The organism is Streptomyces sp. x-19, assembly GCF_046549115.1.
Taxonomy (GTDB): Bacteria; Actinomycetota; Actinomycetes; order Streptomycetales; family Streptomycetaceae; genus Streptomyces; species Streptomyces albulus_C.
The window spans coordinates 57,672-114,216 of the sequence record NZ_JAJPWK010000022.1 but is presented as its reverse complement, the minus strand read 5'-3'; the positions used below and the strand labels follow the sequence as shown (position 1 = coordinate 114,216).

Annotated in this window: 51 protein-coding genes and 4 pseudogenes (2 of these 55 only partly in view); 24 read left to right on the top strand and 31 right to left on the bottom strand. The window is 71.8% G+C overall.

Annotated elements, in window-relative coordinates; translation table 11 throughout:
- The 4 genes from ACLJT4_RS33445 to ACLJT4_RS33430 all read right to left on the bottom strand — a co-directional run.
- A protein-coding gene (locus ACLJT4_RS33445; protein WP_411128152.1) for a hypothetical protein crosses the window boundary here: on the bottom strand, nt 1-458 show its 5' portion. The gene continues 208 nt to the left of window position 1, outside the view; the window shows 458 of its 666 coding nt (coding positions 1-458); it begins with the start codon at nt 456-458; its stop codon lies beyond the left edge, outside the window.
- Between the two features lie 77 nt (nt 459-535).
- Entirely contained in the window at nt 536-1,786 is a 1,251-nt protein-coding gene (locus tag ACLJT4_RS33440) for an ABC transporter permease (RefSeq protein WP_411128150.1), read from the bottom strand.
- A complete protein-coding gene (locus ACLJT4_RS33435; protein ID WP_411128148.1) occupies nt 1,783-2,478 on the bottom strand; it encodes an ABC transporter ATP-binding protein in 696 nt (231 codons plus the stop codon). Before ACLJT4_RS33435 ends, ACLJT4_RS33440 begins: the two co-directional genes overlap by 4 nt.
- Before the next feature lie 56 nt (nt 2,479-2,534).
- Nucleotides 2,535-4,025, bottom strand: a complete 1,491-nt coding sequence (locus ACLJT4_RS33430) for a peptidoglycan-binding protein (RefSeq protein WP_411128146.1) — start codon at nt 4,023-4,025, stop codon at nt 2,535-2,537.
- 203 nt (nt 4,026-4,228) lie between these two features.
- Here ACLJT4_RS33430 and ACLJT4_RS33425 point away from each other — a divergent pair, with 203 nt between their 5' ends.
- From ACLJT4_RS33425 to ACLJT4_RS33415, 3 genes are all read left to right on the top strand, one after another.
- Entirely contained in the window at nt 4,229-4,921 is a 693-nt protein-coding gene (locus ACLJT4_RS33425; RefSeq protein WP_411128196.1) for a response regulator transcription factor, read from the top strand.
- Complete coding sequence (locus tag ACLJT4_RS33420; RefSeq protein WP_411128144.1) at nt 4,914-6,365, top strand: ATP-binding protein; 1,452 nt, start codon at nt 4,914-4,916, stop codon at nt 6,363-6,365. Before ACLJT4_RS33425 ends, ACLJT4_RS33420 begins: the two co-directional genes overlap by 8 nt.
- 1,025 nt (nt 6,366-7,390) lie before the next feature.
- Nucleotides 7,391-7,759, top strand: a complete 369-nt coding sequence (locus ACLJT4_RS33415; RefSeq protein WP_411128142.1) for a hypothetical protein — start codon at nt 7,391-7,393, stop codon at nt 7,757-7,759.
- A gap of 180 nt (nt 7,760-7,939) precedes the next feature.
- Here ACLJT4_RS33415 and ACLJT4_RS33410 read toward each other — a convergent pair.
- Nucleotides 7,940-8,152 (bottom strand): annotated as a pseudogene (locus ACLJT4_RS33410) (transposase); the annotation flags it as partial.
- Between the two features lie 286 nt (nt 8,153-8,438).
- Nucleotides 8,439-8,960 (bottom strand): annotated as a pseudogene (locus tag ACLJT4_RS33405) (helix-turn-helix domain-containing protein); the annotation flags it as partial.
- Nucleotides 8,961-9,582: 622 nt separating this feature from the next.
- Here ACLJT4_RS33405 and ACLJT4_RS33400 point away from each other — a divergent pair.
- A complete protein-coding gene (locus ACLJT4_RS33400; protein ID WP_411128140.1) occupies nt 9,583-10,248 on the top strand; it encodes a hypothetical protein in 666 nt (221 codons plus the stop codon).
- Nucleotides 10,249-10,392, top strand: a complete 144-nt coding sequence (locus ACLJT4_RS33395; RefSeq protein WP_411128138.1) for a hypothetical protein — start codon at nt 10,249-10,251, stop codon at nt 10,390-10,392.
- 86 nt (nt 10,393-10,478) lie between these two features.
- Here ACLJT4_RS33395 and ACLJT4_RS33390 read toward each other — a convergent pair whose 3' ends face one another.
- Nucleotides 10,479-11,183 (bottom strand): TetR/AcrR family transcriptional regulator C-terminal domain-containing protein, encoded by a 705-nt coding sequence (locus tag ACLJT4_RS33390; RefSeq protein ID WP_411128136.1) that lies wholly within the window; start codon nt 11,181-11,183, stop codon nt 10,479-10,481.
- Nucleotides 11,184-11,307: 124 nt separating this feature from the next.
- Between ACLJT4_RS33390 and ACLJT4_RS33385 the strand changes: the two genes are divergently transcribed.
- The 3 genes and pseudogenes from ACLJT4_RS33385 to ACLJT4_RS33375 all read left to right on the top strand — a co-directional run.
- A complete protein-coding gene (locus ACLJT4_RS33385) occupies nt 11,308-12,549 on the top strand; it encodes an FAD-dependent monooxygenase (RefSeq protein ID WP_411128134.1) in 1,242 nt (413 codons plus the stop codon).
- Nucleotides 12,550-12,704: 155 nt separating this feature from the next.
- Nucleotides 12,705-13,499, top strand: coding sequence for a hypothetical protein (locus ACLJT4_RS33380; RefSeq protein ID WP_411128132.1), 795 nt, complete (start codon nt 12,705-12,707; stop codon nt 13,497-13,499).
- Between the two features lie 44 nt (nt 13,500-13,543).
- Nucleotides 13,544-14,290: pseudogene (locus ACLJT4_RS33375) on the top strand (sulfite exporter TauE/SafE family protein); the annotation flags it as partial.
- Here ACLJT4_RS33375 and ACLJT4_RS33370 read toward each other — a convergent pair.
- Both ACLJT4_RS33370 and ACLJT4_RS33365 read right to left on the bottom strand, forming a co-directional pair.
- Complete coding sequence (locus tag ACLJT4_RS33370; protein WP_411128130.1) at nt 14,267-14,818, bottom strand: cation transporter; 552 nt, start codon at nt 14,816-14,818, stop codon at nt 14,267-14,269. The pseudogene ACLJT4_RS33375 and the gene ACLJT4_RS33370 overlap by 24 nt on opposite strands.
- A gap of 99 nt (nt 14,819-14,917) precedes the next feature.
- Complete coding sequence (locus tag ACLJT4_RS33365; protein ID WP_411128128.1) at nt 14,918-15,637, bottom strand: tRNA-dependent cyclodipeptide synthase; 720 nt, start codon at nt 15,635-15,637, stop codon at nt 14,918-14,920.
- 88 nt (nt 15,638-15,725) lie between these two features.
- Between ACLJT4_RS33365 and ACLJT4_RS33360 the strand changes: the two genes are divergently transcribed.
- Together ACLJT4_RS33360 and ACLJT4_RS33355 are read left to right on the top strand one after the other, a co-directional pair.
- Nucleotides 15,726-16,190, top strand: coding sequence for a heavy metal-responsive transcriptional regulator (locus tag ACLJT4_RS33360; RefSeq protein WP_411128126.1), 465 nt, complete (start codon nt 15,726-15,728; stop codon nt 16,188-16,190).
- Between the two features lie 334 nt (nt 16,191-16,524).
- Complete coding sequence (locus ACLJT4_RS33355) at nt 16,525-16,830, top strand: DUF3703 domain-containing protein (RefSeq protein WP_411128124.1); 306 nt, start codon at nt 16,525-16,527, stop codon at nt 16,828-16,830.
- Nucleotides 16,831-17,380: 550 nt separating this feature from the next.
- Here ACLJT4_RS33355 and ACLJT4_RS33350 read toward each other — a convergent pair.
- The 4 genes from ACLJT4_RS33350 to ACLJT4_RS33335 all read right to left on the bottom strand — a co-directional run bounded on the left by ACLJT4_RS33350 (nt 17,381) and on the right by ACLJT4_RS33335 (nt 22,496).
- Nucleotides 17,381-18,388, bottom strand: coding sequence for a sodium-dependent transporter (locus tag ACLJT4_RS33350; RefSeq protein WP_411128194.1), 1,008 nt, complete (start codon nt 18,386-18,388; stop codon nt 17,381-17,383).
- A gap of 882 nt (nt 18,389-19,270) precedes the next feature.
- Nucleotides 19,271-20,545, bottom strand: a complete 1,275-nt coding sequence (locus ACLJT4_RS33345) for a hypothetical protein (protein WP_411128122.1) — start codon at nt 20,543-20,545, stop codon at nt 19,271-19,273.
- Nucleotides 20,546-20,583: 38 nt separating this feature from the next.
- Nucleotides 20,584-21,810, bottom strand: a complete 1,227-nt coding sequence (locus tag ACLJT4_RS33340) for a sensor histidine kinase (protein WP_411128120.1) — start codon at nt 21,808-21,810, stop codon at nt 20,584-20,586.
- Between the two features lie 32 nt (nt 21,811-21,842).
- Nucleotides 21,843-22,496, bottom strand: a complete 654-nt coding sequence (locus tag ACLJT4_RS33335; protein ID WP_411128118.1) for a response regulator transcription factor — start codon at nt 22,494-22,496, stop codon at nt 21,843-21,845.
- Nucleotides 22,497-23,500: 1,004 nt separating this feature from the next.
- Between ACLJT4_RS33335 and ACLJT4_RS33330 the strand changes: the two genes are divergently transcribed.
- Nucleotides 23,501-23,752 (top strand): hypothetical protein, encoded by a 252-nt coding sequence (locus ACLJT4_RS33330; protein ID WP_411128116.1) that lies wholly within the window; start codon nt 23,501-23,503, stop codon nt 23,750-23,752.
- A gap of 29 nt (nt 23,753-23,781) precedes the next feature.
- Nucleotides 23,782-23,982, top strand: a complete 201-nt coding sequence (locus tag ACLJT4_RS33325; protein WP_411128114.1) for a hypothetical protein — start codon at nt 23,782-23,784, stop codon at nt 23,980-23,982.
- 94 nt (nt 23,983-24,076) lie between these two features.
- On the opposite strand, the gene ACLJT4_RS33320 is transcribed toward ACLJT4_RS33325, so the two are convergent.
- A complete protein-coding gene (locus tag ACLJT4_RS33320; RefSeq protein WP_411128192.1) occupies nt 24,077-25,177 on the bottom strand; it encodes an MMPL family transporter in 1,101 nt (366 codons plus the stop codon).
- A pseudogene (locus ACLJT4_RS33315) lies at nt 25,095-26,018 on the bottom strand (MMPL family transporter); the annotation flags it as partial. The pseudogene ACLJT4_RS33315 and the gene ACLJT4_RS33320, both read right to left, overlap by 83 nt.
- 772 nt (nt 26,019-26,790) lie before the next feature.
- Between ACLJT4_RS33315 and ACLJT4_RS33310 the strand changes: the two are divergent.
- Nucleotides 26,791-28,182: a hypothetical protein gene (locus ACLJT4_RS33310; RefSeq protein ID WP_411128112.1), complete on the top strand. Its 1,392-nt coding sequence runs from the start codon at nt 26,791-26,793 to the stop codon at nt 28,180-28,182.
- Nucleotides 28,183-28,285: 103 nt separating this feature from the next.
- Here the strand turns inward: ACLJT4_RS33310 and ACLJT4_RS33305 are convergent, their stop codons facing one another.
- On the bottom strand, nt 28,286-29,320 hold the full coding sequence (locus ACLJT4_RS33305) for a cytotoxin leucocidin (protein WP_411128110.1): 1,035 nt from the start codon (nt 29,318-29,320) through the stop codon (nt 28,286-28,288).
- A 289-nt stretch (nt 29,321-29,609) separates the two neighbouring features.
- Between ACLJT4_RS33305 and ACLJT4_RS33300 the strand changes: the two genes are divergently transcribed.
- The 3 genes from ACLJT4_RS33300 (at nt 29,610) to ACLJT4_RS33290 (ending at nt 31,491) form a co-directional block, all read left to right on the top strand.
- The gene (locus ACLJT4_RS33300; RefSeq protein ID WP_411128108.1) at nt 29,610-30,059 is read left to right on the top strand and encodes a GtrA family protein; all 450 of its coding nucleotides are present in this window, start codon (nt 29,610-29,612) and stop codon (nt 30,057-30,059) included.
- Nucleotides 30,060-30,161: 102 nt separating this feature from the next.
- On the top strand, nt 30,162-30,878 hold the full coding sequence (locus ACLJT4_RS33295) for a molybdopterin-dependent oxidoreductase (protein WP_411128106.1): 717 nt from the start codon (nt 30,162-30,164) through the stop codon (nt 30,876-30,878).
- Nucleotides 30,862-31,491, top strand: a complete 630-nt coding sequence (locus ACLJT4_RS33290; RefSeq protein ID WP_411128104.1) for a cytochrome b/b6 domain-containing protein — start codon at nt 30,862-30,864, stop codon at nt 31,489-31,491. The genes ACLJT4_RS33295 and ACLJT4_RS33290 overlap by 17 nt, the downstream gene beginning before the upstream one ends.
- A 37-nt stretch (nt 31,492-31,528) precedes the next feature.
- On the opposite strand, the gene ACLJT4_RS33285 is transcribed toward ACLJT4_RS33290, so the two are convergent.
- The 5 genes from ACLJT4_RS33285 to ACLJT4_RS33265 all read right to left on the bottom strand — a co-directional run bounded on the left by ACLJT4_RS33285 (nt 31,529) and on the right by ACLJT4_RS33265 (nt 36,486).
- Nucleotides 31,529-32,944: a glycosyltransferase 87 family protein gene (locus ACLJT4_RS33285; protein ID WP_411128102.1), complete on the bottom strand. Its 1,416-nt coding sequence runs from the start codon at nt 32,942-32,944 to the stop codon at nt 31,529-31,531.
- Nucleotides 32,941-33,606, bottom strand: a complete 666-nt coding sequence (locus ACLJT4_RS33280; protein ID WP_411128100.1) for a DUF2064 domain-containing protein — start codon at nt 33,604-33,606, stop codon at nt 32,941-32,943. The genes ACLJT4_RS33285 and ACLJT4_RS33280 overlap by 4 nt, the downstream gene beginning before the upstream one ends.
- Nucleotides 33,603-34,328, bottom strand: a complete 726-nt coding sequence (locus ACLJT4_RS33275; protein WP_411128098.1) for a glycosyltransferase family 2 protein — start codon at nt 34,326-34,328, stop codon at nt 33,603-33,605. The genes ACLJT4_RS33280 and ACLJT4_RS33275 overlap by 4 nt, the downstream gene beginning before the upstream one ends.
- Nucleotides 34,329-34,338: 10 nt before the next feature.
- Entirely contained in the window at nt 34,339-35,460 is a 1,122-nt protein-coding gene (locus tag ACLJT4_RS33270; protein ID WP_411128096.1) for an NAD-dependent epimerase/dehydratase family protein, read from the bottom strand.
- Nucleotides 35,461-35,523: 63 nt separating this feature from the next.
- Nucleotides 35,524-36,486 carry a GNAT family N-acetyltransferase gene (locus ACLJT4_RS33265; protein WP_411128094.1) on the bottom strand — a complete coding sequence of 321 codons (963 nt, stop codon included), beginning with the start codon at nt 36,484-36,486 and terminating at the stop codon, nt 35,524-35,526.
- Nucleotides 36,487-36,847: 361 nt separating this feature from the next.
- Here ACLJT4_RS33265 and dgoD point away from each other — a divergent pair, with 361 nt between their 5' ends.
- Complete coding sequence (gene dgoD / locus ACLJT4_RS33260; protein WP_411128091.1) at nt 36,848-37,993, top strand: galactonate dehydratase; 1,146 nt, start codon at nt 36,848-36,850, stop codon at nt 37,991-37,993.
- A gap of 83 nt (nt 37,994-38,076) precedes the next feature.
- Nucleotides 38,077-39,090 (top strand): sugar kinase, encoded by a 1,014-nt coding sequence (locus ACLJT4_RS33255; RefSeq protein WP_411128089.1) that lies wholly within the window; start codon nt 38,077-38,079, stop codon nt 39,088-39,090.
- 60 nt (nt 39,091-39,150) lie between these two features.
- On the opposite strand, the gene ACLJT4_RS33250 is transcribed toward ACLJT4_RS33255, so the two are convergent.
- Nucleotides 39,151-39,786, bottom strand: coding sequence for a GNAT family N-acetyltransferase (locus ACLJT4_RS33250; protein WP_411128087.1), 636 nt, complete (start codon nt 39,784-39,786; stop codon nt 39,151-39,153).
- A 236-nt stretch (nt 39,787-40,022) separates the two neighbouring features.
- Here ACLJT4_RS33250 and ACLJT4_RS33245 point away from each other — a divergent pair, with 236 nt between their 5' ends.
- Nucleotides 40,023-40,346, top strand: coding sequence for a hypothetical protein (locus ACLJT4_RS33245; protein WP_411128085.1), 324 nt, complete (start codon nt 40,023-40,025; stop codon nt 40,344-40,346).
- A gap of 25 nt (nt 40,347-40,371) precedes the next feature.
- On the opposite strand, the gene ACLJT4_RS33240 is transcribed toward ACLJT4_RS33245, so the two are convergent.
- Together ACLJT4_RS33240 and ACLJT4_RS33235 are read right to left on the bottom strand one after the other, a co-directional pair.
- Nucleotides 40,372-41,301, bottom strand: a complete 930-nt coding sequence (locus ACLJT4_RS33240; protein WP_411128083.1) for an NAD(P)H-binding protein — start codon at nt 41,299-41,301, stop codon at nt 40,372-40,374.
- 355 nt (nt 41,302-41,656) lie between these two features.
- Nucleotides 41,657-42,148, bottom strand: a complete 492-nt coding sequence (locus ACLJT4_RS33235) for an HPP family protein (protein ID WP_411128081.1) — start codon at nt 42,146-42,148, stop codon at nt 41,657-41,659.
- Between the two features lie 168 nt (nt 42,149-42,316).
- Between ACLJT4_RS33235 and ACLJT4_RS33230 the strand changes: the two genes are divergently transcribed.
- Nucleotides 42,317-42,838, top strand: a complete 522-nt coding sequence (locus tag ACLJT4_RS33230; protein WP_411128079.1) for a MarR family winged helix-turn-helix transcriptional regulator — start codon at nt 42,317-42,319, stop codon at nt 42,836-42,838.
- Between the two features lie 100 nt (nt 42,839-42,938).
- On the opposite strand, the gene ACLJT4_RS33225 is transcribed toward ACLJT4_RS33230, so the two are convergent.
- The 4 genes from ACLJT4_RS33225 to ACLJT4_RS33210 all read right to left on the bottom strand — a co-directional run bounded on the left by ACLJT4_RS33225 (nt 42,939) and on the right by ACLJT4_RS33210 (nt 46,772).
- Nucleotides 42,939-44,630, bottom strand: a complete 1,692-nt coding sequence (locus ACLJT4_RS33225) for a chloride channel protein (RefSeq protein WP_411128077.1) — start codon at nt 44,628-44,630, stop codon at nt 42,939-42,941.
- A gap of 583 nt (nt 44,631-45,213) precedes the next feature.
- A complete protein-coding gene (locus ACLJT4_RS33220) occupies nt 45,214-45,558 on the bottom strand; it encodes a DUF3040 domain-containing protein (protein ID WP_411128075.1) in 345 nt (114 codons plus the stop codon).
- Between the two features lie 40 nt (nt 45,559-45,598).
- Nucleotides 45,599-46,060: an SPW repeat protein gene (locus tag ACLJT4_RS33215; protein ID WP_411128073.1), complete on the bottom strand. Its 462-nt coding sequence runs from the start codon at nt 46,058-46,060 to the stop codon at nt 45,599-45,601.
- An 85-nt stretch (nt 46,061-46,145) separates the two neighbouring features.
- On the bottom strand, nt 46,146-46,772 hold the full coding sequence (locus ACLJT4_RS33210; RefSeq protein ID WP_411128071.1) for a carbonic anhydrase: 627 nt from the start codon (nt 46,770-46,772) through the stop codon (nt 46,146-46,148).
- Between the two features lie 266 nt (nt 46,773-47,038).
- Here ACLJT4_RS33210 and ACLJT4_RS33205 point away from each other — a divergent pair, with 266 nt between their 5' ends.
- From ACLJT4_RS33205 to narI, 4 genes are read left to right on the top strand one after another with little or no spacing between them, the layout of a single operon-like run.
- Entirely contained in the window at nt 47,039-50,734 is a 3,696-nt protein-coding gene (locus ACLJT4_RS33205) for a nitrate reductase subunit alpha (protein WP_411128190.1), read from the top strand.
- Between the two features lie 2 nt (nt 50,735-50,736).
- Nucleotides 50,737-52,374, top strand: coding sequence for a nitrate reductase subunit beta (gene narH / locus ACLJT4_RS33200; protein ID WP_411128069.1), 1,638 nt, complete (start codon nt 50,737-50,739; stop codon nt 52,372-52,374).
- Complete coding sequence (gene narJ / locus ACLJT4_RS33195; RefSeq protein ID WP_411128067.1) at nt 52,371-52,961, top strand: nitrate reductase molybdenum cofactor assembly chaperone; 591 nt, start codon at nt 52,371-52,373, stop codon at nt 52,959-52,961. The genes narH and narJ overlap by 4 nt, the downstream gene beginning before the upstream one ends.
- Nucleotides 52,958-53,722: a respiratory nitrate reductase subunit gamma gene (gene narI, locus ACLJT4_RS33190; RefSeq protein ID WP_411128065.1), complete on the top strand. Its 765-nt coding sequence runs from the start codon at nt 52,958-52,960 to the stop codon at nt 53,720-53,722. Before narJ ends, narI begins: the two co-directional genes overlap by 4 nt.
- Nucleotides 53,723-53,764: 42 nt before the next feature.
- Here the strand turns inward: narI and ACLJT4_RS33185 are convergent, their stop codons facing one another.
- The 3 genes from ACLJT4_RS33185 to ACLJT4_RS33175 form a co-directional block, all read right to left on the bottom strand.
- On the bottom strand, nt 53,765-54,343 hold the full coding sequence (locus ACLJT4_RS33185) for a MarR family winged helix-turn-helix transcriptional regulator (RefSeq protein ID WP_275460884.1): 579 nt from the start codon (nt 54,341-54,343) through the stop codon (nt 53,765-53,767).
- A gap of 401 nt (nt 54,344-54,744) precedes the next feature.
- Entirely contained in the window at nt 54,745-55,623 is an 879-nt protein-coding gene (locus ACLJT4_RS33180; protein ID WP_411128063.1) for a geranyl diphosphate 2-C-methyltransferase, read from the bottom strand.
- A 32-nt stretch (nt 55,624-55,655) separates the two neighbouring features.
- Nucleotides 55,656-56,545, bottom strand: the 3' portion of a protein-coding gene (locus ACLJT4_RS33175) for a family 2 encapsulin nanocompartment cargo protein terpene cyclase (RefSeq protein WP_411128061.1). The gene runs 169 nt beyond the window's last position; 890 of the gene's 1,059 nt are visible here — the last part of the coding sequence; the start codon falls outside the window, past its right edge; the stop codon is at nt 55,656-55,658.

Here is a 56,545-nt window from a genome sequence, read left to right as displayed (position 1 = left end):
TGCGGGGCGGGGTTGGCCCGCTTGCACGGTTCCACTACCTGGGCGTACCACTTCTTGGCGAGCGGGCTGCCCTCTGCCGAGCCGTCGTTCTTGATGTGGACCGGTCCCATGTCCTCCTTCGTCGTGATCTCGCCTTCGTCCTTGCCGGTGGCGGGTGCGGTCTCGATGCCCAACTGCTGGGCCTTGCGCGTCTTGCAGGTGTTGAGCTTCTGCTTCCAGGCGTCCAGGGCCTTCAGGAACTCGGGGCTTCCCTCCTTGTACTTCTTGGCCGAACTGGCGGCGCCGTCGCCGCCCTCGTTCCCCTTCTGGAGGGAGGCGACCTGGTTGGAGGCGTTGGTGTCGCCGCCGTCCTTGGCGCCGCACCCGGTGAGCACGGTGGCGAGCGCGACGGAGGTGATCAGCGTGGCGGTCGCGAAGTAGCGGTGTGCGGAGGGGGTGAGGGTCTTGATGGTCTGCATGAGAGGGCTCCTGTCGGTGTCGTAGGGGGACATGCGGTGCCTCACGAAGCACCTGGGGTTGGCGGACGGTTGACTGCTCAGGCGTTGGCCAGTGCCTCGGTCGGGGTGAGGCGGGAGGCGCGCACGGCCGGGTAGAGGCCGGCGATGGCGCCGGTCAGGACTGCCGATCCCAGGCCGCCGAGGACGGCGGCCGGTGGCAGCACGGCGGGCCAGGACTGGGAGAGTGCCCAGCCGGCGACGCCGCAGGTGCCGAGGAGGATGCCCGCGGCGCCACCGACCAGGCACAGCACCACGGACTCGGTGAGGAACTGGATGCGGATCTGGCCGCGGCCGGCTCCCAGAGCGCGGCGCAGGCCGATTTCGGTGCGGCGTTCGAGGACCGAGATGATCATGGTGTTGGCGACGCCCACTCCGCCGACCAGCAGGGCGACCCCGGCGAGCCCGAGGAAGAGCGAGGAGAACGCGGTCTGGGTCAGCTGCTTGGCGGCCAGGGCGTCGGACGGCCGGGAGACGGTGACCGCGTCGGGCCGCTGTGGGTTGACGGTGGCCGGTGCCACGGCGCGTACGGCATCCAGGGCGGACTCGTTCGCCCGCAGGTAGACGGTGTCGGGGTGGCCGTTGAAGGCGAGTTGGTCCTTGGCCGCCTGCCAGCCGACGATGGCCGCCGAGTCCAGCTCGGGCAGCAGCGGCATGGAGCGCAGGATGCCGGTCACGGTGAACCACTTGTCACCGATGAGGAGTTGGGGACCGGTGCCGGCGTGCGGGGCGAGACTGGTGATGCCCAGGTTGTGGGCGGCGGTGGGGCCGAGCACCACGGACGGCAGCCTGCCTGAGCCCTGCTCGGGCAGCGCGCCGGCCCATGCCTCGACCTCGAAGGTGTCCTTCAGGTTGCCGCGCGCGGCGACCACGGAGACGCCCGAGGTGTCGCCTACGTCCGTCTTGTCGTTGCGGCGGATGGGGACGCCGGGCATCTTGCCGACCTCAGCGGCGGAGGAGACAGGGCCGATCCGGGCCACCATCGCGTCGGCCTGTTCCGGCAGCGGGGCCCTGTTGTTGTCCTGTGCCTTGACCTTGAGCATGTTGGTGCCGAGCTCGGCCATCTGCTGGGCGAGGGCGGCCTGGCTGGAGGCGGGGATGCCGACCACCACGATCATGGTGGCCACGCCGATCGAGATGCCGAGGGCGGACAGCGCCGCCCGCATCGGGCGGGCACGCAACCGCAGCACCCCGAGGGAGAGGACGTCACGCGCGGACAGTCGGGCGGGTGCGTAGCGCATCGGCCGCCGGCCGCCGGGCAGCCGCGCGCGGAGCGAGTGCAGCAGCATCATGCGGTGGCCTCGCTCGGGCTTTCGGTGTCGCGGCGGACTCGGCCGTCGAGGATCTCCACCCGACGGGGCAGTGCGGCGGCCAGTTCACGGTCGTGGGTGATGATCGCGATGGTGGTGCCCTGGGCGTGCAGTTCCCGCATCAGTGCCATCACGGCTTCTCCGGTCCGACTGTCCAGCGCGCCGGTCGGCTCGTCGGCCAGGACCAGCGCGGGCCGGGTGACCAGGGCGCGGGCGATGGCCACGCGCTGCTTCTGGCCGCCGGACAGCTGGTGCGGAAGGTGGCCGGCACGGTCAGCCAGTCCCACCCGATCCAAGGCTTCTACGGCCATGGCCCTGCGGCGCCGGGCGGGAACACCCGCGTACAGCAAGCCGGTTGACACGTTCTCGGTGGCGCTCATGCCCTCGACGAGGTGGAACTGCTGGAAGACGAAGCCAAGCGTGCGGCCGCGCAGCGCGGACAGTTCGCGGTCGGCGAGCGATGCGATGTCCCGACCGTGGATACGGACCTGCCCCTCGGAGGGCCGGTCGAGCATGCCCATGATGTGCAGCAGGGTCGACTTTCCGGACCCGGACGGACCCACGATGCCGAGCAGTTCGCCCTGGGCGATGGAGAGCGAGACGCCGCGCAGGGCGTGCACGCCACCGGGGTAGCTCTTCCAGACGCCGTCGAGTTCGAGGACGGGAGGCAGCACACGTGCCTCATCGTGTACGGCGGCGGACGGGGACCGTCCGCCGTGCGGCGCGCGGCTCATGCGGTGCTCACCACTTTCATGCCCTCCTTGACGCCCGCACCGGAAACCTCCACCAGGCCCTTGGTGAACATGCCGGTCTTCACCGGCACCAACTGCGGCTTTCCGCCCGCCCCTTGGTCCCCTGCCGCCGGGACCTGTAGGGCGTAACCGCCCTCGCGCAGGGCCACCAGGGCCCCGACCGGTACGGCCAGAACGCCCTTGTGGCTCTCGCTGGCGAAGTCGGCCGTGACCGCGGCACCGGTCAGACCAGAGGCCGCCGACGCATCGTCCAGGCGGAGGGTGACCCGGACCTTCGCTTCCTGACCGCTGCCGCCCTGACCGTCACCGGAGCCACCCTGGTCGCCGCCGGAACCACTCTGACCGCCCGAGCCGGTGGCGACCGTGCCCACCGATCCCACCGTGCCCTTGGTGGTCTTCCCGTCCGGGAGCGTGATGGTGACCTGGCTGCCCTTGCGCGCCAGGGTCAGATCGCTGACTGGCACGGGCACGCTCACCACCTGGTCGGTGCCGGTGAGCACCATCAGGTCTTCGGCGGCGCTGTCGCCCAGGTGCGCCTTCACCTCGCCGACCCGCACCGTGCCGGGCAACACCTCCACGTCGCCGGGGGCCACCCGGCCCGTGGGGTGCTTGTCGCCCAGCGACTTCTGCCACCGCTTGATCGCGGTGACGGTGGCCTCGGTGAGCTTGTCGTCGGGGCGGCCGAAGTCGTGGTAGCCGAGGGCGTAGAGGTTCTCTTCGAGGAGCTTCACGTCCGCGCCCGTGGTGCCGGGCCCGGCCACCTCACCGCCGCCCGTGCCCGTCGCGGCGGTGCCACCGTCCCGCGACGAGCCTTCGCCGGCGGTGGGCGCGGCCTGATCCGCCGCGGGCTTCGCCGTGCCGCCGGGCTTGCCCTCCGCGTCCTCGGGCTGGTCCGCGGCCCCGGACTCCCCCACCTTCCCGGGCTTGCGCGCGGTGCCTGGCTCCGGCGCCGAAGGGTTGCCCGACGCGCCCTTCCCCGCGCCCGCGTCATCGGCACTGGGCAAGGGGGCGCCCAGCGTGCGGTACAGCGGCATGTCCCCACGGAAGACCGTCACCGGCCGGTCGTCGACGCGGGCCAGCTGCCCACCCCGATCCAGAGTGGCCCCCTCCTTCGGCAACCAGGTGATCGTGCCCGTGCCATGGCCCTTGACGGTGTGCGGGGCGTCGAAGCCCAGGGTGCCGGGCATCGACTTCTGCACGCTCAGGTCGGTCCGCGTCACCGTCGCGGTCTGCCCGCCCGCGGGGCCCGAGGCGCTGGGACCGCCGGAGTCCGTACGCGTCCAGGTGTAAGCCACACCACCGACGGTCGCCGCCAGCACCGCCACCACGGCCGCACTGACCAGCCACTTCCTACGGGGGCGCCGGGCCCCACCACGGCTTGCCGCCTCGCCGCCGGGATCCGCCGCTCTCTGCGGCGTGTCCTCCGCCCGCAGGGCGGGGAGCATCTCGGTCCGGTCGTCCGCACTCACGGACCCTCCTCAGTTTCCGGCCAGTTTGTTCGTCTCCGGCTCCACGGCCGGTGAACACAGCCTGCGGCGGACGACCCCAAGCAGTCCTTAAAGATCTCGAATCCGCTTAAGGGGACCTAAGAACCGTTCAGAGACCTTAAGAACCTTTAGGAACCTTTAATGGCCTTTACGGGGCGAAAATCCCGTCTGCGATGCTGGAGCGCATGGACATCCTGGTCATTGAAGACGACCCGCAGATCGGCAGCGCCCTGCGGGAGGGGCTGCGCGGCGAGGGCTACAGCGTCGAGCTCGTCATCGACGGACTCACCGGCCTCCAGCTGGCCCAGCAGCACCCGTACCAGGTGATCATTCTCGATGTGATGCTGCCGGGCGTGCACGGCTACCGGGTCTGCGCCGAGCTGCGCAAGAACGGGGTGACCACCCCCATCCTGATGCTGACCGCCAAGGACGGGGAGTACGACGAGGCCGAAGGACTCGACACCGGCGCCGACGACTACCTCACCAAGCCGTTCTCCTACGTCGTGCTGCTCGCCCGGCTGCGCGCGCTGATCCGGCGCCGGGGCGAGGGCGGCGGTACCGACGCGCTGCTCCGCACCGGCGACCTGTGGCTCGACACCAGCACGCACCGCTGCGGCCGGGGCGAGCAGGAGATCGCCCTGACCGCCCGCGAGCTGACGGTGCTCGCCTGTCTGGCGCGCGGCCGCGGCCAAGTGGTGACCAAGCAGGACGTCCTCGACGAGGTCTGGGACCACGCCTACGACGGAGGCACCTCCATCGTCGAGGTCTACATCAGCAACCTGCGCCGCAAGATCGACGCACCCTTCGGGCGGCGGAGCATCGAGACCGTGCACGGAGCCGGCTACCGCCTGGTCGACGACGGCCCGAACCGTGTTTAGCCGCCTGCCGGTACGACTGCGCACCGCGCTGCTGGCGGGCCTCGTCGCGCTCGTCCTCTGCTCGGCCGGAGCCTGGTGGCTGCGTGACCACCTCTACGACGCCCAGTACGCGAGCACCCTGGACAAGGCCCGGGTACAGGCCCGTACCGTCGCGCACGACCTGGTCATCCGCAACGTCTCCGCGAACGTGCCGACGGACCTGGACTGGCCGTACGTCGTTGTCCGGTCGGACGGCCGCATCGTCACAGGCGGCGGCGGCGCCGTCCAGGTCGACGTCCCCGCGCACGACGTACCGCCCGCACCCACCCCGCCCCCCGGCGGCGCCAACGCCTGGAGCGCCACGGTCACCGTCCACACCGGCGCGGCGGTGCCCGACCGCAGGGGCGACCGGCCACCGGCCGAGTCCGTGCGCCTGGCCCACCGCACGCTCACCGCGGTGGGCGCCGCGATCACCACCGGGCCCGGCGACCGGACCGTCTTCGGCCCCGACCCGGGGACGCTCACCGTGTACGTCCTCGCCCTGCCCGACGCCGCGCGGACCGCCGCCGAGCAGCTCAACGGCCCGCTGCTCGCCGGGGTCCCGCTGATCGCCCTCCTGGTCGCCGCCACCTCCTACGCCTCGATCCGACGCGCCCTGCGCCCGGTCGAGGCCATCCGCGGCGAACTCGCCGAGATCAGCGAACACCAACTCGCGCGGCGGGTACCCGTGCCGCCCGCCAAGGACGAGATCCAACGGCTCGCCGCCACCACCAACGAGACCCTCGACCGCCTGGAACACTCCACCGAGCAGCAGCGCCGGTTCGTCGCCGACGCCGCCCACGAGCTGCGCTCTCCGCTCACCGCGCTCCAGACCCGGCTGGAAATCTCGCTCGCCCGCCCCGAACGCACCGACTGGCCGCGGACCGCGAGCGAGTCCCTCGCCGCCACCCGCCGTCTGCACGCCCTCACCGAAGACCTGCTCTTCCTGACACGCCCGACCGCACAGCAGCCGGCCCCCGCCTTGGCCGATCTCGCCGGCACGGCACGCGAGTTGACCGACGAGCTCCGCCTGCGCCACCCCTACGGCCCGTACTTCACCACCTGTCTCCCCGAGACGGCACCTGTCCGCGGCAACCCCCTCCAGCTGCACCGCCTGCTGCGCAACCTCCTGGACAACGCGGCCCGCCACGCCCGCACCACCGTCACCGTCACCGTCGACCAGACCGGCGGCACCACCCGTCTGTGGGTCTTCAACGACGGTTCCAGCATTCCGCCCGAGGACCGCGAGCGCGTCTTCCAGCGATTCACCCGCCTCGATGAGGCCCGCGACCGCGACGCCGGCGGCTCGGGCCTGGGCCTTGCCATCGCCCGGGACATCGCCACCCGCCACCACGGCACCCTCGAAGCGGCCGCCCCCGGCCCCGAAGGCGGCACCACCTTCCTCCTCCGCCTGCCAACGGCCTGATCATTCGGATTTGCCGTAATTCCCCCTACAAGTTCGAGCCGCAGATCAGCAGGCCGGGTCCTACCGGCATTGCTGCCGAAGTGGATGCTTGGCGACGAGCCAGGTCAGCGGAGTCGCTGATGGGGGGCAGGAGCCGCTGATGGGGGGCAGGAGCCGCTGGTGGCCCTGCCCCTGTGGAAGCGCGGGACGCGGTGTCCCGGGAGGGAATGCTTCTCGATTCCCCGCACGCGGGGTGAGTGGCGTCTACGGCCTGCGGGGACGAGCGGGCAAGCGGCTGGTGCTTCGGAAGGGCTCGCGGCCGCCATCAGAGATGACTGCCCTGCTGCTTGGTGTTTTCGGGGAAGCCACCGACCGTCTCACCGGCCTGACGGCATCAGCAAACGCCCCCAGTCAGCGCGTTATTCGCTAGCCGGCTGAATTCGCCGATCCGAAGGCGGTGACACGGTGTCGAAGTGCGGAGCCGCGGCGTCTTCCCCCGCACGATCGGCGGCCGCGATCGCGTCGATCGCCTCACGAGCGGCAAATATTGATGGCAATGGGTCCGGCACACATGGCCTCTTCACACCGCGCCGCCGCACAGGAAAAGAGGAGCGACGCCGAAGTCACCCGTTCGAGTGTCCGTGCTGCAGGGCCCTTCGCACTTCCGGTATGTCGGCGCTATAAGCCTGCGTCACCTCTCCCTAGAGGCCGTCTGAAGAGGTCATCTCGATGGGGAAGTCTGCGGTAGCAGATGCCGCCCGTCAGCGCCGTGCTCCTGGTCGGCCTACTCGCGGCCTCCAAAACCTGGGGCATGAGCTCTCTCCCCTTGAGCCACAACGCCGAAAGGGCTCAATGACTGCGCCTTACGCGAGCAGTCGATGCCCTGCCCTGCTTCAGGATTCAGGACGACTTCCGGGTGGCCACTCGTTTGCTACGGCCGTGGTCCGGCGCGCCGCAGGATGCCTACGACATATCCGTACTAGCTTCATATGACTGTCCGAAGTTGCTATACCACGGATTGTATCCGTTCGGCCATCGGAGAAGAAATGCGCAAGTTCTACAAGGCTGCCGTCGTGGCCGCCGCCATCGGTAGTGTCGGCTTCGTCGGCGCCGGCACCGCTAACGCCGGAGGGCGGGGCGGTGACGAGTTCAACGTCAGGCAGGGTTCCCAGTGCCGGTCGCACGACTTGAACGTGGACGTCCTCGGCGAGGTAGGGATCCTCAACGGCCTGCTGGGCAACGCGCTCGGCGGCGAGGGTTCCCCGGGTGCGCAGAGCAGCAGAGTGGGCTCGTCCATCGGCTGTGACAACAGCGCCGACATCATGAAAGGCAGGGGGGACGGCGCGGACAAGGGCGGCGGCTCAGAGGGCAGGGAAGGCAAGGGAGGCGGGGAAGGCGGAGGGGGCGGGGAGTAACACCGGGGTCCGGTGCCCGGGCCACGGTCCGGGCCGGGATCTTCCTGTCCCCGTCAAGGCCAGGCCAGGCCAGGCCGCGGGAGTCCACTCAACCCGCAGTCGGAGTGAACGGTCGCTGGCCAGGCTTCTCTAGGAAGCCCGGCCAGTCACCATGGGAAGTCCGTTGTCTCCGGCACGTCGACGCTCCTCCTCGTCGGTGTCAGCCTGGACGGCGCTCGGGCCCCTCTCCCACGTCCCGTCCGCCACCCATCGACGGTGACGGTCATGGACTGTCTTCTCCTCACCGAAGCGCGTCGGCAGTTCCCGCCACGGGATGCCGGTCCGCTGCCGGATGAGGATGCGGTTGACGACGGCGCGGTGCCGCTTCCGCTGCCCGCCTCGTCCCACATTCATCGGAAGGTGCGGCTCCAGCCGCCTCGACCTGTGTCCGGGAGAGGTCACCCGCCTCCTGCACGACCACCGTCACCCAGTAGCCGACGGTGAAGGTCGGCGTCGCTCGCCTCCACCGAACGGCCCGTCTGGGCAATCGGCGTCGCCCCTTCGTGCTGACGACGCTCTCGGCCCGCTGATGAGGCTCGTTGGAAATGGCTCTGCCTGCCGTTCCGTGAAGCCGCCCAGGCCAGCGGGCGGCTTCGTGCTGTCCGCTCGGTTGGCTAGCGTTGGCGTACGCCGAAGCCTCCGGGGTGTGGCCGGTCTCGCGGGCCAGGAACTTCCCGAAGTTGGTGGGCTCGGAGAATCCGAGCATCCGGCCGATCGCGGCGACGGGCAAGTCGGTGTGAACCAGTGGGCGTTGTGCCTCCAGAACGACGCGGGCGTCAATGAGTCGCTTGGCGGTGCGGCCGGTGGCGAAGCCCTTGTCCGCGAGGATCACCTGGCCGGAGTGGACGAGGTGGTGGTCGCGTTCCAGTAGCGCGGTCATCACCTCGCGTTCGCCGCGTTTCGGGTTGGCCAGGCACCAGGAGACGGGCATGCCTTCGGCGGTGGTCAGCAGGTGGAGCCGAACCCTCCAGAAGAAGCGGGAATGGCTGCGGCAGTAGCCGTAGCCTGCGTGTCCGGCCAATTCGGAGCGTTTGACGGTCTCTCGGGAGGCGGCACACGGTAGCGGGGTGGAGTCGATCAGCCGCAGGTTGTCGTGCCAGGTGGGTACCTGCCTGGCCAATGCCTGGATCACGGTCGAGATCAGTGGGCCGGCGGCGTTGAGGGCGTCCCCTGGCCGGCATCTGACCCGTGGCCAGGGCGGAGCGCACGTGACGTCGCCCGGTGGCTTCCCAGCCGGGAGCTGTCCACGAAGGCCGTCCCGGCCGAGATCTGGCTCCCCCTCATCCGGGCGGCATGGGCCTACGTCCACACCTTCGCCCCAGACGTGCTGGCGGCTGAACAACGCCTTCAAGTCCTGCGTGCCCACGCGCACCCAAGCCCGAGCGGATGGCGCGCAAAGGCCGATGCCTGGTTGGCCAACCCCGCCAACAAGATCCCCGTCTACGCGACATACCCCGACCCGGCAGGCAAGCCGTGCGTCAACTGGCGCCTGTTGGACCTCTACGTCGGCCTCTTGGGCAAACCACGCAGCTTGCTGGGATCCACACGCCTTCGCCGGGACATCGCGCGGATCATCGCCGAAGGCCGGACCACGTCCCAAGGGCTTGTGCCCGACCTGCGGCGGGTGACCCGGCCCGATGGCACCGTCGGCCCCTGGCACCCTGGTATCGGACCTGAAGACGTCCTGCGCCTGCGCATGGTCCTACGCAACGCCGCTTTGATCCTGGTCAGCGGCTTGTCCATGATGCGTGACGGCGAGAACAGGGCGGAGTTGCATCTGATGCATGACCTGCTACACAGCCGTGCTTTGGTCACCGTCCGAGTGCCCTCGCTGCGGCACAATCAAGCCGCTGATCGCGCGGGACGACAACGGCGCTGGCGTCTGCGGACCCTGCGTCGGCTTCGCCGCCGACTACACCTGCCGCCAGTGCGGCCGGGCCGGCTACCCCCACAGCCGCGGCCGATGTGCTCACTGCGTACTCGCCGAGCGGGTCAACGCCCTGCTGGCCGGGCCCGAAGGCACGGTCGCCCCGCAGATGGAGCCGCTCGCGGCCGCGCTGACGGACGCCCCCTCACCGTTCCCCGCCATCCAGTGGATCAAGGAAAGCCCGAACACCAGGCTCCTCGCCCGGCTCACGGCCGAAGGCCAGACCCTCAGCCACGAACTGCTGGACGAGCTCCCGCCCAGCCGGAACCAGCGCTACATCCGTCAACTCCTCGTCCACACAGGTATCTTGGAGGAACGCCACGAGGACCTCGAACGCATCCCGGGCTGGCTGGAGCACGAGCTCGCGGCCAAGCCGGACGCGCACGCCAACCTCGCCCGCCCGTTCCTGCGCTGGTTCCTGCTCCGGCGAGCACGCCAACGGGCCGCCTACCGCCACCATCCCGCCTCCGCCGACCGTGACCTGCGGCGCCGCGTCAGCGTCGCCCTGGACTTCCTGGCCTGAGTGGACCAACGCGGCCTGGTCCTCGCCGACGTGACCGGGATGCACCGCCACACCGCACTCCGCTGGGTCGCCTACGCCAGGCGCGACTGGGGCGAGTACCTCGCCGCACGTGCCGGGGAACAGGGGCAGGGTGTTCGCGAGTAGGGCTGGTCAGGGCCAGGATGCATCGGCTGGGAGATCGCCCCCGGGTAGTCGCCACTTGAAATGAGTCGCGGCTGATCTTCCCCGAGTTACCCGGTGCGGCGCGTGATCAGGGCCTCCAGGCCATCGAGGATGCGCTCCAGGCCGAAGTCCAGCGCCTGGTCCCGACCATCCTGTGAGGCCATGGCCGCGGCGAGCGCGGGGAAGCGGTCGGCGTGCTGGTGCACCAGGGGGCCGAGGACGGCCAGGAGTTCCGCCTCGGGCGAGCCGTCCGGCCGGGCCGCGCGGGCCTGCTCGGCGATGCCCCGGACATGCCCGGCCAGCAGCACCGCGGCGTCCATCCGCTCGGGCCCGGTCAGCCCCTGGCCGTCCAGGGCCGCGACCACCCGCTCCAGCCAGCCGAGTTCCTTGGGGCCCATCACCCGCGGTCCGACGGTGGCGTCGAGCAACCACGGGTGCTCGGTGAACAATCGCTCCAACTGCTTTGCCCAGGCCATTAGTTGCTCACGCCACCGGAGCCCGTCCACGGCTGGCAGCGGTTCGTTGACCGCGGCCTCCACCATGAGCGCGACCAGCTCCGCCTTGCCGGGCACGTAGCGGTAGAGCGACATCTTGGTGAAGTCGAGCAGTCCGGCGACCTTCTGCATTGAGACGGCGCCGAGGCCCTCGGCGTCCGCGATCTCGACGCCCGCCGCGGCGATCCGCGCCAGGCTCAGCGCGGGCTTCGGCCCCCGGGACGGCTTGGCGGGCGGTCCCCAGAGCAGCCGCACCGCCTCGTTCGCTTCCTCGCCCAATTCCCGCTCCGTCTCGTGTTTCCGGCTGCCCTTGCGAGGCGATCTAACTGCGTCTACCGTACACAGCAATAAACAGCGTCCTCCGGACACAGTTAATCGAACAGCCTCGGATGGAGTGGTTCACGTGAGCACGAAGGTCCTGATCTCGGGCGCGAGCATCGCCGGCCCCGCACTGGCCTACTGGCTGGGGCAGTACGGCTTCGAGACCACCGTCGTCGAGCTGGCCCCCGCCCTGCGCGGCGGCGGCCAGGCGGTCGACTTCCGCGGCGAGACCCACCTGACCGTGCTGGAGCGGATGGGCGTGCTCGACGAGCTGCGCGCCCTCGACACCGGCGGAAGCCCGATAACCTTCGTCGACCAGCGCGGCCGTCAGCTCCTCCATCTGCCGGCCGACTTCGCGGGCGGGGACATCGAGGTCCCGCGCGGGGAACTCGCCCAAGTGCTGTACCAGCGCAGCCTCCCGCGCACCGAGTACCTCTTCGGCGACTCGATCGCCGACCTGGAGGAGACGCCCACCGGCGTCCGGGTGGCCTTCCGGCACGGCACGCCACGCGAGTTCGACCTGGTGATCGGCGCCGACGGGCTGCACTCCAACGTCCGTCGGCTCGCCTTCGGCCCGGAGGAGCGCTACGTCCACCACCTCGGCTACTACGCGGCCACCTGGCAGCTGCCCAACTACCTGGGCCTGCCTGGGGGTTCAATCGGCCTCAACGTCCCCGGCCGGCTTGCCGCCGTCGGCGCCGACCACCGCGACCCGACTCGGGCGGGTGCCTTCTTCGTCTTCGCCTCGGCCGAACTCCGTTACGACCGCCACGACGTGGCGCAGCACAAGACGCTGATCCAGGACGCCTTCGCATGCCTCGGCTGGGAGGTGCCCCGGCTGCTGCAGAGCCTGCGGCAGGCCCCCGAGCTGTATTTCGACTCGATCAGTCGGGCCGACGTCCCCGCCTGGTCCACCGGCCGGATCGCCCTGCTCGGCGACGCCGCCTGCGGAGCCACCATCGGCGGAATGGGCAGCGGCACCGCCGTGGTGGCGGCGTACGTCCTGGCTGGCGAGTTGGCCCGGGCCCGCGGCGACCACCGCACCGCCTTCACCCGCTACGAGCACACCCTGCGCGACTACGCCCGGGGCTGCCAGAAGGGCGGCGACCGCACCGGCCCGTTCCTGGCGCCTGGTACCGCGACCGGGCTGCGGGTGCGCAACGGGCTGTTGAACCGGCGCTGGATGCTCGACAAGATGCTTCAGATGGGCAAGCAAATCAGCAGCCTCAACCTGACTGACTACGCGGCCGAGCTGTCCAACGCCGCGGCGTTCAGCGTCGTGGGCGGACGGGTCGGCCCTCGGGCAGCACGCCGCTGGCGGTGACCACCAGCTCGCAGGCGGCTCGCAGGGCGACGGTGAAGCTGTGCGCTATCGGTCCTTGGCCGCAGAGGGCGCTCTCGGCACTGAGCAAGACCTGCTCTCGGTACTCACCGACGAAGCCGTCCGTTGGCCCCAACGTGGGCGGGAAGGACGGAATAGTGCACGGTGGGAATAACCCCCTCCCGCCAGTAGTCCTGGGGCTGCGGAGCGGCTGCCGCCCCGACCCCGAACCGGACGAGAGCGGCGAACTGCCCCAGCACATGATCTACGGCCACGTCTACAAGACCGCCCGCGACGAGGACGGCAACCATCTGTCGGCCGGGGTTCTGCGCGAGGCCCCCTGGGTGGCCATCGCCCCGGTCGTCCACGCGGTCCGTGTCCTGGAACGTGTCGTTCCCGCCGACGCGTTGCTGTTCGACCACCGCGCCCACTACTGGGGCAAGGGCAAGATGCAGAAGGGGAACGGTTCGCTGCGCGTGTCCACCCTGGTGGACCGAGTCGAGGACTTCGTGGCGTGGGCGAACGAGGAGGCCAGCGCATTGGGCCGGTCCCATGAGGTCATCCCGCCCGATCCGCACGGCAGTATCGGCACTGAGCGTTTCCGCAGGTCCCTGGCCTGGCATATCGCCCGCCGGCCGGGCGGGCTGGTAGCCCTGGCCATTCAGTATGACCGGCTCCCCGGCATCTTCGTCCACGACCGCGGGTACGCAGGCACCGGCTGCACACATGCCCAGGGCAGCCACTGGGCATTCGGCGATGGTGACCACCGGTTCGTCGGACGGCGGCCCGGAGTGCCCAATGGCCCAGCAGGAGTGCGGGTTTGCCAAGGCCACGGTCGCCCAGGACAGTCCGACGGCTCCGACGCTCGGGGCTGCGCCGGCGTCGATGGCATGCTCACCCGAGGCGCTGGTGGCGCGGCCCAACGCACCGCCGCCAGCACTCCCCCCTCCTGATCCGCACCGGTTGTGCGTGTCGCGGACGTGACAGCTCCCTGCCCGTGAGGCCGCGCCTCGCGGGACGCCGTGCTGTCTCACGTCCGTCCCGGCACGTCCGCGATCCGTACCTGCGGACGCGCCGTTCGCAGATCAGGAGTCACGACGCATGTCGTCGTCCATCGCCTTGCTCATCACCGGTGCCAGCACCGGTCTTCTCGCCGGTGGCGCCTCGTGCGCCGCCCTCCAAGGGGGGCTGCTCGCCGGCGCGGTCACCCGCCGGGCCTCCACCCCCGCAGCCCCAAGCCCCGGCATCCCCCACGAAGCGGCCGAAGCCCGCAGGCCGCACGGCCACGGCCACGGCCGAGCGCGTTACGGCGCCCCCGGCGCGCGAGACACCTGCCGCGCAACTGGCACCGGTGGGGGCGTTCCTGGCAGGAAAACTGCTCTCCCACACGACCCTCGGGGCCCTGCTGGGGATCTCCGGCGCCGCGTTGCAGCCCAGCCCCCGCGTCCAGGCGGCGATGCTGGTGGGCGCCGGGCTGCTGATGGTGCTGTTCGCGCTGGATCTCTTCGGGGTCAAGGCGGTGGGCCGGCTGGTGCCGCGGCCTCCGGCTTCGTTCGGCCGGCTGCTGCGGCGCAGCGCCAGGACCGACTCGGTCGCCACTCCCGCTCTGATCGGCTTCGCCACGGTTCTCGTACCGTGCGGAGTGACGCTGTCCGTGGAACTGCCCGCCATCACGGCCGGATCGCCGGTCGCCGGGGCAGCGGCCATGTTCGGGTTCGTCCTAGGGACCGCGCCGCTGTTCGCCGTGCTCGGCTATGTGTTCCGGCGTACCAGCAGGGCACTCTCCGGCAAACTCGCCTCTCTCACTGACGGTCATCTGCATCCCGGGCTCGCCGGCGCCGCCGAGGAACAGCGCGTACACACTCCACACCCAGGCAGCCAGCACGCCCAAGGAGACAAGCGTGTCCATGGCCAGCAGCCGCTTCCGCAGCGCCCGCACATGGCGCTCCTCCTCGCCCGCGAGCTCGCCACCCTCGCCGCCCACGGCCTCGACGGTCGGCGCAGTGCTGCGCGGAGCGGGCAGTGCGGCCTCGTACCCGAGGTCCTGCACCACGTCCATCATGTCCTGCGACGTGATCCCATCCGCGTACGCGACATGTGCGCTGGCGGTGGCGAAGTTCACCGACGCGCTCACCCCGGGCAGCTTGTTCGGCTTCCGCTCGATCCGCACCGCGCACGAGGCGCAGGTCATCCCGGTGATCGACAGGTCGAGGCTCTTCGTCGATTCGGCGGCCTGACCGGATGTCTCAGCGGTCGTGGGGTTGGTTGTCATACGAGGTCGGGCTTTCTCTGTGCGTAACCCCAGGGGTCGGATAGGGGTGTGGTGCGGCTGGCGGCGGCCACAGCGCTGTTCAGTTCCCGTCAGTTCCAGTCAGTTCCAGCGCGCCGTACCGAGCGGCTGCACGATCGCGAAGCCCTGCCCGGGCGCAGGGTGCAAGCTCAACTCGCGCCCGTACAGGCGGCGCAGGAATTCGGGCGGCTGGTGGTAGCAGAAGACCGACGTCTCAGCGCCCACGACAGCCGCGGTGTCGACGAATATGGGCAGCTCGGCCAAGAAGTACTCGACCGCCCGCTCCACCTGCATCTCTTCGGGCGCCTGCCCCTCGGGGATCTTTCCCGCCAGCACCCACGCGCTGGTCTCCCGGCACGCCGCCCGGAACGCCTCGTCCTCCTCATAGAGCCGACGCCCGCGGGCATGCAGCCCGGCGTACGCAGCATTGCCCTCCAGCTCGGCCCAGCCCAGAACACGCTCCTCCGCATCCGTCACACCCAGGCCACTCAACGCGGTGAGGATCTTGTTCCGGGTGTACTGGCCCTGCCGCCGCGCCTTCCACGCCGCCCGCTCCGGCGCATATCCCAGCGCCTCGAACGTGAAGGCGCTCGGCGCATCGGGGACGAAAAAGTGCACGTCGGCGAAGCGCCCAAGCCCCCAGGCGGCCAGGGCACGAATCCGGTCGACGGAGAAATAGCTGTTGAACGGACTGACCCCGAAGCACGCGTGCTCACCCCGATCGATCACGGCCGTACATTCGCTGCTCAAAGGGGTCACGGCCATAGCGGTCGGCGGCTCGCCCCTGTCCACTGTGCTCATACTCGGGACCGTAAAACCTTGTCCTAAGGGCAAGGTCAAGCCCACACTTGCCACGAGGAAGACAGATCGCCGCCAGAGGTGAGGACACATGCTGACCGTCGGCCGCGTCGCCGAGCAGACCGGACTGAGCGCCAAGGCCATCCGTCTGTACGAGGCCGACGGCCTCATCGACCCACCCGAGCGCACCCCCGCCGGCTACCGCACCTACACCGCCAACGCGCTGCCCGTCCTGCGCTTCATCCGCCAGGCCCAGGCCCTCGGCCTGAGCCTCAAGGAGATCAAGCGCATTCTTGACCTCCAACGCCAGGGCCGGCAGCCCTGCGCCCTCGTCACCGACCTCCTCGACGAACACCTCACCGAGATCGACCAGCGCATCGCCGACCTCCACGCCTTACGCGAAACCCTCCAGAACGCCCGCGACCGCGCCGACCAGGCTGCCGACCGAGGCGAGACCGCCGTGATCTGCCACATCATCGAGGCCACCCACGCCCACGCCCACGCCCACGCCCACGCCCACGCCCACGCCCACGCCCACAGCGACTCAACGGCTTGACCTTCCCCTTGGGGCAGGCTTCCAGCCACGCTTGTGGGAGATACCCCCACGAAATGGGTGAAGTGATCAGCCATGCCGTTCCGTGAAGGCGAGGTGCACCGCTGCCCTGACCCGGACTGCCGATGCCAGCTGACCGTGGCCAAGGCGACCCCGCCAACCTGCACCGGTCAGGAGAGCCCGAGGTGCTGCTGCGGCAAGACGATGATCAAGGCCGCGTAGCACCGGCGGACTGGGGTCCGGTGACGACAATGCCAGCGGCGGGCCCGTGCGCCCCACCGGCTCCTGTCCCACCGCGCTCCCATGCGCCGCCCTGCTCGCGGCATTCACCGCCGAGATGACCACTGCGCACCCTGGGACCGACGGCGCCGCGCTGGAAGGCGGCCGAGCGGGCCCACATCCTGTCCTAGCTTGGCCCGGCCCCCACACCCGCCATCATGCGGTGATGCCGCGCCTCGCCGTCCGCGAGAAGGACCTCATCGAGGTCCTCGGACAACTTGTACGACTGGCGGTCGCCGCGCCCGGCTCGACGGCCGGGAAGTACACGGACGACAACAACGACCGCACACCTGCCGGGCTCACCACCCCCATGCCCATCCCGGACGGCCTTGCCGCCTACTCCGCGGGGCAGGCACCACAGTGACCGGATGACTGGCCTTCAACAAGCCACTGCACCCGAACTCAACGGCGGCCGATTCACGCTCGCCGAGCTGACAACCACGCCCAAATTGCCCGGCCCCACACAGTCGGCAAACCGACCAGCGGCTATCGCAAGAAGCCGCAGCGCGGAGGCCAGGAGCACTGTCCCATCAGGCACGCGCTGCTACTCGCCTGACCTGCAAAGACACCCCAGGCGTTCCCGAATTCGAGAAGAGCCGTTCTGGGGCCTAACTGAAATGACATCCTGACCTGCGGTTTCGCAATTATCCGCAAGCTCCCGCCGGCGGCGCGGCCGATGGCCGCGACGCTCAGCGCACTGCCCTCGCGCCGCGCGGCGGCGATGGCGCGCTGCACGCGGGTGCGGCGGCGCTCGGTCACGGCCTGGCGGCCGTCGTCGATGGCGGGGGTCACGTCGAAGCCCTCGGGGGGCGGACGTCGGGCAGCGCCACCCGGCACGGGGCGGCGACGCGGTCGACGCGGCAGCCCTTCGTCCCATCCCGAAGCCGGTGACGTTCGCGCGAATTTCCGCTCTCTCACGACCGCGAGGCCGCGGCGACGACCCGGCTTGCAGCTGTCTTCTGCAGCAGGCCGTAGGCGAGGACGGGAAGGAGCAGGTGCGGCTTGTCGGGCAACGCGGTGGTGAGCAGCACGGCGCTCGCGCTGCTGTTGTTCATGCCGCAGGCCAGCGTCAGCGACGAGGCGGCGGGTGGGTCCAGACGCAGGAGGCGTGCGGCTGCGCAACCCAGCGTGAACGACAGCAGACACACCAGGGCCGCCACGAGCAGCGCTGCGCAGAAGAGCAGGGGCCGCGGGGACGTGAAGAAGGAGCCCAGGGCACCGCTGGCGTTCACGTAGGTCAGGACGAGCGAGGCAACCAGGGCCGCGGGCACGACCCCGGCCAGTACGCGACTGCCCCAGGTGGGCGGCAGGGTGAGTCGGCAGAGCATCCCTGCTGCACAGGGCAGGACCACGCTGACGAGGGCGAAGCCGCCGCGGGTCGTGTCAGCGGTCGTACTGAGCGTGGTGGCGTAGTTGTTGCTCAGGAGCGGCGTCAGGACGCCGATGACCAACGGAACGGTGAGAGGGCTCAGGAGCGTGGAGGCGAGGACGAGCCCGACCATGGTGGGTTGGTCGCCGTCGCTCTTGCCGGTCCAGACCGTGGCGCCGGCGGCGACGGGCATCGCCACGATCAGGATCGTCGCCGTGACCAGCCCGCTACCGCCGTCCGTGTCGGGAGACTGGCGCAGTACGAACGCGACGGCGGGGATCACCACCAGCGGGATCACCAGATGCAAGGCCAGCCCCGCAAGCAGGGCGGTCGGCCTACGCAGCAGGCGACCCAGTTCGCGGACGGATACCTGGAGTCCGGCAGCGAACAGCACCAGGGACAGCAGTAGCGGGGCCGCGCTCACCGGAAGCCCGGATGTGCCAAGCGGCAGGGTGTGCTCCCGACGCAGCCACAGGCCGAGGCCGGGCAGGAGGAGTGCGGCGGTGTAGGACACCACGACGGCGCGCCCAAGGCGCCGGCGCAGCCAGACCATTGCTCGATGAGTGGGCGAGTACGAGACGTGCGGATGGGGCAAGAGGGCCTTCTTCCACGGCGGCGGAGGGGATCGGGGCGAGCGCCGGTATGAGAAGGCGGTAGGGGTGCGTGGCCATGGATCCATGGTGCTCGGGCGAGGGCGGTGGGGGTGGCCTACGGCACACGGCAGTCAGGATGTGTTCAGGTAGCCGGGAAGGACATGACGCGACCGCAGTTGGCCGTGGGGGAAGCGAGCTAACGCGAGCAGGCAGCAGGCGTTCAAGTTGTCGCTGCCAAGGCCACCACCTCTTCCAAGGCTTTTGGCGACTTGCCGCGGCCCTGAACCCCCTGCTGCGGCCGCTGGCCACCGCAGGTGGTTTCGTCCTGGAACGGTGGGCCGACGAGGAAGCCGCGGCGCGGGTCGGCGACCGCCGGGTCGTCGCCCGCGCCGTCGGGCGCGCCTCACTCGCCTCCGCTGCCATGTCCCGCCCCCGGGCACTGGCCGCTACCGGCGGGGCGGTGCCGCAGCGAGTGAAGGCCCTGCTCTCGCCGCCTCCCGCCCGCCGGAGACTGCCGTTCGCGGCGGGCGGCCTGCTGTTGGTTCTCTCCTGCGCGAGCCTGGCCAATGCCGCCTCCGACAACGACCGGATGCTGGACAACGCACAGTGGGCGCAGCGTGCGGCGTACGCCGACGCTACGGCCTCGTTGCCGGCTGACCATGACGTTCGGCCGGGGGCGTGCTGCGCGGATCGCGATCGACGAGAGCACCCCGAGCGCCAGTCGTAGCAAGCGCCACGTCTGCGTTCACCCACCCGCCGAGGGCATGCGTAGCGCGCTCCGGGCGCGGCCCGGCACGCTCGGTCCGTCGGCCGGGCGGGGTGGTGGGACGCTGTGCGGTCTGTCAGCCCAGGTCCGCGAGGAGGGCTTTCAGTTCGTTCTCCTGCTGCGTCGGCGACATGGGCGGGTTGGGGTGGTCGATGCCGAAGGTCTTGAGCATTTTGTCCATTTGGGAGTCGAGGGAGGTCCAGCCGGTTTCGTCCAGCGGCTGCAGTGATGCCTGGTCGGCGTCCCACAGGTCACGCAGCGACTGGGCGGCCGCATGGGCCCCGGCCGCGTCCCCCGAGCGTGCGTCCTTGAGCGAGGTGGACGCGAGGGTCCGCAGTGCGCCGACCTTCGCGGGCGGGAAGTGCTTCACCGCCTGGCCTGGAGGCAGTTGGACGGCGGAGGTGTTGTCGGTCTCCGGGGCCGGGCCGACGTGCGGCTGACCGTGGGCCCAGACCAGCAGGGACCCGGTGACGACGGCCAGCAGACCGAAGCCGGCAAGCGCGATGCGCTCCTTGCGCGGGTTGCTGGTGACCTGTGCGGTGTGGGTCGCGTCGTAGGTCTCGGTCACGTCCGCGCGCGTCACCGTCAGGTAGATCACCGTGGCCAGGATCAGGCCGAGGAAGATCAGGCTGGTGGTGAACGTGCCCAGCGCGAGTCCGGTCGGGTCGCCCGGGTTCTGGGCGACCTTGGGAGAGGCGAGCCAGTCGCCGATGTTCGCGCCCAGCGGGCGGGTCAGGATGTAGGCGAGCCAGAAGGAGAGCACCGGGTTCGCTCCGAACCTCCACAGCGCCGTGATCGCCGCGATGAGGCCGAGCGGCAGCAGCACGGAGACGCCCGGGCTCCAGCCGGTCAGTTCCAGAGTCCAGTCGCCGGTCGCGGTGCCGAGCGCGAAGGTGACCAGGACGGTCAGCCAGTAGAACGACTCCCGCGAGAGCGTGGTGACCGAGTGGATCGACAGGGTGCGCTCGCGCAGCCACCACACGCCGAAGACCACCGCGAGCAGCACCGAGAAGACCGCGGAACTGATCCACAGCGGCACGTTCAGCTGGTCGGTCAGGATGTCGGTGTACAAGGTGCCCGTGACGCTGACAACGACCACGGTCAGCCAGTAGGGGAACGCCACGTACCGCTTCAGCCGCAGTTGGACGGCCAGAGCCACCACCAGGACCGCGGTGAAGATGCAAGCCGTGTTCACCAGGCCGACGCCCAGCTGGGTGTTGATCCAGTCGGCGAAGCTCTCACCGACCGTGGTGCACAGGACCTTGATCACCCAGAACCAGATGGTGACCTCGGGGACCTTGTTGAGCATGAGCCGCCCGCTGTGCGTGCGTGCTGCGGTTGTCGTTGTCATGCAGGGAGAGTTGCGTGAGGAACCTGCACGCAACCTGACTACGTGGCCGCGCGCACGGCCGGGAGCGTCACCTCGACGTGACCGCGGCCGTCCGCGAGCGCGCGGACCTCCACACCGGCCGAGGTAGCGAGGCGCCGGACCACTGGCAGCCCCAGCCCGTACCCGCCGCCGCCGGTCACGCCCGCTTCGAAGACCCGGTCGACCTCCGCGGCATCGAACCCGGGGCCGTCGTCCAAGACATCGACCACGATCGCCTCATCCCGGATGCGCGCGGTGATCCACACCCGCGACCGCGCATGCCGCAGGGCGTTCTCCAGCAGGGGCGACAGCAGCGCCACGGCAACATCGGCCGCCACGGCAACATCGACCTTGGCGGGAAGAGCGACCTCGATCGCGCGGCCGGCGATCGCCTGCCGCGCGGCGGAGCCCAGATCGCACCGGGTCCCAGCATCTCGCCGTGTACGCGCGGCGCGCAGAATCGTCGTAATCGCCGCGTTGAGGCGGTCGACCTCGCTCAGCACCGCCTCCGGCGCCACCGGCTCGCCGGACAGCTGCGCCAGCTGTGCCTCGCCCCGCAGGGCCGTGAGCGGTGTCCGCAGCTCGTGGGCGATCTCATCGGTGAGCCGGCGCTCGTCCGCCAGCGCATTGTCGACGCGCTCCAGGAGGCCGTCCAGGGTCTGCCCCAGTTCTCCGAACTCGTCGCGCGGGACGCCGAGGTTGAAGCGGCGCCCGGGTTCGTGATGGCCCCAGTCGTCGGCGAGCGCGGCCATCTCGTGCACGACCCGCAGCGCGCGGCGCACCACGAGGTGCGCGACACCACCGGCGAGGAGGATCGCGAGGCCACCCAGTACCAGCGACAAGGTCAGGCTGCGCTGCTCGGATGTCTCGTAGGGCGTGAGGTCCACCCGGACGATCACCATGACGTGGTGGCCGTCGATCGGAACCGTCTGCGCGTACAGGAGGTAGTTGTCGACGGTGACCGTCTGCGTTCGCCGTGCGTGTGCCAGTGCCTCGACGCGCTCGATCACGCTTGCCGGTACGTTCCCGTCGATCAGGCGACCGTCGGCATACACCCAGGCGACCTCGTCCAGCGCCTCGCTGCTGTTCTCCGTCAGTACGACGCGACCACCCACGGCGGTGACGTTCGCCGCGACCGCGTCGGCGCGGGTTCGCGCCAGATCGTGCGCGTCGGCGTCCGTCACCCCACTCAGCAGCACGTGCGAGACCACGACCAGAATCGCCACCACGGCGGTGGCGATCAGCACAGTGAGCGCGACGACCCTCCTGCGGAATCCCGTCACTGCCATCGGTAGCCCACGCCGCGGACGGTCGCCAGACGCTCGGCAACCCCCAGCGGACCGAGCTTGGTCCGCAGCCGGCGTACGAAGGAGTCGAGGGTGTTGTCGCTGACCTGCGCTCCATGCGGCCAGCCGGCGGCGATGAGAGCGTGGCGGCGTACCGCGTCGCCCTGCGAGGCGATCAATCGGCCTAGCAGCCGAAACTCGGTCGGGGTCAGGCTCTCGCTCACCGCGTCGTAGGTCACCACGTGCTTCGCCGGGTCGAGGACGACCTCGCCCGGTGCGGACGCCACGGTGGCGCGGCGCAGCAGCGCTCGGACGCGGAGCAGCAGTTCCGGGAGATCGAAGGGTTTGGTCATGTAGTCGTCGGCGCCGGCCTCGAAGCCACCCACCTTGTGGTGCAGGCCGTCCAAAGCGGTGAGCATCAACACCGGCACATCGACGCCGCGCGCCCGAAGGGCCAGGCACACGTCGCGACCGTCGGCATCCGGCAGCCCGAGATCCAGGACGACCAGATGAGGCGCCGGTGCGAGCTGCCGCAGCAGACTGTCGGCCGAGGCGGCGACGGAGACGGTGTGCCCGTCGTGCTCCAAGGCACGTTTGAGGACGTCGCGGACCGCCGCGTCGTCTTCGCACACCATGATGAGAGCCACGTCCCGACCCTAGACCCTCCCGTCCCCGTTCTTCCTTTGCCCTGATCCGCCGCCTGACGTTCAGGAGAAGGCGGCTGGTGCCACACCCCCTGCTCTACCCTGAAGCCGCGACACCCGGCCTGCGCGGGCGCACCACCCCAGTCCGACAGGGCACCCGCCCCCCAAGTTCTACATCATGTAGTAGCTTCGGCCTTCGGCACCGTTGCGATCAGTCACGGCTCGAATTCACGGTGAGGCGTTCATCCCTACGTGCTGGACAACCTGGGCAGAAAATTCCGCGAGTCCAGGAGGGCCACCGGCCCATCGGCGGCCCCCACGACGCCGCGAGTTCGGTCGCGTGAGGACTGACCGACCAAAGCCACGGGCCGACGGACTCGTTCAGCGTCGCTGCCCGCCCCGGCCTGTTCAGGTGCGAGCGGAAAACGCCAGCATAGAGTGCTGATCGGCAAAGAACGCTTCCGCTCAGCGCGACCGCCGGCCGTCATGCCGCTGCGTAGCTGAGGCGGAACAGGTCCGCAGGGAAGATGGATTCAGCGCCTTCTAAGCACCTGCTGAACGCCTACGCCGAACGGCCCACTGGCCTCGAGGCAGGGCACCATGGTCTTCGGACCGACTCAACGAGGTCCCGTCGGCATCGAAGGACCCGCAGGATTCGGACGTGATTCCGCAGCCGCACGGGAAGCGGCTCAGCCGCTCCACCGGCACCGCAAGGCTCCCTGAGGTACCTCTCCCGACCGGTGTGGCGGGGGTGCCCGCTGATCGTGATCCGAGGTACCGCCCTCACACGGAGTGAACCCACGGTGATCGAGATCGGCGTCGTCGACGACCTCCAACTCATGACGGGTACGACCGCGCTGGCCCGGGCGGGTGAGCTTCGCACCCGGCGGAGTGCGTTGCAGCGGGCGTCCGGCGTTCCTTCGGCAAGGTGGTGCCGATGGGCCGGGAGCCGGCTCCTGGGGCGTGTCGGCGGCCGGGGCCGTCGGAGATCGGACGGGTGATGGGCAATGTCGGGTTCGCGGCGACTACTGGACGACTTCGCACTGCCGAGGCTCAGCACCCGTCAGCTCATGATGATCTCGACCGCGACCTCGCTGGTGATGGCCGCGGTGTCGATCTTCCAGGCGTTGGAGGGGCGACGGAGCGTGATCGTCGGCCAGTACGTGCCGCCCCCGTACAACCCCAACCAGTCCACCGGCCCGGCCGGCGGCCAAGCCCCCAACTGGTCTGCCCAGCAGCACGGCAACCCCTCCGCGTAGCACGGAACGGATCGAGGAAGGACCGATCGATGAGCACCCAGGTTCAGGCAGCGACCGCGGAAGGGACGGCAGCCGCGGATCGCACCGCCGCCGAATTGGCGGACGAGCGTCAGCGCCGGGAGAACACGATGCTGCTGGCAGTGGGCGGCCTGGCGGCGGCAGGCCTCGGGGTGGCACTGCTGTCCATGCTGATGAACAACCAGCGGGGCATGATCGTGGTCCGCATGTGAGGACTTGCCGTGCGGCCACACCGCGGCATCACCCGACCCGATACACCCGCAGGAACACCTCGACACCGCCCATGATCAGACGGTCGGTCTCCTCCTACCCCGGCAGGACTCCGCGATGGGCGACAGCTACACGGTCGAGTGGGAAACCAGCACCACGTGAGGGGCGCCCGCCATGACCGCGTCCCATTGCACGCCGATCAGCCCGACGTCGGAGAGTGCGATCATCGCCTCGGCGAGCGCCCGTCCGACCGGCCCGGTCCCTGCATCCCGCTACGCCTCCAGCGTCTCCGGCAGCAAGTGGTTGGCCGAGGAGGATCGACGGCGGCCGGGCCCCGGGCTCACCCGCCAGTCCGTCCAGCCGATGCGCAACGAAGCGGACCCGCCAGCGCAAGTGCCCTTCCTGGAAGATGAGGACCATCGCGCCGAAGGTAGCGGTGAGGCTGAGCAGGTTGAGACAGAGCGCTTTCAACGGCAGGAACAGGCTGCGGGTGTAGGCGAGGAGCAGCAGAAACGTCGCTGCGGTGGCCAGAATGCGGGCGGCTGGCATGGGCTGCGAGACGATGGTTTGGGTATCGAGGAATTCGGCTGTCGGCCCGCCGATCAGCGGACGCACCGGGGCGGGCAGGGCGCGGATGCGCCGCACCAGGTCGGCTGCGGAGGGCGCATAGGTGTCGCTCTGGGTCGTGATGGACAGCCACACGGCGGACTGACTTCGGTAGCGCTGGAACAGCGGGCACCCGGACGGCGCGGCGGCTGGGGTGGTAACGGGTGGGTGGCAGGCAGGAGTAGCTGTTTGCACCGTTGAGGTATCTACCGGTGGCTGTGCGCACTGTCTGCACGCCGGGCAGCTGTGACAGGCTCCGGGCGTAGGCGTCCAGTGTGATCGTGCTGTCTGGGCTGCTCGATTCAGCGGCGCGGTGCCGGCCTGGGAGGACCACGTCGATCTGCGTGCCCAGATGGGGGAAGGTGGTGTGCAGGGCGCGCGCGGCTTGTGCCACGGGGGTGTCGGGGGGCAGCCCTCGTTCGTCGCTGAAGCCGAATGCGGCGTGCTGGAAGGGCAGTATGAGGGTCGCCAGAAGTCCGACGGACGCTGTGGTGACCGCGACGGGGCGGCGCATGGCGGCCAGCGCCAGTCGCTGCCAGGCTCCGGGCTGGGGGCTGGTGCCACGTCTCCATTGGGCGAGCACGTCGCCATGGCCGATGCGAGGGCCGAAGCAGGCCAGTGCGGCGGGGACGATCAGCAAAGACGCCGCGGCTGCCAGGATGGCCACGCTGATGCTCGCGTAGGCGAGTGAGCGTAGGAAGCAGAGGGGGAAGAACAGCAGTCCTAGGAGTGAGAGGGCCACGGCAGCGGCGGAGACGACAACGATGCGTCCTGCGGTGCGGACGCACCGGTTGAGCGCATCGTCGTGGGTGTACCCCGCGGTGATGTCCTCGCGGTACCGGGTGACGAGGAACAGGCTGTAGTCGGTCGAAAGAGCGAGCCCCACTGCCGTGGTGACGTTGAGGGCGAAGGTGGACACCTCCGTCACCGTGGTGAGAGCGCGCAGCAGCGCCGCGCTGCCCGGTGTGGCCACCAGGCCGACGGCCAAGGGAAGGCAGGCTGCGGGGATGCTGCCGAAGATGAGCAGCAGCAGCAAGGTGGCGGGCAGTGCGAGCATCTCGGTCCGGAGCAGGTCCTGTTCGCTCTGCTCCCCCAGCGCACGGCTGACGACTGCCGTGCCGGTGACCTGCACGAGCAGGGTGCCGTGTCGGCCGGTTGTGTAGGGCAGGACGCGGTCGGTGGTGATGCGCTGTTGGTGGGTGTCGCCATCCAGGCGCACGGCGATCAGGGCAGTGCGGCCGTCCGCGGAGCGGAGCTGGGAGGCGTCGGACGCGGCGGGCTGCTCAGCGTTTGGGCTGCTTCCCGTTGCGGTCGGCTTGGGCGTGCGGTGGCCGGTCCAGTACGAGTCGAGGCTGGTGACACCCGGCTGTTTGAGCAGGCTGTTGGTCAGCTCCGTTCCTTCTTGGCGGGCTGGGGCGCCGTCGATGGACATGTTCGCGCGGGCCAGGAGCAGGATGTCCGGCGGGCCCGCGTGGAGCTGTGTGGTCAGGAGCGTTCGCGCGCGCGTGGAGGGGAGGCGGCAGTCAATTGCCGCCACAGAGGGAGGGGTTCGGTGGACGCAACCTGCGTCTGACATGCCCGATGACCCACCAGCCGGTGAGGCAGTCGTTCATTGCGGCTCTTCAGGAAATGCCGCCAGCGGGGCGTGACGGCAGCCGGCTTCGCAGAACGTCCGCAGCGCCTGGCTTCGACAAACGGCCTGACGGACTCTCACCAGCCTCTACGGGGCCGCCTTTTGCGCGTAGCGACTCGACCTTGCCTGCGCCGTCGACGGCACGAAACAGGAGCGCGACGCACGGGAAGCCGAGGCGGCGCCGGGGCCGCGGGAACCGCACGTCGCGCCCCGATGTCCCAGAGAAATCCCACGGGCCCTCATCGCACCTCCCGCGAGTCAGCTTTGCGCTGGTCAGCGCCCTAGCGGAGGTGATTGCGCTCACATCCTCACCATGTGGCCGGTTATTCGGCTCTGCGGGCGTATGACCCGTGGCACGATCATGCCAATCATTACCTGCGGGTAACCGCCTGGTCGGAGTGCTTCCTCCCTTCGGCCACCCCCACGCCACGCCCCTGAGGAACCAACAGTGCGCAAGACCATCAGATACGCCGTTTTACCGGCGCTCACCGTCACGTCCCTGCTCGTCGTCAGCGGTTGTGCGAACGGGTCGTCCGGTACCGCGGCAGGGAGGGCCGACGGTGCCGGGCCGGTGACCGCCGTCGAGGACACGGACGCGCAGGCCCCGCTCGCCGTGGCCCCCGCGCCGGTCGGCGCCGGGACGCCCAGCGCCGTGGCGAAACCGGGGACCGGCCACCGTCCGGCGGCCAAGTCCCCTTTGAAAATCGTCGCGTTCGACGCCGCGCGCGGCCGGGCCATCGTCGCCGGGCCGGCCGCCGGCACCCCGCCGAAGGGCACCGGCAAGGACGACCGCGGCGATGGGCAGGGGGAGAAGGGCGGCGACCACGGCGGCGGTCGGGACGAGGAGCACGGGAAGGGGTCGGCTCCCCACCGGCCGGCCGCGGTTGCGGTCGGCGACGTGCTCGCCAGCGCTCCGGTACCCGGCGCGCCCCGCGGCGCCCTGGCCAAGGTGACCGAGGTGGTGGGCACCACCGAACGGGGCACCGAGGTCAAGACCGCCCCCGCCACCCTGGGCGCGCTGCTCGGCGGCGCCACGGCGAAGGGCCAGGTCCCGGTCGACCCCGCCACGATGCGGGTCGAGCCGCTCACCCCGAACGTCAAGGTGTCCTGGGCGAAGAACGGGACGGTGCGTTTCGGGCCCGAGGGCGCGCAGTTGCCGCTCGGCAGCCTGCGGGTGGACGTGCGCGCCGTGTTGCCCACGGTGAAGACGTCGGCGGGCACCGTCGACGCTTCGGCCACGGGCTTCGTGCAGCTCGCACCCGAGGTCGACTTCTCCTACGACGGCAAGGGCACCACCACCGGCACCCCAGGCACCGCGTCGGTGAGCCTGGCCGGTGACTGGGCCTCGCAGTGGGAGCTCAAGGGCCAGGCGGCCACCTCCACGCCGGACGGCCGACCGGTGCGGGTGCCGTTCGCCAAGCTGCACGCCGACCCCGTCATCCTGGTCGGCGTGGTGCCGGTCGTGGTCAACCTCGATCTGACCTGCTACCTCCAGGTCGATGCCGACGGCAAGGTCAGCGTCGACGTCAAACAGGACGTGCAGGGCAAGTTCCGGGTCGGCGGCTCCTACAGCCGGGCCAAGGGCTGGACTCCGGTCGCCCGGGCCGACCTGCACGGCACCCCGCTGACGGCGACCGCGACGGCGGCCGGCCGGGTGAAGGCCGCACTGGGCACGGAGGCGAGCGTCGGCCTGTACGGCAGTGTCGGCGTGACCGGCACGCTGGCCCCGTACCTGCGCGCCGAGGTCTCCGGCACGGCCACCGGCTCCTCGGACGGCACGGCTTCGGCGGTCGGGAAGTGGGCGGCGTACGGCGGCGTCGACCTCTCCGGCGCGCTCCGGGCGCACCTGGACGTCTTCGGCACACCGGTCTTCGAACGGAGCATTCCGCTCGGTCCGCTCCACCACGAGTGGGAACTCGCCGGCGGCCAGGGCGCCGTGCGCACCCCCGGGAAGCGCCCCTGACCCCGCCGTGCGCACGCCGGGAGCCCCGCCGGATCACCGGCGGGGCTCCTTCGGCTCCTGGAACAGGGGCAGTTGGTGCGGTTGCCGCGGAGGCGCCGGCCGGTCAGCGGCCGGCGTGGATCACCTTCGCACCGTCCTGGCCGAGCGGCACCGGAACGGTCAGCGGTGTGCTGCGCCGCGTGCGCCCGGCGAGGTCCTGCTGGACGACGTTCACGTTGAGGGACGTGCCCTGGCCGCCGCCGAACTTCCCCCGCGCGAAGCCCTGCACGCCGTTCGCGGTGATCTCGTAGCCGCCGGTGTCGACGATGCCGTGGGCGCGGCAGTCGCGGAACACCTCCTCGACGGGGACGAACCAGAGCCAGTGGTAGTCACCGTCGTGGTTGAGGTCGACCTTCTCCTCGAACCAGATCGCCACGCTCCCCACCAGGTCCACAGTGGCCGTCCAGTCGATGTCGTACTGCTGGGTGCCGACCACGAGCGACGCCTCGATGAGCGACTTCGGCGGGATCCGCAGCGGCAGGTCGACGCTCCAGTTCTGCGTCTCCTTGTGCGTGAACTCCTGCGTCGAGGAGAGGTTGGTCTCGATCGATGTGGTCTCGCTGACCTTGGCCACGGCCGGTATCTCGGCGGAGACCTCCACGGTGACGCCGATCTTCAACGACTCCGTCACCGAGATCCGCAGGTCCTGCTCGGTGGTCTTGCTCTGCTTGTACGTGACGACCTGTTCGACCGCCGAGCCGTTGCGGTAGTTGGTGGTCACGGAGTTGACCTGGCCCGGTACCGGCGAGGGGGCCTTGGGGTCGTAGGTGATGCCGCGGTACTCCGCGCCGACCTGGTACTGGTGGTAGGCGCCGAGCTCGCTCCGCCTTCCGTAGTCGGTGGAGGCGGTGAACCGGCAGCCGCGGGAGCCGGGGAAGCGCTCCGCGGCCATCCACTTCCCCCACGCGTCCGTGACCTCTTGCAGTGGGCGGGCGGCCGCCGTGCGCGGGGCCGCGCCCGCTGCGGCACGCGGCGCGGCGGCCGACCGGGTGGGGGCGGCGGCCGCGGTGCCGGCGGTGGCGAGGGCGGCGGGAACGGCTGCGGCGAGTCCGGCGACCGGGGCGACGGCGAGCAGGCGCCGTCGGGAGACATGGCTCATGGAAGTCCCAATCCGAGGGGGCGGAACGACGGAAGCGTCGTGGGCAGCCATGCAACCGACGATCTTCCTCGGCGCGTAGGGGCTTTGGTCCCGACTGTGCCGGCTCGCCGTGCCGCGGCTGTGCGGGTCCCGGCCGCGGCGCCCGGTGCCTGGACAGCCTTCAAAGTGGCGCAGTGCGTTGCGCCGGACCGGTGCGACGTGCCCGTGCCCTGGCGGCACCAGTCGAACGGGCGAACCGCCGTCCCGCGCGGTGCGCCCGGTCGTGCCGTCGCCGCCGCATCATGGTGCGGTGCGAAAACCCCGCGCACGGTCCGCCACCGCCACTGCCTCCGCCCGGCCCGGCCGCGCCGCGCTGGGCAGGGAAGTCGGCTGGTTCGTCGCGATCGGGCTGGCCTCGACGGTCGCCCAGGCCCTGGCGTACTGGGTGTTGCGGCGCTGGTGGCCGCCGCTGTCCGCCAACCTCGTGTCCCTCCTCGTCGTCACCGTCCTCAACACCGAGGCCAACCGGCGGCTGACCTTCCGCGGCTCGGCCGCCCGGGTCGTGCGGGCGCACCTGGCTGCGGGCGCCCTGTTCGTCGTGGCCTACGCGACCACGTCGGGCGCGGTCCTGCTGCTCCGTCACCTGTGGCCCGCCGCCCCGACGGCGGCCGAGGTCGCGGTGCTGGTGCCGAGCTTCGCCCTGGTGACCGTGGTGCGCTTCGTCGTGCTGCGGCTGCTGGTGTTCCGACGCCGCCGCTGACGCCGCGGGCACCGGTGGGCGGCGCGGTCGGGTCTTACGAATCGCTGACGTCGGGGCGTTCGGGCTGGTCGGCGGCCCCCGGACGGTGCTCTGCTGGGCCGCATGGTCCAAGAGAGACACGACAGGCCCGTCGGACGACGGCTGGTCCTGGGGATGCTCGGTCTGGGCGCCGTGGGAGTGGCGGCCGGGGCGCCCGTGCAGGACGCGGTGAGCCGGGTGCTCGGGGCGGTGCGGAACGAGGACCCCACCGGCATCACGGGCGTGCTGCCCGGCGCCGGTGGGTTCCGCTTCTACTCGGTGGCGTCCTCGGTGCCGCACCGATCGCCCGCCGACTACCGGCTCACCGTGGACGGGCTCGTCGCGCGTCCTGCGGTGTACACGCTGGCGGACCTGCGCCGGATGCCACGCACCCGGCTGGTGCGGGACGTGCAGTGCGTCACCGGCTGGCGGGTTCCGCGGACGCCGTTCACCGGGGTGTCGTTGTCCCACCTGCTCGCCGCGGCCGGGGTGGCACCGGGCGCGGGGGCGGTGCACTTCACCTGCTTCGACGGCGTGTACAGCGAGAGCCTCACCCTGGCGCAGGCCCGGCGGCCGGACATGCTGGTCGCCTACGAGATGGCGGACCGACCGGTGACCGACGCGCACGGCGGCCCGGTCCGGCTGTACGCGGCACCGATGTACTTCTACAAGTCGGCGAAGTGGCTGTCCGGTATCACGGTCACCGACCGGGTCCGGCCCGGCTATTGGGAGCGGTACGGATATGACGTGGACGCCTGGGTGGGCCGGTCGAACGGGCGCGGCGATGCCCCCGTCGGCTGAGCCCGCGGCCGCGGTGCGGGCCGCCGGGAGGCTGCGGCGCTTCACCGGTGCGGAACGGTGGGTGCACCGGATCACGGCGGCGCTGATGGGCGTCCTGGTGGTCACCGGGGCCTGCCTGTACGTGCCGCCGCTGGCCGAACTCGTCGGCCGCCGGCGGCTGGTGGCCACCGTGCACGAGTGGGCGGGCCTCGCCCTGCCGGTGCCGTTGCTGGTCGGTCTGGCCTCGCGGGCCCTGCGCGCGGACCTGGGGCGGCTGAACCGGTTCGCTCCGTACGATCGCGGCTGGATCCGGGCGGCCCTGCGGGGGCGACGCCGTCCCTCGGGGAAGTTCAACGCCGGGCAGAAGGCGTACGCGGCGCTGGTCGCCGGCGCCGGCCTGGTCCTCCTCGGCACCGGTCTGATCCTGTGGTTCCCGCGTGTGGTGCCCGTGCCGTGGCGGACCGGAGCGACGTTCGTGCACGACTGGACCGCGCTGTTCGTCGGCGCCCTCGTCCTCGGTCACGTGGTGCTGGCCGCCCGCGACCCGGAGGCCCGCCGCGCCCTGCGCACCGGCTACGCCTCGCGGTCCTGGGCCCGGCGCGAGCATCCGCTGTGGGGCGACGAGGAGTCCTGAACGGAGCCGGTCGGCAGGGACGGACGGCGGGCAGCGGTCAGTGGGCCGGCCGCCCCGGGTCCCGCCGCCGGGTCGGTGGATGCCGCGGCAACCGGTGCCGGACGGCGTCGCTGCGCAGGACGGCCCCGGTCGCGACGGCCAGGGCCGCGAGGACGTACGTCAACGCCTGGAGGGGGAAGCCGGGCAGGGTCGGCCCGCCGAGGTAGAGCACGGCGCCGGCGAGGGGGACCGCCAGCCACTCGACGCGGCCGTCCAGGGCGACGAGGCCGACGACGAGCAGGGCGTACCAGGGGTAGTTCGGCGAGAACAGCAGCAGGGCCGTGCCGGTCACCAGGAGGGCGCCGCGCCAGGGGCGGGCGGGGTCGCCGCGCCACCAGACGGACAGGGCCAGCACGGCGAGCAGCGCGCCGGCGGTCACGGCCGCGGCGGCGTCCGGCAGCAGCAGCCGCGGCAGGACGAAGCGGCGCACGTCGCCGGGTGCGTAGCCCTCTTCGTGGAGGTATCCGGGCAGGTAGCCCAGGACGGCCTTGCCGGAGAGCAGGACGTACGGCAGGTAGCAGAGGGCGACGGTCACGAGGAGGGGGACCACGACGCGGACGACCCGCGCCGCGGCGCGCTGACCGGACAGGGCCCCGGGCAGCGTCAGGACGGGCAGCAGTTTGACGGCGGTCGCGGCACCGAGGAGGACGCCGCGGCGGGCGCCGGCGGTGGCGGTGCCGAGGGCGAGCACGGTGAACAGGACGCCGAGGGCGTCGATGTGGGCGTTGTTGACCGCCTCGAAGGGCACGGCCGGGCACCAGGCCCACAGGGCGGCGCGGGGCGGGGCGCGGCGGGGATCACCACGGCGGCGCACCACGGTGAGCAGGGCGAGGGTGGTCGCGAACGCCACGACGGCGCCGCCGATTTGGAGCGGCTTGTGGCGGCTGTCCGACGGGGAGAGGGCGTGCACCGCGAGGTACCAGCCCTCGGCGAGCGGCGGGTAGACGGTGGGGACCGTGGGGCGGTTGATGCGGGTGCAGAGCCCTTCGTCGGTACGGGTGAGTCCCCAGCCGGCGCAGGGGCGGGCCGCCGTGGGGAAGAGCCACGCGTCGCGCAGCGGGGCGAGTTGGGGGGCCGCGGGCGGGTGGGCGTAGGGGGAGGTCCCGGCGGCCTGGACACGCCCGTCCCAGGCGTAGCGGTACATGTCGGTGCTGGTGCGCGGTGGGGCGGCGAGCCCGGCCAGTGCGAGGACGGCGGCACCGGCCAGGACCAGGGGGGTGGCCGCGCGCACCGGGACGGTGCGCACGACACGTGCGGCGGCGGCGAACAGGCCCCAGGCCACGGCGTAGCCGACCAGGATGCGGCCCGGGGCGCTCTGGCTGTCCCCGGCCCTGAGGGTGCCGACGACGACGGCGGTGAGGAGGGCGAGGAGGGCGGCGGTGACGAGGGTTGCGGTACGGGCGGCGCCCTTCACCGCGCGACGCCGGCGAGCGCGCGGACGGTGGCGGCGAACCGCGAGCCGACCGGGCAGCGGGCGGCGACCGGGCCGACGTCCGCGGCGGTGTCCACGTCGCGCAGCACCGGCAGGTCGCGCACCGTCAGTCCGGCCGCGACCAGTCGGTGCCGCTGGAGCTCCCCCGTGCGGTCGGTGGACATCGGCACGCCCCGCACCAGGGCCGCGGCGCGTGTCGGGTCGGCGAGGCCCAGCGCCCAGAACCCGCCGTCGGCCGCGGGGCCGAACCAGGCGTCGTGGTCGTCGTCCCCGCCGACGCCCGCCAGCAGGTCGGCGGTCATCTGGGGGGTGTCCATGCCGACCAGGAGCGCCGGTCCGGGGCCGCAGTGGGCGAAGGCGGCGGCGATGCGGTCGTCGAGGCCGCCGGGCGACTGGGGCAGGACGTCGAAGCCCGGCGGGAGCCAGGGCCCCGGCCGGCCGTCGAGGACCAGTACGCGCCGTCGGGCGGGGGCCCGGGACACGGTGTGCAGGGTGTCGACGAGGGCGGCCTCGGCAAGGGCGGCCGCCTCCCGGGGTGTGTAGGGCGGGGTGAGCCGGGTCTTGACCCGGCCCGGCACGGGTTCCTTGGCGATGACCAGGAGGGTGGCCGGCCCCGGTCCCGGCACCGGGAGCCGGGCGCTCATCGTCCGGCTCCGGGCGCGTGCGCGGTCCCCGCCGGGGCGGTGGCCGGCGGCTCGGCGAGCACCCCGCGCATGTCACGGACCGCCTGCCAGGTGCCGCGCCAGGTGCCGGTGACCTTCGAGCGCCCGGTGCGCGGGTGGTAGGGCACGTCTTCCTCGCGCACCCGCCAGCCGGCGTCCGCGGCCCGGACCACCATCTGCAGCGGGTAGCCGGACCGCCGGTCGGTCAGGGCGAGGGCGAGCAGTGCCTCCCGGCGGGCGGCACGCATCGGTCCGAGGTCGTGCAGGCGCAGTCCGGTGCGCCGCCGGATCAGTCGCGCCAACTCCACGTTGGCGAGGCGGGCGTGGAGCGGCCAGGCCCGGGGCGTGGTGGGTCGGCGGCGGCCCAGGACCAGGTCGGCGGAGCCGTCGAGGACCGGACCGGCGATCCCGGGCAGGAGTTCGGGGTCGAGGGAGGCGTCGCAGTCGCAGAAGCAGACGACGTCGGCGGTCGCGGCGGTCAGGCCGGCGTGGCAGGCGGCGCCGAAGCCGCGGCGCGGCTCGTGGACGACGTGGGCGCCGAGGCGGCGGGCGATGTCCGCGGAGGCGTCGGTGGAACCGTTGTCGACGACGATCGCCCGCCAGCCCGGCGGGATCCGGTCCAGCACCCACGGCAGGGCCGCGGCCTCGTCGAGGCAGGGCAGTACGACGTCCACCGGCGGACGGGAGGGGGAGGGCTCGTTCACCGCACTCACCCTACGAGCCCAAAGGGCGCGAAAAGGACTTTGCGTCCTTACGGTTCGCTGACGTCGCGGCATCGGGCGGGCCGCCCGCGCGCAGTGGCGCCGCCGCGAACTCCGCCATGCCCGCCGCGAACGCGACCCGCGGCCGCCAGCCGAGTTCGGTGCGCAGCCGGTGCGCGGAGGCGGTGATGTGGCGGACGTCGCCGAGCCGGTACTCCCCCGTGACGACCGGCGTCGGTCCGCCGTGGGCGTCGGCCAGCGCGGCGGCCATCTCCCCGACCGTGTGCGGCTCGTCGCTGCCGACGTTGTACGCCCGCACCGCGTCCGGCGGCAGCCCGTCGATGCCGGTCAGGGCCGCGAGGTTGGCCGCGGCGACGTCCCGCACGTGCACGAAGTCCCGGCGCTGCCCGCCGTCCTCGAACACCCGGGGCGCGGCGCCGTTCGCCAGTGCGGAGCGGAACAGCGAGGCGACGCCCGCGTAGGGCGTGTCGCGCGGCATCCCGGGCCCGTACACGTTGTGGTAGCGAAGGGCCGCGGCCCGCCCGCCGGTCGCCCGGGCCCACGCGGCGGCCAGGTGCTCCTGGGCGAGTTTCGTGCTGGCGTAGACGTTGCGGGGGTCGGTCGGTGCGTCCTCGTCCACCAGGCCGGGGGCGAGGGGTTCGCCGCACGTCGGGCAGGGCGGTTCGAAGCGGCCCGCCTCCAGGTCCGCGACCCGGCGCGGCCCGGGCCGCACGACGCCGTGCCGGGGGCAGGCGTAGCGGCCCTCCCCGTAGACCACCATGGAGCTGGCCAGCACCAGCCGGCGCACGCCGGCCGCGGCCATCTCGGCCAACAGGACGGCGGTGCCCAGGTCGTTGCACCCGACGTAGGCGGGGGCGTCCGCGAAGTCCTTGCCGAGCCCGACCATCGCGGCCTGGTGGCAGACGGCGTCCACGCCGCGCAGCGCACCGGCGACGGCCTCCTCGTCGCGGACGTCGGCGGGCCGCCAGTCCACCCCGTCGGGCAGGGACGGTGCGGTGGGGTGGGCGGCGGGCAGGAGGGCGTCGAGCACGCGCACGGCGTGCCCGGCCCCGGTGAGCGCGGTGACGAGGTGCGAGCCGATGAAGCCCGCACCTCCGGTGACCAGGATCAGCATGTCCCGACCGTACGGCCGCCCGCCCGGCCGCGGGCCGCACCGCGGCGGGACGTCAGACTTCCGTCATCCTTCCGCGCCCCGGCGGTGCCACCGCATGACGATCTCGCGTTGGAAGGTGACGTAGCCGGCGCGTGCGAAGGCGTCGGCCATCGGCGCGTTGCCGAGGTCGGTCGACGCCCGGATGCGGGGCACGCCCTGCCCGGCGAGGATGCGGGTGCCTTCCGCGAGGAGGTCGTCGGCGTAGCCGTTGCCGCGGTGCGCGGGCAGCACGCCGAGGTAGGCGATGATCGCGTTGTAGTCGTTGCGCGCGGGGATCACGAATCCCACCGGGGTGCCGTCGGGCCGGGTCGCGACGCGCCACCACTCCCGGGGGCTGGTGTACCGGGCGAGTTCCTTCTCGTAGTGCGCGACCGCCGCCGCCCGGTCGGACATCCGGGTCAGGTCGTCGCGACTGTGTGCGTCCAACGTGCCGTCCAGGGCGGCGGTCATCAGGTCGAGCAGTTCCGCGGCGTCGTCGACCGGCCGGAAGGCGAGGCGGCCGCCGGGCCTGGCCGCGGTGGCGCCCGGTCGCCACTCCAGGCGGAGGCGCTCCACGAACGGCCGGGCGCCGGTGCGTTCGACGATCCGCATGCGGTCCTCGACCGCCTGCCGGGTGGCGGGCTCGCCGCGCCAGTCGTCCGGGACGAAGCGGCTGTACCGGGGCGGATCGCTCCCCTCGGGGAGGGCGGTGGCCATCGCGGCGCGCAGCAGGCGGACCCCGACGTCCACTCGGTCGGGAGCCGTCAGCGCGTCGTCGACGTCGAGGACGTCCAGCAGCAAGGGGGCGTCCGCGCCCGCCCGGCCCCACCAGGCGGCCCGGCCCAGCAGGCGGTCGCCCCGTAGCGCGACCCACATCCGTGCGGGCCGCCTGCGCCCCTGGGCGAGGTCGTCGGCGATTTCTTCGTTGAGGACGTAGGGGAGTTGGTTGAAGAGGTCGACTTCCTGGTCGCCGGTGAGGGGACGCAGGGTCAGGTCGTTCGGGTTCACGGTCGGTGCACGCTCCGGTGGAGGCGCCCGCCGGCCCGTTCCGGAATCAGCGGTGGTCCGCGCTCCGGTGTCGGGACGGGACGGGCACGAGGGACTTGGGCGACATGGGCTGAGCCCTCCTCTCACGGTCGTGGTCGGTGTGCCGATGCGGCGGTCGCGGCCAAGTACTACCCGGGCATGGATCCTGGCCGCAACTGCTTTTGCCCGCACGCGCGGTGACCCGGGCCGCGCCGTCGCGACGACGCGCCGCTCGTGACCCGGCTCGTGTGCACGACGGGCACCGAGCGGGGGAATAATCACCCTCCCGTGCGCCCCGCAACGCCCCGCCCACCGTGGAACACCTCACCGAAGGACGGCCGCCGTGCAGATCACCCGCATCGAGACCTTCCTCGCCCCACCGCGGTGGATGTTCGTCCGGGTGGAGACCGACGCGGGCGTCGTCGGTTGGGGCGAACCGGTCGTCGAGGGCCGCGCCGAACCCGTCCGGGCGGCGGTCGACGTGCTGGCCGAGTACCTCGTCGGCGCCGACCCGATGCGTATCGAGGACCACTGGCAGGTGATGACCAAGGGCGGCTTCTACCGCGGCGGCCCGGTGCTGTCCTCCGCGGTCGCCGGCCTGGACCAGGCACTGTGGGACATCAAGGGCAAGCACTACGGCGTGCCCGTGCACCAGTTGCTCGGGGGCCCGGTGCGCGACCGGGTCCGCGCCTACTCCTGGGTCGGCGGCGACGATCCGGCCGAGGTGCGCGACGCGGTCACCGCGCAGCTGGAGGCGGGCTTCACCGCCGTCAAGATGAACGGCTGCGGCAGGATGACGCCGGTCGCCTCCCGCGCCGAGGTCCGCGCCGTGCTGCGGCGCGCCGAGACGGCCCGCCAGGTCCTCGGCGACGCACACGACTTCGGCCTGGACTTCCACGGCCGGGTCTCCCCCGCCAACGCCCGCCGCCTGCTGCCGCTGCTCGCCGAGTACGCCCCGATGTTCGTCGAGGAACCGGTGCTCCCGGACCACGCGCACGTGCTCCCGGACCTGGTGAACGCCTCTTCCGTCCCCCTCGCACTGGGTGAACGCCTCTACTCCCGCCAGGAGTTCCTCGCCCCGCTGCACGCCGGGGTCGCCGTCCTCCAGCCCGACGTCTCGCACGCCGGCGGCATCTCCGAACTGCGCCGGATCGCGGCCCTGGCCGAGACCTACGGCGCGCAGCTCGCGCCGCACTGCCCGCTGGGCCCGATCGCCCTGGCCGCCTGCCTCCAACTCGCCTTCACCACGCCCAACTTCCTGATCCAGGAACAGAGCATCGGCATCCACTACAACCGGGGCACCGAACTCCTCGACTACGTCGTCGACCCGGAGCCGTTCCGCTTCGACCGCGGTGCCCTCCTGCGCACCGAGCGGCCGGGGCTCGGCATCGACGTCGACGAGGCGGCGGTGCGGGCCGCCGACCGCAAGGGGCACGCCTGGCGCAACCCGGTCTGGCGGCACCGGGACGGCTCGTTCGCCGAGTGGTGACCGCCCGCGCGCCGACCGCCCGGGCCACCCGCGGGCGCGGCAGAAATAGAGTGCGGGCAACAAGGAGAGACCGGAGGCACGACATGAACGCCGACCAGCCCGCGACGCGGCACGGGGGCGCCGGTGCGGCGCGTGGACCGCGCCCGGGGCCCGTGTTGACCTTCGGCGAGACGATGGTGGCCCTGCGCGGCAGCGGACCCCTGAAACTGGGCGGCACCATGGCGGTGTCCGTGGCCGGCGCGGAGAGCAACGTCGCGATCGGCCTGGCCCGGCTCGGGCACGCCGTGCACTGGGCCGGCGCCGTCGGCGACGACGAGGCCGGGCGCCTGGTCCTGCGCACCCTGCGCGCCGAAGCGGTGGACGTCTCCGCCGCCACGGTGGACGCCGGAGCGCCGACCGGCCTGCTGCTCTTCGAGCCCCGCCTCCCGCAGGCGACCCGTGTGCACTACTACCGCACCGGTTCCGCGGGTTCCCGGCTCTCCCCGGAGAGCGTGGAACGGGCCTTCGCCACCGCCCCGCCGCGGCTGGTGCACCTCACCGGCATCACCCCCGCACTCGGCCCGGGCCCCCGCGCCGCCGCCGAGCGGGCACTGCGCCTGGCGCGCGCGCACGGCTGCGTCGTCTGCCTCGACGTCAACTTCCGTTCCCGGCTGTGGAGCGAGGCCGCGGCCGGTGAGGTGCTGCGCGCCTGGGCCCCGCAGGTGGACGTCCTGATCGCGTCCGACGACGAACTGCCGCTGGCCCTGCCCGAAGGCGCCGGCGCCGACCGCTCGGCGCGGGCGGAGTTGCTGCTGGGGTCGGGCGTCGCGGAGGTCGTGGTGAAGCTCGGTGCGGACGGCGCGCTGGTCCGCACCGCGGACGGGCAGGTGCACCGGCCGGCGCGCCCGGTGCGCGCGGTGGACCCGGTGGGCGCCGGTGACGCCTTCGTCGCCGGCTACCTCTCCGCGCTCCTGGACGGCGAGGGCCCGACGGCGTGCCTGGACCGGGGCGTCACCACCGGCGCGTTCGCCGTCGCCGCGCACGGCGACTGGGAGGGCGCCCCGACCCGCGACGAACTGCCGCTGCTGGCAACGGAGTCGGGCACCGTGCTGCGGTGAGGTGCCCGCCCGGTCCGCCCGCCCGAGGGACCGCGGCGGGACGGGTCGGGCCCCAGTGGGTCAGAAGTCGCCCCGTACGACGGCGTGCAGGTGCTCGTCGTGCCATCCGTCGGCGTGCAGCAGCGCGCTGCGCATGGTGCCTTCGTAGGAGAACCCGGCCTTGGCCGCGACCCGGCAGGAGGCCGGGTTGGCCACCGAGTGGCACAGCCGGAGCCGGTGCAGACCGAGGTCGTCCAGGGCCCACCGGCTCACCCGCCGGGCGGCTTCGGCCACTACCCCACCGCCCCGGGCCGTGGGCAGGACCCAGTACAGGATCTCCGCGCTGCCGCCCGCCAGGTCGATGTCGCCCCAGCCGATGAGCCCGTCGGCTTCGCCGTCCGGCCGCGCGATGGCCCAGATCGCGCTCGCTTCGGACCGCCAGCGGCGGTGCATGCCGTCGATCCGCCGGCGGGCGTCCTCTGCCGTGGCCACCAGCAGGCGGTTCCACTGGCGGATGGCCGGATCCTGACTGGCCGTCACCAGGACGTCGGCGTCGCCGTGCCGCCAGGGACGCAGGGCCCGGCCGGCCGACAGGGCGAGCACGGGTTGCTCACTGCGGGCCATCCGCCCTGCGGGCACGACGGCGGGCACGGCGCCCGGCGGTGTGTCGGGCGGGCCGGCGGGGATCTCCTCGGGCTGGGGCGAGTTGGAGGTCATCACGGCATCGTGCCACGCCCCGGCAACGCCGCGAGGTGCCGTGCCAGGCGCCACGGACCCGGCCATGCCCCCTCGGGGCGAATTACATCGGTGTTCGCCGTGCGAGGCGCGGAAAAGCGGTCAGACTCCCCACGGACGGGTCTGCCGGGGCCCCGCCCCGGCAGACCCGTCACACTGCCCCGCGTTTCCCGCCTGACGCCCCGTACCGCGGGGCGACCTCGCATGACGGAGATCGCATGACGGAGACCGAACGGACCGCCCCTGCACCGCGGGCGGCATTCCGCGCCACGGCCTTCGCCCGAGACGGGCGCTGGCACTTGGAGATATCCAGCCTCGACAGCGAACCCGACACCGGCGACACCGAGGCCGTACTGGTCACACTGCGGCCCACCGGGGACGCCCAGGACGGCACCCGGTTCCCCACCGACGGCCTGCGCGAACAGTTGCGGCACAACGGCTTCGTCCTCGACGATCCGGAGGCCGGCACCGGCGGCTGGACGCGGGCGGACGACGAGGAGCGCTACACCGCGATGTGCCGCCCCACCACGAGAGCGGTGTGACGGCACGGGCGGCGCCGCGAGGGCCTCACCTCACGACCAGGTCCTGGTTCCGGCGGACGAACTCCCCCACGGATTCCGGTGGCCGCCCGATCACCCGCTCGACGCCGTCCGTGAGGCGGTCGTACCGGTTCTCCGCGTGGAGCCGCGCCATCGTGGAGATGTGCTGGAAGACGTGATCCGGCAGCCCCAGCGGGGTGAGGTCGTGGGCGATCCACTCGTCCAGCGGGACGTCGGTGTGGCCGACCGGTCGGCCGAGCGCGGCGGAGACCTCCTCCGCCATGGCGGCGACGTCGATCGAGCGGGGTCCGGTCAACTCATAGGTCCGGCCGACGTGCGGAGCCGGGTCGGCCAGGACCTCCGCGACCACCGCGGCGACGTCGCCGGCGGCCACGGGTGAGGTCTTCGCCCGGCCGAAGGGCAGTCTGATGGCACCGCCGTCGTCGATCGCGGACAGGCCCAACCGGAAGAGCGGGTTCTCCAGGAACACGGTGGGTCTGATCTCCACCACGGGCAGGCCCGACCAGTCCAGGAGCTGCTCGACCAGCCACTGCTGTCGGTGCTGGTGCGATTCCGTCGTACTGGTGAGGTCCATCTCGGAGACCGTCAACTGCGACATGTTCACCAGCACTTCCAGGTGTTCCGCGGCGCGGGCCACGGCCGCCGTCGTCACCGCGGCCTCCAGGTACTGGTCCGACACCGCCATCCCGAAGTACATCCGCTCGCAGCCCGCCAGCGCCGCGGCGACGTCCGCCGTCCGCGTCAGGTCGCCGACGACCACCTCGGCGCCCGTGCCGCGCAGCTGCTGCGCGCGGTCGTCCTCCCGGTGCACCAGCGCCCGGACGGCCAGGCCGCGCCGCCTGAGGTCCTCCACCACGGTCCGTCCGACGGCGCCGACGCTGCCCGCGGCACCGGTCACCAGGATCGGCTTCCTCTTCGCCTCCGGGTCGCGGTCCATAGCGGCAGCGTCCCGCGCACCCCCGGACGACGCAACCCGAACCGGCCGCGGCACCAGGCGCATCGGTGCGCGCACGGTCGGTCAGGACTCGGGGCGCGGTGGATGCACGGCGTCGTAGCGGCGCAACTCACCGCAGCGCAACGTCCCGTCGCGTAGCCACCCGACGACCAGAACGCGCCACTTGTCACGGATCGTCCCGAGTACCTGCAACACCTTCCGACACACTCCGCCCCTCCCCCGCAACGTCCGACGACGGCGTGGGCAGGCGCGGCATGCGACCCGGCGTCCCTGGCGGCGGTGCCCGGTCTGTCCGGCCGCGGTCACCGGACCGGGCGCGGACGGGCCGGGGACGGAGTCACCAGGCAACCGGGTAGCGGACCGGATGGCCTCCTATGCGGCCCGGCAACAGGCCGATCGCCACGAGCAGCACGGTGGCGAGTGCGAGCAGCGGAAGGAACGGGACCGGGTGCGGCGCCTGGAGCACCACGATGACCGACGTGGCGGCGGCCGGGGAGTGGGAGAGGTGGGTGAGCATCATCGCGCCCAGTGCCAGGCTGGCGGCCACCGCGGCGCCCCAGCCGGTGCTGCCGGTCACGGCGAGGGTGCCGAAGCCGATCGCCGCGGACAGCAACTGGCCACCGATCAGGTTGCGCGGTTGGGAGATCGGCAGCCCTGGCGCGCCGTGCACCAGGGCCGCGCTGGCCGCCAGGGGCGGGATCAGCAGCGGCTCGTGCAGCAGCACGCCGACCCCGACCAGGAGGAGCAGGGCCCCCAGGGCGAAGGCCGTGGCCCGCAACGCGTGCAACGGGTGCGGCCTAGGGGTGGCGGGGGACGGTGGTACGGACATGCAGGAACTCCAGGCAGGCAGGTGTGGCCCGCAGATCATAAACAAACTGTTGATTGAAGTGTGAACGTACTTGTGGGGCGCCTCACCGCGAGCGCGCTCCGTCCCGACCGCACCGCCCAGCACGCCCGCCCCCTCCGTCGCCACCTGGGAGAACGGTATAAAAGCGGTATGGTGCGACAAGCTCAGAGCCGCGACCCCCGACCACCCGCCAACCGACCGGCGGACGACCTGCACGAGACCGTGGAGGAGGTCGCCGCCGCCGTCATGACGGCGTCCCGGCTGTTCGTCGCGCTCTCCGCGCGGGCGCTCGCCGAGACGGAGCCGGCACTGACCCTGCCGCAGCTGCGCACCCTGGTGGTCCTGCACAGCGAGGGCCCGGTCAAGCTCGCCGCGCTCGCCTCCGGGCTGGACGTGAACCCCTCCACGGCGATGCGCATGGTCGACAGGTTGGAGGCCCGCGGCCTCGTGGACCGCCAGATGAACCCCGACAACCGCCGCGAAGTCATCCTGGCCCTCAAACCGCACGGCCGGCGCCTGGTCGAGCAGGTCCTGGCCCACCGCCACCAGGAGATCCAGACCATCGTCGCCAGTCTCCCCGCCGAACGGCGCGCCGAGTTGGTGCGGGGCCTGCGCGCCCTGACCGACGCGGCCGGCGAGCCGACCGCCGATTCACTGACCGACCCGTACTGAGCGGCGCGGCTGCGTCGGCCCGACCGGGCGCGGTTGGCGTTCGGCCGGACCGGCGGAACCGGGAGTGCTGACGGGGCTCGCACCGCGGGCCCCGTCAGCCTCAGGTGGGGACGGCGTCCGGCGCACGCCGGCGGCTGCCCGGCAGGAGTCGTTGCCGGTGGTGTTCTTCCGTCAGGTCGTGCCGTCGCGCGTGGAGCAGGTGGTGGAGGTTGAGCGTGCCCACCACGCGCGCGTCCGGGCCGTGGCTGACGACCGGAGCCCGGGTGACGTCGTGCTCGGCGAAGAGGTAGGCGGCGCGGCGCAGGGTGTCGTCGGGCCGGAGGGTGACCACCGTGGCCCCGCGATCGTCCGGCACCGCACCGCTCCCGAGGAGGTCGGCTTCCGTGGCGGGTGTCTGGTGGTCGGGGTTGCGGTCCATGACCTCTTCGACGAAGAAGGTCTCCAGCGGGTCGGTGGAGTACTCCCTGGTGAGGTGCAGACCGCGCCGGGCGATCTTCTCGGTGAGCACCGAGCGCTTGAGCAGCAGCGCCGACAGTGCGTAGGCGGCGGTGGACGAGATCAGCAGCGGCAGCACCGCGCCCCAGGCATGGGTGAGTTCCAGGGTGAAGACCACGCCGGTCAACGGTGACCGCATCACGCCGCCCACCACGGCGGCCAGTCCCATCATCGCCCAGAAGCCCGGGATGACGTGCGGGAAGACCAGGCCCTCCGCGGCGCCGACCGCGCCGCCGATCATGAAGACCGGAGCGAGCACCCCGCCGGAGGTGCCCGAGCCGAGCGAGAGCGACCAGATCAGGGTCTTGACGACGAGGATCCCGACGATGAGGGACACCGTGGCGCGGCCGGTCAGCAACTGCTGGATGACGTCGTAGCCGACGCCGAGCGCGCGCGGCTCGACCAGTCCGCCCAGGCCGATGACCAGTCCGCCGATGGCGGGCCACCACATCCAGTGGAAGGGCAGCCGGGCGAAGCCGTCCTCGGCCCGGTACACCAGCCACGTCGCGGCCACCGCCAGGGCGCCGCCGAGCAGCCCGGCCAGGACGCAGAGCACGTCGACCGTCGGGGCGACGTGCAGGCCGGCGGCGGAGACCGGGAAGATCGGCGCCGTACCCAACAGGAAGCCGCGCACCACGGTGCTGACCCCGACCGCCGCGACGACCGGCACGAAGCTGCGGGGGCGCCATTCGAAGAGCAGCAGTTCCACGGCGAGCAGCACGGCCGCCAGCGGTGAGTTGAAGGTGGCCGCCATGCCGGCCGCCGCCCCGGAGACCAGCAGCGTCTTGCGTTCGTCGGCGCTGAGCCGCAGGGCCTGCGCCAGGATCGAGCCGATCGCGCCGCCGGTCATGATGATCGGCCCCTCGGCGCCGAACGGGCCGCCGGTGCCGATGCTGATCGCCGCCGACACCGGTTTGAGCACCGCGACCCGCGGGGCGACCCGACTGCCGCCGGTCAGGATCGCCTCGATCGCTTCCGGCATGCCGTGCCCACGGATCTTCTCCGATCCGTAGCGGGCCATCGCACCGATCACCAGACCGCCGAGGACCGGCGCGCCCAGCACCAGCCACCACGGCCGGTGTTCCAGGCCCGGTGCGACCAACGAGGTCGACCAGCGTTGGTAGAACACCGCGTTGGTGACCAGCCCGATCAACCGCAACAGGGCCAGCGCCGCCACCGCCCCGGCGCCGCCCACCAGCAGCGCCCAGCCGCAGATCACCAGCATTCTCGGCTGGACGGTGAAGTCGCCGAGGTGGGCGCCTCGGTGCCCGGCCGTTCCCTTGCGCGTCCCGCTCACCGCAGCGCCCCGCCCCGTCGCAGAGGGCCGGCGCACCGTGCTCGCCGGCCCGGCCTTGGGCTCGCTTGTATGTTTTCCATACCGGAAGTATTGCAGTGTGCAAAAGTTGCCGGCAGGTGGTGTCCAGTACTCGGACGGGCCGGTGGTTGGCTCCCGGGAGCGGGCGCCATGCGACCGTGCGCCGCAACGCGCCGCACGCCCCCCCCCGCAGGCGTTCCCGCGACCGACCGACCGGGGCCCGTCACGCCAGGCACGGCAGCCCAGCCGCGCACCTCAGCGCACGCCGCGCTTCACTTCCGCCTGAGGCGTGGGCGCCATCGCGAAGTGGCACGTGAGGCAGGTGAGTTCACGGGCCGGCCGGGCGAGGGTCGACTGACCTACGCCGGCGAGCCGGTGCCCCGGCTCCAGAGCGACGTGGCAGTGCCGGAGACAGACACCGACGCCACAGTGATGACACACACCCACCGCATCGACGACCTCTTCGGCCCACGCGCAGTCGAAGCACTTCACGAGACTCACCCGCCTCCCGTGCGCCCACCCGGGCCCATTCTATCGACAGGAAAATATTGCAGTGAACAACGTTCTAGGGCTGCGCCCCGTGACGCCGAGCGGCCGGAGCCCGGCGCCCGGGAGCGCGTCGCCGCGCGGTGACGAACGGTGCGGCAGACAGGAGCACCACGCCCCCGGCCGCCCACAGCAGCTCCGCGCTCCGCGCCAGGCATGCCGCGACGAGCAGCGCAGCGCCCACCGCCACCTCCGCGTAGGCCATGGCGACACCGGCCCGGCGCCGCACGGCCGCCAAGGGCCGGCGACGCCGCCGCGGCGCACCCCCGAAGGTGCTCAGCAGCAGGGCCAGGTCGGGATCGTCCGCCAGGAAGTACTCCTCGATCTGAGCGAGGACCCGCCGGTCGCGCATGGGGAGACCCATGACCGCCTCCTCCCGGAGCAGTGCGCCTGCCCGCCCCCGACTACGTGGTGGACTCCGGTGGCGCCCCGGTCGCCATGGCGAGACGGGTGGCGGCCAGGCCGAGGGCCAGGGTCACGGCGCCGATCCAGACGTTGTTCCAGATCAGTCCGGCCGTGGGGCGGTGACCCGCGGTCACGACCCAGGGCGAGATGATCATCCAGACACCGATCACCGCGCAGGTCCAGCTCAGTCGGTACATCCGCTCCGGCGACCGGGTCAGCCCGAGACCGATCACGGTCAGCACGAGGCCGATGATGAGGTTGTTCACCGCCAGTTCAGGGCTGGTGAGCCGGAAGTGCACCACCCAAGGCGAGATCGCCGTATACATACCGGCGAGCAGGACCAGTCCGTCGAGGGCGGTCGCCTGGCGTCCGGAGAGCAGGCGGGCGTAGCGCTCCCGCATCTCGGCCACGTCCGGGTGGCTGGTGATGTCCGTGGTTGCGTGATGGGAGAGATCCGACATTCGAATCGCTTCCTCTCAGATGCTTCGAATGGCGTCACCTCCAGAATACCATTGCATTCTGCAATAATGCAGGTCACGGTCCGCGTCAGCACTCCCCCAGGCCGCGGGCCGCGACGAGGTCGGCACTCCCGTCGGCCAGCCGGTAGGAGAGCCCCACCACCGCCGCCCGGCCGTCCGCCACCCGCTGGGCCAGCGCCCGGGAGCGGTTCAGGAGCAGGTCGACGGTGTGCCCCACGTGCTCGGCGAGGATCTCGCCGGGCCGCACGCGCCCGGCCGCCCGCGCCGCCAGCACGCTGGGGGTGACGCGCTCGACGACGTCACGGATGTAGCCGGCCGGCGTCACACCGGTTTCGAGCGCGGCGCAGGCGGCACCGATCGCCCCGCACGAGTCGTGACCGAGGACCACGACCAGCGGACAGTCCAGTACCTCTACCCCGTATTCGACGCTGCCCAAGACCTCCGCTCCGACGACGTGCCCGGCGGTGCGGACGACGAAGAGGTCGCCCAGGCCGCGGTCGAAGATGACCTCGGCGGCCAGGCGCGAGTCGGAGCACCCGAAGAGGACGGCGAACGGGCGTTGGGCCGGCGCGGTCTCGGCGCGCCGCGCGGCGTCCTGGTTGGGGTGTGCGGGGGTACCGGCGACGAACCGTTGATTGCCGGCGCGCAGCAGCTCGAAGGCCCGACGGGGAGCGGGAAGGGTCATGTCGTTCATAGCTCCCCATCGTCGGGCGCCTCAACCGCCGGGTTCGGCCGGCACCGCGCGTCCCGGGAGGTCCTTCATCATTTCGAAGTACATGCCATTGGCAAATATTGCAAAGCGCAAGAAAAACTACGTATAACTCTCATCAACCCTCCCCTGATTGCGCGTCAGGAGGGCGCCGGCGGGGTCAAGCTGATGCCGGTGGAACGCGACCGCCCCGGCACGGGGGCCCGAGTGGTCTGCGCCACCATCCGCGTACCGTGAAAGGAGCGACGGTGGTGGTACGACGCGGTACCCGCAAGGAAGCTGAACGCGTGGCGGCGGTCGCCGCAGAGCAACTGCTGCGGATCGGAACGTCCTTGCGGAGGTCCCCCACGACGCCGGACCTGAGGGCGGTCTACCGGACCGACCAGAGCGTCAACGACACGCCCTACCGGGAACGTTGGGCCCACGACCGGGTCGTCCGTTCCACGCACGGAGTGAACTGCACCGGCTCGTGCTCGTGGAAGGTGTACGTCAAGGACGGCGTGATCACCTGGGAGACGCAGGAGACCGACTACCCGTCGGTCGGCCCGGACCGGCCGGAGTACGAGCCGCGCGGGTGTCCGCGGGGCGCCTCGTTCTCCTGGTACACCTACTCACCGACCCGGGTGCGCTACCCGCACGCGCGCGGGGTCCTCCTGGAGCTCTACCGCGAGGCACGCCAGCGGCTGGGTGATCCGGTCGCGGCCTGGGCCGAGATCACCGGCGACCCCGACAAGCGTCTCCGCTACCAGTCGGCGCGCGGCAAGGGCGGCCTGGTGCGGATCGGGTGGGACGAGGCCCTGGAGATCGCGGCCGCCGCCCACGTCCACACCATCGCGGCGTACGGCCCCGACCGGGTCGCCGGCTTCTCGCCGATCCCGGCGATGTCGATGGCCTCGCACGCGGTCGGCGCCCGGTTCATGTCGCTGATCGGCGCGCCGATGGTCTCCTTCTACGACTGGTACGCGGACCTGCCGATCGCCTCGCCGCAGGTCTTCGGCGACCAGACGGACGTACCGGAGTCCGGTGACTGGTGGGACGCCGCGTACCTGATGCTGTGGGGCTCCAACGTGCCGGTGACCCGCACCCCGGACGCGCACTGGATGGCCGAGGCCCGCTACCGCGGCCAGAAGGTGGTGGTGGTCTCCCCGGACTACGCGGACGCGACCAAGTTCGCCGACGAGTGGCTGCATCCGCACCCCGGCACCGACGGGGCGGTGGCGATGGCGATGGGGCACGTGATCCTCACCGAGTGCTTCGTCCGACGCCAGGTCCCGTACTTCGTCGAGTACGTCAAGCACTTCACCGACCTGCCGTTCCTGGTGGAACTCGACGAGCGGGACGGGGCGTTCGTCCCGGGGAAGTTCGTCACCGCCGCGACGCTGGGGCTGGAGGAGGACGACGCGGCGGCGGCTGCCTGGAAGCCGGTGCTGCTCGATGCGGCCTCCGGCCGGCCGGTCGTGCCGCACGGCACCCTCGGCGACCGCTGGTCCAAGGGCGGCCTCGGGCGCTGGAACCTGGACCTCAACGGGATCGAGCCGGCACTGACCTTCCACGAGGCGGGCGGTACGGTCCTGCCGGTGCTGATGCCGCGCTTCGACACCCCGGATGCCGTGCGGTGCGGCGTCCCGGTGCGGGAGATCGGCGGCCGGAAAGTGACCACGGTCTTCGACCTGCTGCTCGCCCAGTACGGCGTCGCGCGGCCGGGGCTGCCGGGTGACTGGCCGGCGGACTACGACGACGCCGCGCGGCCCTACACCCCTGCCTGGCAGGAGACGATCACCTCGGTGCCGGCGGGCGCGGTGGTGCGCGCGGCCCGGGAGTTCGCGCACACCGCCGAGAAGACCCGCGGCCGCTGCATGATCATCATGGGGGCGGGCACCAACCACTGGTTCCACTCCGACACCATCTACCGGTCGTTCCTCACCCTGCTGCTGCTCACCGGCTGCCAGGGCGTGAACGGCGGCGGGTGGGCCCACTACGTCGGGCAGGAGAAGGTCCGTCCGTACGCCGGCTGGCAGCAGCTGCAGTCCGCGGCGGACTGGGTGCGACCGTCACGCCAGGTGGCCGGCACGCCGTATTGGTACCTGCACACCGACCAGTGGCGGTACGACGGCCAGGACGCCGGCACGCTGGCCGCGCCGACCGGCGGCGGGACGTTCGCCGGTCGGCACGCCGCCGACCTGGTCGCCCAGTCGATGCGGCTGGGCTGGATGCCGGCCGCCCCCGCGTTCACCGCCAACCCCCTCGACCTGGGCCGCCGGGTGCACGAGTCGGGCCACGAACCCGGCGAGTGGGCCGCCGCCGAACTCGCCGCCGGCCGCCTGGCGTTCGCCTGTGAGGACCCGGACGACCCGGCCAACTGGCCGCGGGTGCTGACCGTGTGGCGGGCCAACCTGATCGGCTCCTCGGCGAAGGGCAACGAGTTCTTCCTGCGGCACCTGCTCGGGGCGAGCGACAACGCCCGGGCGGAGGAGGCCCCGGACGCGGGCCGGCCGCGCGACCTCGCCTGGCACGACGAGGCCCCCCGCGGCAAGTTGGACCTGCTGCTGGCCCTGGACTTCCGGATGACCTCCACCACGCTGATGGCGGACCTGGTCCTGCCCGCCGCGACCTGGTACGAGAAGCACGACCTGTCCAGCACCGACATGCACCCCTACGTGCACGCCTTCTCCCCCGCGATCAACCCGCCCTGGCAGGCCCGCACCGACTTCGAGGTCTTCCACGGACTCGCCACCCGCTTCAGCGAACTGGCCGTCGGCCGACTGGACACCGCGTACGACCTGGTGGCCACCCCACCACAGCACGACACCCCGGGCGAGACGGCCCAACCGGGCGGCACACCGCGGGACTGGCGGGACGGCGCACCGCCGGAGCCGGGCCGCAACCTCCCGGTGTTCACCGTCGTCGAACGGGACTACCCGGCCGTCGCCGCGAAGTTGGCGGCGTTCGGACCGCTCGCCGAGGAACATGGCATGACGGTCAAGGGCATCACCGTCCACCCGGCGCCGGAGGCCCGTTGGCTGGCCGAGCGCTGCGGCACCGTCGCCGACGGCCCGGCCCGCGGGCGGCCCCGCCTGGACACCGACGTGAAGATGTGCGAGGCGATCCTGGCCCTGTCCGGGACCACCAACGGGCGCCTGGCCGCCGAGGGCTTCGAGCGCCTGGCCGAGCGGTGCGGGCCGGGCAGCGGCTTCGCTTCGCTCGCCGAGTCGGTCCGCGAGCGGCGGGTGGTCTTCTCCGACACCCAGAACCGGCCGGTCCAGGTCGGATCCAGCTTCGAATGGTCCGGCAAGGAGGCCCCGGACCGCCGCTACGCGCCGTTCACCGTCAACACCGAACACCGCAAGCCCTGGCACACCCTCACCGGGCGCCAACACTTCTACCTCGACCACGACTGGATGGCCGAACTCGGCGAGCAACTGCCCGTCTACCGCCCGCCGTTGGACCACGCGGCGGTGCAGGGCAGCGGACCGGTCGAGGACGACGCGCGTTCGGTGACGGTCCGCTACCTCACCCCGCACTCCAAGTGGTCGATCCACTCCGAGTACCAGGAGAACCTCCTCATGCAGACCCTGGCCCGCGGCGGGCCGGTCATCTGGATGAGCGTCGCCGACGCCGAGGCCATCGGCGTCGCGGACAACGACTGGATCGAGGCGGTCAATCCCAACGGCGTGGTGACCGCCCGGGCCGTGGTCTCGCACCGGATGCCGGCCGGCACGGTGTTCATGTACCACGTCCAAGAACGCCTGGTGAACGTCCCGCGCACCCAGGCGACCGGACGCCGCGGCGGCGTGCACAACGCCCTCACCCGCCTGCTGATCAAACCCACCCACCTCATCGGCGGCTACGGACAGTTGTCGTTCGCCCCCAACTACTACGGGCCCACCGGCAACCAGCGGGACGCGGTCACCGTCATCCGCCGCCGCACCCAGCACGTGGAGTACTGAAGATGTCCCGTCGCAAGACCCCCGTCGGACGCTGCATGGCGCAGGTCGCCATGGTCATGAACCTCGACAAGTGCATCGGCTGCCACACCTGCTCGGTCACCTGCAAACAGACCTGGACCAACCGCCAGGGCACCGAGTACGCGTGGTTCAACAACGTCGAGACCCGCCCCGGCCAGGGCTATCCCCGCGGCCACGAGGACCAGGACAAGTGGAAGGGCGGGTGGCGCCTGGACGGCCGGGGCCGCCTCGTGCCGCGCTCCGGCGGCCTCGCCCGCCGCCTGGCCCGGCTCTTCGCCAACCCCGAACTCCCCTCGCTCGACGACTACTACGAGCCCTGGACCTACGACTACGAGACGCTGATCTCCGCGCCCCTGGGCGAGGACCTGCCGACCGCCCGCCCGCGCTCCCTGATCGACGGCCGGCCCACGGCGGTCACCTGGGGCCCCAACTGGGACGACGACCTCGGCGGCGGACCCGAGCACCTGGCCGGCGATCCGGTGCTGCGCCGGATGAACGACCAGGTCGCGCTGGAGTACGAGCAGGCGTTCATGTTCTACCTGCCGCGGATCTGCGAACACTGCCTCAACCCGTCCTGCGTCGCGGTCTGTCCCTCCGGCGCGCTCTACAAACGTATCGAGGACGGCATCGTCCTGGTCGACCAGGACCGCTGCCGCGGCTGGCGGATGTGCGTCAGCGGCTGCCCGTACAAGAAGGTGTACTTCAACCACAGCACCGGCAAGGCCGAGAAGTGCACCCTGTGCTACCCGCGCATCGAGGCCGGCGAACCCACCGTCTGCTCGGAGACCTGCGTCGGCCGGCTGCGCTACCTCGGCGTCATTCTCTACGACGCGGACAAGGCCGGTGAGGCCGCCGCCGTCCCCGACGAGCGGGACCTGTACGAGGCCCAACTCGACTGTTTCCTCGACCCCGACGATCCCGAGGTCGTCCGGGCCGCCGAGGAGTCCGGCATCCCGCACGACTGGATCACCGCCGCCCGGCACTCCCCCGTCCGCGACCTGATCACCCGCTACCGGGTCGCCCTCCCCCTCCATCCCGAGTACCGCACCCTGCCCATGGTCTGGTACGTCCCCCCGCTCTCCCCCGTCGTCGACGCCCTGACCCGCAGCGGCCACGACGGCGAGGACCCCGCCAACCTCTTCGGCGCCATCGACACGCTCCGCATCCCCCTCGACTACCTGGCCGGGCTGTTCACCGCCGGGGACCCCGCACCGGTCGAGGCCGCGCTGTGCCGGCTCGCCGCGATGCGCGCGCACATGCGCCGGATCAACCTCGGTGAGGAACGGAACCCGGACATCGCCCGCGGCGTCGGCATGGACGAGCAGTCCATCGAAGCCATGTACCGGCTGCTGGCGCTGGCCAAGTACGAGGAGCGCTACGTCATCCCCACCGGATACACCGTCGACACCGACCGCAACGCCGACCCCGGGGACGGGTGCAGCCTGGAGGGGCACGGCGGACCCGGCATGTACGACACGGACGCCTTCCACGCCCCACCGGTGGCCGCCGCCGGTGCGCCCAAGGGCCGCCTGCGCGACCGGGTCAACCTGCTGAACTGGAACGGTCGGGGCCGACCACAGGGCCTGTTCCCGCCCCGCGGCGAAGAGGGCGGCAGCCGATGAACCGCCACCGCGCCGTGCACCAGGCGGCCGCCCTGCTCCTGTCGTACCCCGACCCGAACTGGCCCGAGCGGGTCGCGCACGTCACCGCCGCGCTCGACCAACTGCGCGGCCCGGAGGTCGAGTTGTTGCTCCGCTTCTGCCGCGGGGCGGCGCAGGCCCCGACCCTGGAGCTGGCGGCGCGTTACGTCACCACCTTCGACCGCACGCGACGCCGGACCCTGCACCTGACCCACTACACCGACGGCGACACCCGCCGCCGCGGTGCCTCCCTCGCCGCGCTCAAGGCCCGCTACCGTGCCCACGGCTGGCAGCCCGACGACGGCGAGCTCCCCGACTTCCTCCCCGCCCTGCTCGAATTCGCAGCCCGTTGCCCCCAGGCGGGCACACCCCTGCTCCACCAGTACCGCGGCGCCGTGGACCTGCTCGCCCGGGCCCTCGACGCCCACCACAGCCCCTATGTCGACGTCCTGCGGGCCGTCCAGCGCACGGTGCCGGCCGGCCCGCCGCCGGCGCCCGTGGCGGACGCCCCGACACCCGTCCCCTTCCCCCTCCTGACCGCCCTGGGCGACGAAGGAGTCCGCCGGTGACCACGCACGTGCGCATCGCCCTGTGGGGCGTCCTGCCCTACCTGTCCCTGACCGTCCTGATCGCCGGCACGCTCTGGCGCTACCGCTACGACCGCTTCAGCTTCACCACCCGCTCCAGTCAGCTCCACGAGGCCCGGATGCTGCGCGTCGGCGGCCCGCTGTTCCACTACGCCCTGCTGTTCGTCGCCGGCGGCCACGTCATGGGGCTGCTCGTGCCCGAAGCCCTCACCCAACGGCTCCGGGTCAGCGAGACGATGTATCATACGGTCGCGCTCACCATGGGCGGGGCGGCCGGCATCGCGGCCGTCTGCGGCCTGGCGGTCCTGCTCTGGCGCCGGCTGCGGGTGCCCGCCGTCCGCCAGGCGACGAGCCGCAGCGACCGCCTGGTCTATCCGCTGCTGACGGTCGTGCTGCTGGCGGGACTCACCGCCACCGCTTCGTCGGTGGCCAACCCCTACGACTACCGCCTCGGCGTGTCCGTCTGGTTCCGCAGCCTGTTCGCCCTCGACCCCGACGTCCCGGCGATGGCACACGCGCCGCTGGTGTACCAGGTCCACGCCCTGCTGGCCATGGCCCTCTTCGCCCTCTGGCCCTTCAGCCGGCTCATCCACGCCTTCACCGCCCCCGTCGGCTATCTGATCCGGCCCTACGTCGTCTACCGCTCCCGGGCCCGCGCCACGCCCTACCGCCACCCCGCCACCGCGGGGCCCGTCCGCCGGAAGCCCGCCGTTCGGCGCAAGCGGATCGACGCACCGCACTGACCGGTACGCCGGCCCGCCCGCTCGGGCCGGCTTCCGCGCACCTCACCCCAGGCCGTCGCGGCCACCCGACGCGAGCGGGTTCGGTACGAGCCCGCCCGTGAGCCGCACCTCGTCCACGGGATCGACGGCCAACTCCCCGGCGGCCTGGATCAGGGCCTGCAACGCCGGTACCAGTCCCTCGCGTTGCTCGGCCGGCAACCGGCCCACCAGCGTGCGGATCTCGGCCCGGCGGTGCGCGAGCACCTGCTCCACCACGTCCCGTCCCGCCGGCGTGAGGCGCAGGACGACCTCGCGGCGGTTGTCCGGGTTGGCGCGGCGGTCGACCAGTCCGACGCCTTCGAGCTTGTCGACCATCCGCATCGCGGTCGACGGGTTCACTCCCAACGTGGTGGCCAGCGCGGCGAGTTTGAGTGGTTCGCAGCTCTCCAGCACCACCAGGGCCCGCAGTTGGGGCAGGGTCACGGCCTCGTCTATGGAGGAGAGGGCGCGCGCCGAGACGGCGATCAGCAGACGGGACGCCGTCATGACCGCCACCGTCACGTCCTCGGCCTCCGCGTCGAGGTCGGACCATGCGGCGGGCCGGCCGGAGGGTTGCTGCGGTGCGGCTTCGTCAAGGGGCATGGGGAAGGTTATACCGGCCCGGCCGCCCCCGGTACGCCCGCGACCGCACTTCGTCGCCGACCCCCCACCGACCTGGTGGTTCCGGCGCGCCCAGCGGTACGGACCTGGCGCAGCGGTTCGAGGCGGGGCACGGTCGTGCCGCCGGGACGGTACTTCAGGTCGGCGTACGACTCCCCGCGGGCGCAGGTCGTTCCGGGCCGCTCCAGGCGACGGGTCATCCGGTGCCGGGCGTCCGGTGCGCCGCGCTCCGTCGCCCGGAGGTCCGGTTCGCGCCAGGCACCGCAGTCCCGTCAACGGCACCGGACACGGCGCCGACCAGACACCGCAGTGGTGCCTGGTCGGTACGGGTGTCGCAGCGGGGCTCCGGGGCCGCGCGCCGGCGGCGGCGCGGCCCCGGGGGCTCACACGCGGTCAGCGACGATCAGCAGGTACTGGAAGCTCCCGTTGCGGTAGGCGTTCAAGAAGGTGTCCTCGATGCCGGTGACCAGGTGGTCGGCCTCGCGGCGCAGCTCCCAGTACGGAAGCGCGGCCTCGGTGAGGTCCTCGACGTGCACGGGGACCAGCCGGTTGCGGGCCATGGCGTTGAAGTACGCCGAGCGCGGGTGGATGTCGCAGATGTAGTGGGCGTTGATCAGCGACACCTCGCGGGAGGCACGGCCGTAGGCGTCGTTGTAGCAGCCGGTGATGGTGACGTACCGGCCACCGCGCCGCAGCAACCGCGCGTGCTCCGCGAACAGCAGGTCCAGCTCCACGTACATGGTCGACTCGTTGTTCCACGACGCCGAGTAGGCGCCGGTGGTGAAGCCGGTGTCGAGCATGTTGCGGTGGTGGTACCGCACCTTGTCGTCGATGCCGCGCTTGCGGGCCTGCTCGTTGGCGAACTCGGCCTGCTTGGCGGAGATGGTGACGCCGTCGGCGTGGCAGCCGTAGCGCAGGTTCGCCACCACGCTGCCGCCGCCGCGTCCGCAGCCGGCGTCGAAGACGCGGTCGGAGGGGTCGAGGTCACCGAGGTGGGAGGCGAGGAGGTCGGCCTGGGCGTGCTCCAGGCGGTGCAGTTCGCCGGTGACCCGCTCGCGGCGCCGGTCGGCGTCCTGCTCGTCCAGCACCGAACGGTCGGCGTCCCCGATGCCGTAGTGGTGGTGGTACAGGTCGTCGATCTTGCCGAGTTCGAGGTTGACCGGGTTCTCCTCGGCGTTCCAGTAGTCCGCGACCCGTGACTGGTACGTGGACTGGGTCGGCACCGGCGTGCGGGTGGCGGTGTCGGCGTGTGCGATGGTCAACGGTGACTCCTTGCAGTGGTACGTGGATCGGTCTACCAGTAGTTGGGCAGCTGGTAGCGGTCGGTGTTGGTGGCGTGCCATTCGTGGTTGCCGGCGACCCAGTCGGCCAGGCCCCGGACGTACCTCTCCAGGAGTGGGGAGAGGGCGGCCAAGGGAGCCGACTCGGTCTCGAACGCCTCGAAGACCTGGTTGTGGATCTCGACGCTCTTGAGGTAGGCGGCCTTGAGGCCGCGCTTGTCGTTGGCGGCCACCACTTGCGGCAGGTTCAGGTGGGTCGGGTCGCTGGCCAGCTCCTTGGTGAAGGAGTACAGGTCGTTGACGATGGTCGTGGCGTTGCACGCCAGGGCGGTGACCCGCTGAACCTCGGGTCGGGCGTAGAGCGCCTCGGGCAGTTCGTAGCCGTCCACCGCGTCGACGATGGACAGGCAGGGGCGGAAGTTGTTGAACTGCCGCATGACCAGGTACTCCCAGACCTGCGGTGCGTACCGCGACTGCGACCAGGACGCCTCGGCGAGGTAGCCGAGATGCAGCCGGGCCATGTCGTGCACGAACCGGTCGGTCTGGCTGGGCGTGGCGACGGCCGCGTAGTCCTTCATCGCCCAGTAGTACGAGCGCAGCGGGCCGTCGGCCTGCATGCCCGCCAGCCACTCCGCTTCCAGCGCGGGGGTGCCGTGGTACGGGTCGAGCGCCGACTGGGCCAGGATCAGGCGACCACCGAGGACGCTGCGCGAGGCGCCCCGGCCCTCGTCCTCCTCGCAGTAGCAACTGTCGACGACGTTCTCGGCGAGCAGGAACTTGCCGGCGGCGGTGAGGCGTTCGAGGTCGGCCGCGCCGGGGTGTTGCAGGACGACGGCGCGGCCGCACTGGAACTCCGCGAAGTCGCCGCTCCATTGGGCGGGGAAGAGGTCCAGACCTCGGGCCC

Coding starts and splice junctions, on each gene's coding strand:
- ACLJT4_RS33350 (WP_411128194.1), bottom strand. CDS start 18,388: ATGGTCTGGCTGCGCCGGCGCCTTGGGCGCGCCGTCGTGGTGTCCTAC.
- ACLJT4_RS33255 (WP_411128089.1), top strand. CDS start 38,077: ATGAACGCCGACCAGCCCGCGACGCGGCACGGGGGCGCCGGTGCGGCG.
- narH (WP_411128069.1), top strand. CDS start 50,737: ATGTCCCGTCGCAAGACCCCCGTCGGACGCTGCATGGCGCAGGTCGCC.
- ACLJT4_RS33355 (WP_411128124.1), top strand. CDS start 16,525: ATGACCACTGCGCACCCTGGGACCGACGGCGCCGCGCTGGAAGGCGGC.
- ACLJT4_RS33210 (WP_411128071.1), bottom strand. CDS start 46,772: ATGAACGACATGACCCTTCCCGCTCCCCGTCGGGCCTTCGAGCTGCTG.
- ACLJT4_RS33220 (WP_411128075.1), bottom strand. CDS start 45,558: ATGGGTCTCCCCATGCGCGACCGGCGGGTCCTCGCTCAGATCGAGGAG.
- ACLJT4_RS33320 (WP_411128192.1), bottom strand. CDS start 25,177: ATGGCGACGTGCTCGCCCAATGGAGACGTGGCACCAGCCCCCAGCCCG.
- ACLJT4_RS33415 (WP_411128142.1), top strand. CDS start 7,391: ATGCGCAAGTTCTACAAGGCTGCCGTCGTGGCCGCCGCCATCGGTAGT.
- ACLJT4_RS33295 (WP_411128106.1), top strand. CDS start 30,162: ATGGTCCAAGAGAGACACGACAGGCCCGTCGGACGACGGCTGGTCCTG.
- ACLJT4_RS33330 (WP_411128116.1), top strand. CDS start 23,501: ATGTCGGGTTCGCGGCGACTACTGGACGACTTCGCACTGCCGAGGCTC.
- ACLJT4_RS33370 (WP_411128130.1), bottom strand. CDS start 14,818: ATGACAACCAACCCCACGACCGCTGAGACATCCGGTCAGGCCGCCGAA.
- ACLJT4_RS33365 (WP_411128128.1), bottom strand. CDS start 15,637: ATGAGCACAGTGGACAGGGGCGAGCCGCCGACCGCTATGGCCGTGACC.
- ACLJT4_RS33250 (WP_411128087.1), bottom strand. CDS start 39,786: ATGACCTCCAACTCGCCCCAGCCCGAGGAGATCCCCGCCGGCCCGCCC.
- narJ (WP_411128067.1), top strand. CDS start 52,371: ATGAACCGCCACCGCGCCGTGCACCAGGCGGCCGCCCTGCTCCTGTCG.
- ACLJT4_RS33305 (WP_411128110.1), bottom strand. CDS start 29,320: ATGAGCCATGTCTCCCGACGGCGCCTGCTCGCCGTCGCCCCGGTCGCC.
- ACLJT4_RS33230 (WP_411128079.1), top strand. CDS start 42,317: ATGGTGCGACAAGCTCAGAGCCGCGACCCCCGACCACCCGCCAACCGA.
- ACLJT4_RS33325 (WP_411128114.1), top strand. CDS start 23,782: ATGAGCACCCAGGTTCAGGCAGCGACCGCGGAAGGGACGGCAGCCGCG.
- ACLJT4_RS33425 (WP_411128196.1), top strand. CDS start 4,229: ATGGACATCCTGGTCATTGAAGACGACCCGCAGATCGGCAGCGCCCTG.
- ACLJT4_RS33400 (WP_411128140.1), top strand. CDS start 9,583: ATGACCTGCTACACAGCCGTGCTTTGGTCACCGTCCGAGTGCCCTCGC.
- ACLJT4_RS33235 (WP_411128081.1), bottom strand. CDS start 42,148: ATGTCCGTACCACCGTCCCCCGCCACCCCTAGGCCGCACCCGTTGCAC.
- ACLJT4_RS33215 (WP_411128073.1), bottom strand. CDS start 46,060: ATGTCGGATCTCTCCCATCACGCAACCACGGACATCACCAGCCACCCG.
- ACLJT4_RS33270 (WP_411128096.1), bottom strand. CDS start 35,460: ATGCTGATCCTGGTCACCGGAGGTGCGGGCTTCATCGGCTCGCACCTC.
- ACLJT4_RS33245 (WP_411128085.1), top strand. CDS start 40,023: ATGACGGAGACCGAACGGACCGCCCCTGCACCGCGGGCGGCATTCCGC.
- ACLJT4_RS33345 (WP_411128122.1), bottom strand. CDS start 20,545: ATGACAACGACAACCGCAGCACGCACGCACAGCGGGCGGCTCATGCTC.
- ACLJT4_RS33290 (WP_411128104.1), top strand. CDS start 30,862: ATGCCCCCGTCGGCTGAGCCCGCGGCCGCGGTGCGGGCCGCCGGGAGG.
- ACLJT4_RS33440 (WP_411128150.1), bottom strand. CDS start 1,786: ATGATGCTGCTGCACTCGCTCCGCGCGCGGCTGCCCGGCGGCCGGCGG.
- ACLJT4_RS33240 (WP_411128083.1), bottom strand. CDS start 41,301: ATGGACCGCGACCCGGAGGCGAAGAGGAAGCCGATCCTGGTGACCGGT.
- ACLJT4_RS33360 (WP_411128126.1), top strand. CDS start 15,726: ATGCTGACCGTCGGCCGCGTCGCCGAGCAGACCGGACTGAGCGCCAAG.
- ACLJT4_RS33185 (WP_275460884.1), bottom strand. CDS start 54,343: ATGCCCCTTGACGAAGCCGCACCGCAGCAACCCTCCGGCCGGCCCGCC.
- ACLJT4_RS33280 (WP_411128100.1), bottom strand. CDS start 33,606: ATGAGCGCCCGGCTCCCGGTGCCGGGACCGGGGCCGGCCACCCTCCTG.